The 57,671-nt window shown below is 41.1% G+C and carries 58 protein-coding genes, 1 tRNA gene and 2 pseudogenes (1 of these 61 running past the window's edge); 18 read left to right on the top strand and 43 right to left on the bottom strand.

Annotation, left to right across the window (positions count from 1 at the left end; translation table 11 throughout):
- From lptC to BW928_RS08045, 9 genes are all read right to left on the bottom strand, one after another.
- Positions 1-206, bottom strand: the beginning of a protein-coding gene (lptC, locus tag BW928_RS08085; protein WP_076555722.1) for an LPS export ABC transporter periplasmic protein LptC. The gene continues 370 nt to the left of window position 1, outside the view; only the first 206 of its 576 coding nucleotides appear in the window; the start codon lies at positions 204-206; its stop codon lies beyond the left edge, outside the window.
- Positions 207-232: 26 nt separating this feature from the next.
- Entirely contained in the window at positions 233-757 is a 525-nt protein-coding gene (locus BW928_RS08080; RefSeq protein ID WP_076555721.1) for a KdsC family phosphatase, read from the bottom strand.
- A gap of 318 nt (positions 758-1,075) precedes the next feature.
- On the bottom strand, positions 1,076-2,050 hold the full coding sequence (locus BW928_RS08075; protein ID WP_076555720.1) for a KpsF/GutQ family sugar-phosphate isomerase: 975 nt from the start codon (positions 2,048-2,050) through the stop codon (positions 1,076-1,078).
- Positions 2,051-2,301: 251 nt separating this feature from the next.
- Positions 2,302-2,937 carry an RNA chaperone Hfq gene (gene hfq / locus BW928_RS08070; protein WP_076555719.1) on the bottom strand — a complete coding sequence of 212 codons (636 nt, stop codon included), beginning with the start codon at positions 2,935-2,937 and terminating at the stop codon, positions 2,302-2,304.
- 45 nt (positions 2,938-2,982) lie between these two features.
- Positions 2,983-4,101, bottom strand: a complete 1,119-nt coding sequence (gene miaA, locus BW928_RS08065) for a tRNA (adenosine(37)-N6)-dimethylallyltransferase MiaA (RefSeq protein ID WP_076555718.1) — start codon at positions 4,099-4,101, stop codon at positions 2,983-2,985.
- Positions 4,101-4,553: a tRNA (adenosine(37)-N6)-threonylcarbamoyltransferase complex ATPase subunit type 1 TsaE gene (tsaE, locus tag BW928_RS08060; protein WP_076555717.1), complete on the bottom strand. Its 453-nt coding sequence runs from the start codon at positions 4,551-4,553 to the stop codon at positions 4,101-4,103. The genes miaA and tsaE overlap by 1 nt, the downstream gene beginning before the upstream one ends.
- Positions 4,550-5,149, bottom strand: a complete 600-nt coding sequence (locus tag BW928_RS08055) for a 6-pyruvoyl trahydropterin synthase family protein (protein WP_076555716.1) — start codon at positions 5,147-5,149, stop codon at positions 4,550-4,552. The genes tsaE and BW928_RS08055 overlap by 4 nt, the downstream gene beginning before the upstream one ends.
- 127 nt (positions 5,150-5,276) lie before the next feature.
- A complete protein-coding gene (locus BW928_RS08050; RefSeq protein WP_076555715.1) occupies positions 5,277-6,527 on the bottom strand; it encodes a saccharopine dehydrogenase family protein in 1,251 nt (416 codons plus the stop codon).
- 184 nt (positions 6,528-6,711) lie between these two features.
- Positions 6,712-7,914 (bottom strand): carboxynorspermidine decarboxylase, encoded by a 1,203-nt coding sequence (locus BW928_RS08045; protein WP_076555714.1) that lies wholly within the window; start codon positions 7,912-7,914, stop codon positions 6,712-6,714.
- Positions 7,915-8,156: 242 nt separating this feature from the next.
- Here BW928_RS08045 and BW928_RS08040 point away from each other — a divergent pair, with 242 nt between their 5' ends.
- Positions 8,157-8,927 (top strand): hypothetical protein, encoded by a 771-nt coding sequence (locus BW928_RS08040; RefSeq protein WP_227516576.1) that lies wholly within the window; start codon positions 8,157-8,159, stop codon positions 8,925-8,927.
- Positions 8,928-8,981: 54 nt separating this feature from the next.
- On the opposite strand, the gene BW928_RS08035 is transcribed toward BW928_RS08040, so the two are convergent.
- The 3 genes from BW928_RS08035 to nrdB all read right to left on the bottom strand — a co-directional run bounded on the left by BW928_RS08035 (position 8,982) and on the right by nrdB (position 11,358).
- Positions 8,982-9,716: a hypothetical protein gene (locus BW928_RS08035; protein ID WP_076555712.1), complete on the bottom strand. Its 735-nt coding sequence runs from the start codon at positions 9,714-9,716 to the stop codon at positions 8,982-8,984.
- Between the two features lie 121 nt (positions 9,717-9,837).
- The gene (locus BW928_RS08030) at positions 9,838-10,155 is read right to left on the bottom strand and encodes a 2Fe-2S iron-sulfur cluster-binding protein (RefSeq protein WP_076555732.1); all 318 of its coding nucleotides are present in this window, start codon (positions 10,153-10,155) and stop codon (positions 9,838-9,840) included.
- A gap of 72 nt (positions 10,156-10,227) precedes the next feature.
- A complete protein-coding gene (gene nrdB / locus BW928_RS08025; RefSeq protein WP_076555711.1) occupies positions 10,228-11,358 on the bottom strand; it encodes a class Ia ribonucleoside-diphosphate reductase subunit beta in 1,131 nt (376 codons plus the stop codon).
- Between the two features lie 304 nt (positions 11,359-11,662).
- On the opposite strand from nrdB, the gene BW928_RS08020 reads away from it, so the two are divergent.
- On the top strand, positions 11,663-12,076 hold the full coding sequence (locus BW928_RS08020; protein WP_076555710.1) for an ACP-like domain-containing protein: 414 nt from the start codon (positions 11,663-11,665) through the stop codon (positions 12,074-12,076).
- 41 nt (positions 12,077-12,117) lie between these two features.
- Here BW928_RS08020 and BW928_RS08015 read toward each other — a convergent pair whose 3' ends face one another.
- Positions 12,118-13,362 carry an O-succinylhomoserine sulfhydrylase gene (locus BW928_RS08015; RefSeq protein WP_076555709.1) on the bottom strand — a complete coding sequence of 415 codons (1,245 nt, stop codon included), beginning with the start codon at positions 13,360-13,362 and terminating at the stop codon, positions 12,118-12,120.
- A 303-nt stretch (positions 13,363-13,665) separates the two neighbouring features.
- On the opposite strand from BW928_RS08015, the gene BW928_RS08010 reads away from it, so the two are divergent.
- Positions 13,666-14,754, top strand: a complete 1,089-nt coding sequence (locus tag BW928_RS08010) for a sulfate ABC transporter substrate-binding protein (RefSeq protein WP_078310423.1) — start codon at positions 13,666-13,668, stop codon at positions 14,752-14,754.
- Between the two features lie 262 nt (positions 14,755-15,016).
- Positions 15,017-15,092: transfer RNA gene (locus tag BW928_RS08005), tRNA-Gly, on the top strand.
- 277 nt (positions 15,093-15,369) lie between these two features.
- Here BW928_RS08005 and BW928_RS08000 read toward each other — a convergent pair.
- On the bottom strand, positions 15,370-15,591 hold the full coding sequence (locus BW928_RS08000; RefSeq protein WP_049237014.1) for a helix-turn-helix domain-containing protein: 222 nt from the start codon (positions 15,589-15,591) through the stop codon (positions 15,370-15,372).
- Positions 15,592-15,773: 182 nt separating this feature from the next.
- Between BW928_RS08000 and BW928_RS07995 the strand changes: the two genes are divergently transcribed.
- The 10 genes and pseudogenes from BW928_RS07995 to BW928_RS07950 form a co-directional block, all read left to right on the top strand.
- Positions 15,774-15,989, top strand: a complete 216-nt coding sequence (locus BW928_RS07995; RefSeq protein WP_076555708.1) for a hypothetical protein — start codon at positions 15,774-15,776, stop codon at positions 15,987-15,989.
- 14 nt (positions 15,990-16,003) lie between these two features.
- The gene (locus BW928_RS07990; protein WP_076555707.1) at positions 16,004-17,185 is read left to right on the top strand and encodes an Arm DNA-binding domain-containing protein; all 1,182 of its coding nucleotides are present in this window, start codon (positions 16,004-16,006) and stop codon (positions 17,183-17,185) included.
- 29 nt (positions 17,186-17,214) lie between these two features.
- The gene (locus BW928_RS07985; protein WP_076555706.1) at positions 17,215-17,514 is read left to right on the top strand and encodes a hypothetical protein; all 300 of its coding nucleotides are present in this window, start codon (positions 17,215-17,217) and stop codon (positions 17,512-17,514) included.
- A gap of 225 nt (positions 17,515-17,739) precedes the next feature.
- Entirely contained in the window at positions 17,740-18,294 is a 555-nt protein-coding gene (locus tag BW928_RS07980; RefSeq protein WP_076555705.1) for a hypothetical protein, read from the top strand.
- A complete protein-coding gene (locus tag BW928_RS07975; protein WP_143821542.1) occupies positions 18,284-20,581 on the top strand; it encodes a hypothetical protein in 2,298 nt (765 codons plus the stop codon). The genes BW928_RS07980 and BW928_RS07975 overlap by 11 nt, the downstream gene beginning before the upstream one ends.
- Positions 20,571-22,757, top strand: a complete 2,187-nt coding sequence (locus BW928_RS07970; RefSeq protein WP_076555703.1) for a tyrosine-type recombinase/integrase — start codon at positions 20,571-20,573, stop codon at positions 22,755-22,757. The genes BW928_RS07975 and BW928_RS07970 overlap by 11 nt, the downstream gene beginning before the upstream one ends.
- Before the next feature lie 191 nt (positions 22,758-22,948).
- Complete coding sequence (locus BW928_RS07965; protein ID WP_143821543.1) at positions 22,949-23,617, top strand: hypothetical protein; 669 nt, start codon at positions 22,949-22,951, stop codon at positions 23,615-23,617.
- Between the two features lie 154 nt (positions 23,618-23,771).
- Complete coding sequence (locus BW928_RS07960) at positions 23,772-24,422, top strand: LexA family protein (RefSeq protein WP_076555730.1); 651 nt, start codon at positions 23,772-23,774, stop codon at positions 24,420-24,422.
- A gap of 110 nt (positions 24,423-24,532) precedes the next feature.
- Positions 24,533-25,813, top strand: coding sequence for a Y-family DNA polymerase (locus tag BW928_RS07955; RefSeq protein WP_076555701.1), 1,281 nt, complete (start codon positions 24,533-24,535; stop codon positions 25,811-25,813).
- Positions 25,807-26,058 (top strand): annotated as a pseudogene (locus tag BW928_RS07950) (integrase core domain-containing protein); the annotation flags it as partial. The gene BW928_RS07955 and the pseudogene BW928_RS07950, both read left to right, overlap by 7 nt.
- A gap of 28 nt (positions 26,059-26,086) precedes the next feature.
- On the opposite strand, the gene BW928_RS07945 reads toward BW928_RS07950, so the two are convergent.
- The 5 genes from BW928_RS07945 to BW928_RS07925 are packed head-to-tail and all read right to left on the bottom strand — an operon-like array spanning position 26,087 to position 28,764.
- Complete coding sequence (locus BW928_RS07945; RefSeq protein ID WP_076555700.1) at positions 26,087-26,866, bottom strand: hypothetical protein; 780 nt, start codon at positions 26,864-26,866, stop codon at positions 26,087-26,089.
- 19 nt (positions 26,867-26,885) lie between these two features.
- A complete protein-coding gene (locus BW928_RS07940) occupies positions 26,886-27,281 on the bottom strand; it encodes a hypothetical protein (protein ID WP_076555699.1) in 396 nt (131 codons plus the stop codon).
- Entirely contained in the window at positions 27,262-28,089 is an 828-nt protein-coding gene (locus BW928_RS07935) for a DUF3289 family protein (RefSeq protein ID WP_143821544.1), read from the bottom strand. Before BW928_RS07935 ends, BW928_RS07940 begins: the two co-directional genes overlap by 20 nt.
- A 15-nt stretch (positions 28,090-28,104) precedes the next feature.
- Positions 28,105-28,506, bottom strand: a complete 402-nt coding sequence (locus BW928_RS07930; protein WP_076555697.1) for a hypothetical protein — start codon at positions 28,504-28,506, stop codon at positions 28,105-28,107.
- Positions 28,507-28,521: 15 nt separating this feature from the next.
- On the bottom strand, positions 28,522-28,764 hold the full coding sequence (locus BW928_RS07925; protein ID WP_076555696.1) for a hypothetical protein: 243 nt from the start codon (positions 28,762-28,764) through the stop codon (positions 28,522-28,524).
- Positions 28,765-29,514: 750 nt separating this feature from the next.
- On the opposite strand from BW928_RS07925, the pseudogene BW928_RS07920 reads away from it, so the two are divergent.
- Positions 29,515-29,875 (top strand): annotated as a pseudogene (locus BW928_RS07920) (hypothetical protein).
- A 542-nt stretch (positions 29,876-30,417) separates the two neighbouring features.
- On the opposite strand, the gene pcaD reads toward BW928_RS07920, so the two are convergent.
- The 15 genes from pcaD to BW928_RS07845 all read right to left on the bottom strand — a co-directional run bounded on the left by pcaD (position 30,418) and on the right by BW928_RS07845 (position 45,552).
- Positions 30,418-31,197: a 3-oxoadipate enol-lactonase gene (gene pcaD / locus BW928_RS07915; RefSeq protein WP_076555695.1), complete on the bottom strand. Its 780-nt coding sequence runs from the start codon at positions 31,195-31,197 to the stop codon at positions 30,418-30,420.
- A gap of 21 nt (positions 31,198-31,218) precedes the next feature.
- On the bottom strand, positions 31,219-32,421 hold the full coding sequence (pcaF, locus tag BW928_RS07910) for a 3-oxoadipyl-CoA thiolase (protein WP_076555694.1): 1,203 nt from the start codon (positions 32,419-32,421) through the stop codon (positions 31,219-31,221).
- A gap of 18 nt (positions 32,422-32,439) precedes the next feature.
- Positions 32,440-33,087 (bottom strand): 3-oxoacid CoA-transferase subunit B, encoded by a 648-nt coding sequence (locus tag BW928_RS07905; RefSeq protein ID WP_076555693.1) that lies wholly within the window; start codon positions 33,085-33,087, stop codon positions 32,440-32,442.
- Position 33,088: 1 nt separating this feature from the next.
- The gene (locus tag BW928_RS07900; RefSeq protein ID WP_076555692.1) at positions 33,089-33,775 is read right to left on the bottom strand and encodes a 3-oxoacid CoA-transferase subunit A; all 687 of its coding nucleotides are present in this window, start codon (positions 33,773-33,775) and stop codon (positions 33,089-33,091) included.
- Entirely contained in the window at positions 33,772-34,965 is a 1,194-nt protein-coding gene (locus BW928_RS07895) for a benzoate/H(+) symporter BenE family transporter (protein WP_076555691.1), read from the bottom strand. The genes BW928_RS07900 and BW928_RS07895 overlap by 4 nt, the downstream gene beginning before the upstream one ends.
- A gap of 24 nt (positions 34,966-34,989) precedes the next feature.
- A complete protein-coding gene (locus BW928_RS07890; RefSeq protein ID WP_076555690.1) occupies positions 34,990-35,775 on the bottom strand; it encodes a 1,6-dihydroxycyclohexa-2,4-diene-1-carboxylate dehydrogenase in 786 nt (261 codons plus the stop codon).
- 28 nt (positions 35,776-35,803) lie between these two features.
- On the bottom strand, positions 35,804-37,213 hold the full coding sequence (locus BW928_RS07885) for an MFS transporter (RefSeq protein ID WP_076555689.1): 1,410 nt from the start codon (positions 37,211-37,213) through the stop codon (positions 35,804-35,806).
- A 16-nt stretch (positions 37,214-37,229) separates the two neighbouring features.
- Entirely contained in the window at positions 37,230-38,429 is a 1,200-nt protein-coding gene (locus BW928_RS07880; protein ID WP_078310434.1) for a M20 aminoacylase family protein, read from the bottom strand.
- Between the two features lie 110 nt (positions 38,430-38,539).
- Positions 38,540-39,553, bottom strand: a complete 1,014-nt coding sequence (gene benC / locus BW928_RS07875; RefSeq protein WP_076555688.1) for a benzoate 1,2-dioxygenase electron transfer component BenC — start codon at positions 39,551-39,553, stop codon at positions 38,540-38,542.
- Positions 39,554-39,658: 105 nt separating this feature from the next.
- A complete protein-coding gene (benB, locus tag BW928_RS07870) occupies positions 39,659-40,159 on the bottom strand; it encodes a benzoate 1,2-dioxygenase small subunit (protein ID WP_076555687.1) in 501 nt (166 codons plus the stop codon).
- Complete coding sequence (gene benA, locus BW928_RS07865) at positions 40,156-41,538, bottom strand: benzoate 1,2-dioxygenase large subunit (protein WP_076555686.1); 1,383 nt, start codon at positions 41,536-41,538, stop codon at positions 40,156-40,158. Before benA ends, benB begins: the two co-directional genes overlap by 4 nt.
- An 81-nt stretch (positions 41,539-41,619) precedes the next feature.
- Positions 41,620-42,543, bottom strand: a complete 924-nt coding sequence (gene catA, locus BW928_RS07860; protein ID WP_076555685.1) for a catechol 1,2-dioxygenase — start codon at positions 42,541-42,543, stop codon at positions 41,620-41,622.
- A gap of 108 nt (positions 42,544-42,651) precedes the next feature.
- Complete coding sequence (gene catC, locus BW928_RS07855; protein ID WP_076555684.1) at positions 42,652-42,942, bottom strand: muconolactone Delta-isomerase; 291 nt, start codon at positions 42,940-42,942, stop codon at positions 42,652-42,654.
- Positions 42,943-42,963: 21 nt separating this feature from the next.
- Positions 42,964-44,073 carry a muconate/chloromuconate family cycloisomerase gene (locus tag BW928_RS07850; protein WP_076555683.1) on the bottom strand — a complete coding sequence of 370 codons (1,110 nt, stop codon included), beginning with the start codon at positions 44,071-44,073 and terminating at the stop codon, positions 42,964-42,966.
- 165 nt (positions 44,074-44,238) lie between these two features.
- Positions 44,239-45,552, bottom strand: coding sequence for an MFS transporter (locus BW928_RS07845; RefSeq protein WP_076555682.1), 1,314 nt, complete (start codon positions 45,550-45,552; stop codon positions 44,239-44,241).
- A 206-nt stretch (positions 45,553-45,758) separates the two neighbouring features.
- On the opposite strand from BW928_RS07845, the gene BW928_RS07840 reads away from it, so the two are divergent.
- Positions 45,759-46,763, top strand: coding sequence for a LysR family transcriptional regulator (locus tag BW928_RS07840; RefSeq protein WP_078310463.1), 1,005 nt, complete (start codon positions 45,759-45,761; stop codon positions 46,761-46,763).
- A 79-nt stretch (positions 46,764-46,842) separates the two neighbouring features.
- On the opposite strand, the gene BW928_RS11840 is transcribed toward BW928_RS07840, so the two are convergent.
- The 5 genes from BW928_RS11840 to BW928_RS07820 all read right to left on the bottom strand — a co-directional run bounded on the left by BW928_RS11840 (position 46,843) and on the right by BW928_RS07820 (position 51,752).
- Positions 46,843-47,169: a hypothetical protein gene (locus BW928_RS11840; RefSeq protein WP_169835315.1), complete on the bottom strand. Its 327-nt coding sequence runs from the start codon at positions 47,167-47,169 to the stop codon at positions 46,843-46,845.
- A gap of 43 nt (positions 47,170-47,212) precedes the next feature.
- Positions 47,213-48,034, bottom strand: a complete 822-nt coding sequence (locus BW928_RS07835) for a DUF3100 domain-containing protein (RefSeq protein WP_259741477.1) — start codon at positions 48,032-48,034, stop codon at positions 47,213-47,215.
- 130 nt (positions 48,035-48,164) lie between these two features.
- Positions 48,165-49,343 (bottom strand): M20 aminoacylase family protein, encoded by a 1,179-nt coding sequence (locus BW928_RS07830; protein WP_076555680.1) that lies wholly within the window; start codon positions 49,341-49,343, stop codon positions 48,165-48,167.
- 10 nt (positions 49,344-49,353) lie between these two features.
- Complete coding sequence (locus BW928_RS07825) at positions 49,354-50,868, bottom strand: aldehyde dehydrogenase family protein (protein ID WP_076555679.1); 1,515 nt, start codon at positions 50,866-50,868, stop codon at positions 49,354-49,356.
- Positions 50,869-50,885: 17 nt separating this feature from the next.
- Positions 50,886-51,752 (bottom strand): NAD(P)-dependent oxidoreductase, encoded by an 867-nt coding sequence (locus tag BW928_RS07820; RefSeq protein ID WP_076555678.1) that lies wholly within the window; start codon positions 51,750-51,752, stop codon positions 50,886-50,888.
- A gap of 132 nt (positions 51,753-51,884) precedes the next feature.
- Between BW928_RS07820 and BW928_RS07815 the strand changes: the two genes are divergently transcribed.
- Both BW928_RS07815 and BW928_RS07810 read left to right on the top strand, forming a co-directional pair.
- Positions 51,885-52,778, top strand: coding sequence for a LysR family transcriptional regulator (locus tag BW928_RS07815; protein ID WP_076555677.1), 894 nt, complete (start codon positions 51,885-51,887; stop codon positions 52,776-52,778).
- 75 nt (positions 52,779-52,853) lie between these two features.
- On the top strand, positions 52,854-53,375 hold the full coding sequence (locus tag BW928_RS07810) for a hypothetical protein (protein WP_076555676.1): 522 nt from the start codon (positions 52,854-52,856) through the stop codon (positions 53,373-53,375).
- Positions 53,376-53,627: 252 nt separating this feature from the next.
- Here BW928_RS07810 and BW928_RS07805 read toward each other — a convergent pair whose 3' ends face one another.
- The 4 genes from BW928_RS07805 to BW928_RS07790 all read right to left on the bottom strand — a co-directional run bounded on the left by BW928_RS07805 (position 53,628) and on the right by BW928_RS07790 (position 57,514).
- The gene (locus BW928_RS07805; RefSeq protein ID WP_076555675.1) at positions 53,628-54,878 is read right to left on the bottom strand and encodes a Fic family protein; all 1,251 of its coding nucleotides are present in this window, start codon (positions 54,876-54,878) and stop codon (positions 53,628-53,630) included.
- A gap of 335 nt (positions 54,879-55,213) precedes the next feature.
- Positions 55,214-55,492, bottom strand: a complete 279-nt coding sequence (locus tag BW928_RS07800; RefSeq protein WP_076555674.1) for a helix-turn-helix domain-containing protein — start codon at positions 55,490-55,492, stop codon at positions 55,214-55,216.
- A gap of 109 nt (positions 55,493-55,601) precedes the next feature.
- On the bottom strand, positions 55,602-56,729 hold the full coding sequence (locus BW928_RS07795; RefSeq protein WP_076555673.1) for a Fic family protein: 1,128 nt from the start codon (positions 56,727-56,729) through the stop codon (positions 55,602-55,604).
- Between the two features lie 551 nt (positions 56,730-57,280).
- Positions 57,281-57,514: a hypothetical protein gene (locus BW928_RS07790; RefSeq protein WP_143821545.1), complete on the bottom strand. Its 234-nt coding sequence runs from the start codon at positions 57,512-57,514 to the stop codon at positions 57,281-57,283.
- Between the last annotated feature and the right edge of the window lie 157 nt (positions 57,515-57,671).

The raw sequence follows: 57,671 nt of genomic DNA, 5'->3' as shown, positions 1-57,671 counted from the left end.
TTTTGTACCAGCGAATCAGCAGTGAGCGTGTATTCGGTTTCGCCAGTTTCTGGGTTAGTTTGTACAGCACTAATCTGAACAACTTCAGAGCTGGCAACAGGTGCTTGTGGCAAAGCAGGTTTTATCTCCACTTCCTCTTGATAAAAAAACCATGCTGCGACAGCCAACGCCATCACACCAAGCACGCTGAGAATTCGGATATTCATTACATCAAGCCATTCATTTGGTTATATTATTGAAATTTTTTAACAAAATCATCAAATTTATCTTGTGCCTGCAAAATCAGCTCACACACCTCTCGCACTGCACCCTGTCCGCCTGTTTTTTGGGTAACATAGTCTGCCACCGCTTGCGTTTGCAGACAACCATTGGCAACGCTGATGCCAAAACCTGCCTCACGCACCGCCTTTAAATCTGGCAAATCATCGCCCATATAGGCACACTCTGACAAATCCAAACCCAGTTGTGCCGCCAAATCCATCAAAGCGACAAACTTATCATCTCTGCCCTGTATCACATGGGCAATGCCCAATTCTTTGGCACGCCGCTCAACCATCGCAGAACTCCGCCCTGTGATGATGGCAAGCACCACGCCTGCCTGCCTTACCGCCTGCAAACCCAGCCCATCTTGCACAAAAAACGCTTTGGTTTCCACGCCTTGTGCATCATAGATGATTTGCCCATCTGACAGCACGCCATCAACATCCATTGCAAACAGCTTGATATTTTTTGCCTTTTGTAAAATTTGCTCATTCATGTCATAACATCTTATCGCATTGATGAATTAACTTTAATTGATATTAAAGCTATTTATCATTATAAATTCATAAAACAGCCCATCATTTTCTTGGGCTTATCACGCCAACAACCAACATTATCCCATCATCATAGAATGCACAATTGGGCAAAATTAATCGGTTTTTATTTATTGTTAATAAATAAATTCTTAAAATAGAGCTTGAATTTTGATAAAAAATCGCAAATTTTGAGTTGATTCATGTCAATAAACCAACTGCTTTTTGCAAATTTATGACAAAATTCCCAATCCGCCAACCATACCACAAGATATGATGAATCAGCTCACACCTGCTTTTAACAAATCATGGATACTAATCACACCGACCAACTTATCCGCCTCCACCACCAATAATTGACTGATGGCGTGCTGATTCATCAGCGTCAAAGCATCTGATGCACGCATTTGCCCATCAATGGTTTTTGGCATGATGGTCATCAAATCAGCAATGGCAACGGTCAAATCTTGATTCTCGGCAAGTTTGCGTCGCAAATCACCATCGGTAAAAATGCCCAGCACCCTATCAGATTCATCAACCACCACCGCCAAGCCCAATCGCCCATGCGTCATCACCAATAAAGTTTCATGCAGGCTTGTTTGCTTATGCACCACAGGCAAATTGTCGGTATGCATGACATCTTGTACTCGCGTCAATAGCTTACGCCCCAATGCACCAGCAGGGTGCGATAAGGCGAAATCATCGCTGGTAAAGCCTCGTGCGTGCAACAAAACCACCGCCAAAGCATCGCCCAGTGCCAGTGTTGCTGTTGTGCTAGAAGTAGGTGCCAGACCCAATGGGCAAGCCTCTTCGGACAGACCAAGCGTCAAAGCAATATCGGCAGCCCTTGGCAACACGCCCCGTGTATCACGACTGATACTAATCATCGGAATGCCCAATTGCTTCACCACAGGCAGCAGCATACGAATCTCATCAGACTCGCCAGAGTTTGAGATGGCTATCAGTACATCGCCTGCCACCAACATACCCAAATCTCCATGCCCAGCCTCACCGGGGTGCATAAAAAACGCAGGCGTGCCTGTAGAGGCAAAAGTTGCGGCAATTTTGCGACCGATATGCCCCGATTTGCCCATGCCTGTTACCACCACACGCCCTTGGCACGCCAAAATCGTCTGGCAAGCTGCCACAAAACGCTCATCAAGCTGCTCAATCAACAAATCAAGTGCTCGCTGCTCTGTGTTAATGGCAGTAATGGCAGTCTGAATAAAATCAATTGTCTGTTTGGCAGTTGTCATACACGACCCAAATTGACCCAGCTATTTTGCAAAGATAACATTAAATACCGCTATAATAGCATATTTTGCAATAAAATTTGCTGATTATTTGTGTCTTTTGTTATTTATCAAGGCTTTACTAACCATGCAAAGGCAGCTCGCCAAAAGCCCAGACAACGACACAACAATGCCCACAAAGTCCAAAGACACTTGCGGGCATTTGTATCGTGCAAACCCTGGCAAAATCATCAAGGCAAAGGCATCAATCAGGCTTATTGTTCAAATTCATCGTCTTCGGTGAATTTACCATCAGGCTTGCTATCAAAGCCTGTGCGATTAAAGCTACGGTTATCAGAAGCGTCAAATGATTTGCCATCAAAGCCACGCTCCTCAAAGCCTGTGCGATCAAAACCCTGTCTGTCATAGCCCATACCGCCTCGCTCAAAGCCAGACTGGTTCATACCGCCAATGGTTGATGATTGATAAGCTGACGATCTATCAAAGCCCTGTCTATCATAACCTGATTGTGGCGTGCGGGTAAATCCCCCTTGTGGACGCGTACCTGTAGCCTGATACGCCCCAGCTGCCGAACGCTCAAAACCAGCTTGTCTCTCAAAACCACCTTGATAACTGCCACTTGTCATCACACCCAAACCGCTTGCTTGATAGCTGCCCGTTTGAGGTGTTTGACCGCCTTCGGTGCGTGGATTGCGTGTTGGCACAACCGTTGAAATGGCGTGCTTATACACCATTTGGCTAACTGTATTTTTTAACAAAATTACATATTGGTCAAATGACTCAATTTGTCCTTGTAGTTTAATGCCATTCACCAAAAAAATTGACACAGGAATACGATCTTTACGCAAGGCATTTAAGAAAGGATCTTGCAAGGTTTGTCCTTTTGACATAACGCTCTCCAGTTAAATAGCTCAGGCAATGCAAATGGTTCTACCCTAGTATTGCATGAATTGCTGTTGTACTTGTTGTATGCTATCAAATGACGCTATTGTTAAATTAGTTGTCGTCGCTTTGTCTATCAAGGCAAGCTGTCTTAGCCAAGTGTACTGGCGTTTTGCCAACTGCCTTGTTGCATATAATGCCTTATTTTTCATATCTTGACAAGCCACAGCCTCTGTGTTTGTTGTAGTTTTTTGCATTTTTTTGTCAAAATGGTGATTATTTGATATGTTTTGAGGCGAGATGGCAGATTGTTTGAGCAGATAATACGGCTGCAAGCCATGATGATTGACCACACATTCATGATGGATTGCCACCAAATAGTCCAAAACTTGGCGATAGCCCACCGCTCGCATTGCGGGCATTTCGGCGGTCAGATCTGGATAACTGATTAATAACTGCACCACTTCATCAACAAATCCCGCCGCCCACATCAACTGCAAACGCCGCTCGATTCGCTCATGCAGCCACGCTCGGTCTGGATTAACAATGATGCCATACCACCGCCATTGCGGATTATCGCTTAGGGCAATTTTTGGTAAAGTCTGCCAATAGCTCATCGGTTGTGCTGTTTGTAAATGCACCTCAACCGCTCGTGTGATTCGCTGAGTGTCAGTTATTTTTAGTTTTTGGCAAATTATCGGGTCATGCTGCAAAAGGTATTCATACAAAGCAGCATTGCCCTGCTCATGCAGCCACTGTTGCACCTTTTGGCGAACCGACTGCACGGTTTGTGGTACGCTTGAAATACCATCAAGCAGTGCCATGTAGTACATCATCGTACCACCGACAAGCAGCGGTATTTTGCCTTTGGCATGAATTTGCCCAATCAACCGTTCAACATCGTGAACAAAATTTGCCACGCTATAGCTGTCAGTTGGTCGGATAATGTCCACCAGATGATGCGGAAATTCTCTCAACTCGTCAGCGGTTGGCTTGGCAGTGCCAATATTCATGCCCTGATAAATCAATGCACTATCCACCGAAATTAACTCAAATCTGCCCGTCTGATACAGCTGGCACGCCAAATCAGTTTTGCCGCTGGCGGTTGGCGACATCAAGCACACCACGGCATTATCAGGCAGATTGTGATAAGTTGGTAATTGGCACAGCATCAAGCAAGCTCCAAGCCAACCAGCTCCACATAACGACTGTCATCATCACGGCGTGTCAGCTTGATTTGATAGTCAGGTGGTGGCAATACCGCATCAGCACGGCTTGCCCACTCAATGATAAGCAAGGCATTCTCTTCAGAAAAATATTCAAAAAACCCAATAAAATCAAGCTCTTCTGGGTCATTTAATCGGTACAAATCAGCATGATAAATTGGCTTAATCACACCATTTTTGGTAAGCTGATAAGGCTCAACCAGTGTATAAGTCGGGCTTTTGACCGCACCATTATGCCCCATCGCTTGTAGCCAATAGCGAGTCAAAGTGGTCTTGCCCGCCCCCAAATCGCCAGACAACCACACACCGCCTGTTAGATTTAATGCTGCCAATTTTTTTGCCAAAATTTGCGTATCTGCCTCAGTTGTCAAAATCATCTGACTGGTTATTAGACTCATGATACATCAACCTGCAAAGCCACTTTGGGATTGATGAATTTTTCACCACTGATGAGTTTGTCATACATCAATGGATCATGCCACTCGGCACGCACTTCATCACTAAATTCAAAATCCGCCAAGTTTAATTTGCCCATTTGCTCATTTTGCACATCTTCAATAAAACACTGGGCATAACCCGTTGCCGTCTCATGCACAATCACCGAATACACCATCACATCACTTTCACCATTTTGCATTTGGGTTTGTTGCAAAATCGCATCAGCCCAGAAAAATATCACCCTGCTAAATTGCTCTGCTGAGGGTGATACTGGCATTGCCACCCATCTGGCACTAAAGTTTTTGCACGCTGCGATATACTCTGGATCGTCTTTTTGCCAAAAGGTAATGGCATGATCAAAACTATCAATAATGTCCTTGATTGCACTTTTTAATAAGCCAAAATCATACACCATCTGCCCATGGTCGAGTCGATTTGCCTGCAAAATTAGCTCAACTTGGTAGCTATGTCCATGAATTGAATATTTGCAGCGATTTGATGAACAATTACGCACAATGTGTGCATTTTCAAACTTGAATAATTTGCGGATTCGCATAAGTTGCCTTTTAATAATCAGTCAATTTTATTATTATATCACAGTGCATCTTGGCGTGTACAAAGCATCTAAGGCTCAATCAAAAACGCACCGAAAGTCTCGATGCGTTTTCTTAATCGTAAAAATCTTAGGCAAACTGCAACAATCTATCGCCGTCAGCATCACGGATACGAGTTGGCAAGCCCATTTGGTTTAGCAGATTGATAAATGGCTTTGCGTCCAATTCCTCAACATTAACCATCGTGCCGACATTCCACTGCTCTGTCGCAATCAACAAAGCAGCAGCAACAGGTGGCACGCCTGCTGTGTAAGAAATGCCCTGACTGCCAACCTCTGCATAAGCCTCTTGATGATCGGCGATATTATAAATAAAAATCTCTTGCTCCTTGCCGCCCTTTGTGCCTTTTACTTTGTTGCCAATGCAGGTCTTGCCTGTATAATTGGCGGCCAAACTTGAAGGGTCTGGCAATACCGCTTTCACAACTTTTAATGGCACAACTTCCAAGCCCTCTGCTGTTGTAACAGGCTGCTCGGATAACAGGCCTAGATTTTTTAGTACGCCAAAAACATTCATATAATGCTCACCAAAACCCATCCAAAAACGGATATTTGGCACATTGAGGTTTTTGTGCAATGAATGCAACTCATCATGACCGCTCAAGTAGCTGTTTTGTACACCAACGACAGGCAGGTCATCTGTGCGTTTGACCTCAAACATTTGGTTGGTTTGCCACGCATTATTTTGCCAAGAATATACCACGCCAGTGAATTCACGAAAATTAATCTCAGGGTCAAAATTGGTGGCAAAATATTTGCCATGACTGCCTGCATTAATGTCAATAATATCAATATCAGTTACACTGTCTGTATCAAAATACTCAACACCAAGCCGTGCATACGCATTGACCACACCAGGGTCAAAGCCCACGCCCAAAATTGCCGTTACGCCTGCGTCCTTAAAGGCATCTCTTTTTTGCCATTCGTAATTTTCATACCATGGTGGTGTTTCGCAAATTTTGCGTGGATCTTCATAAATTGCCGTATCCAAATAATGCGTCTTGGTTGCAATACACGCATCCATGACACTCATATTAACAAAAGGCGAACCAACATTGATGACAATATCTGCATCAATCTTGGTAATCAACGCCGCCACTGCCTGAGTATCTAGTGCATCTACAGCGTGCGTATGCAATACCGCCGCACGCTTAAAACTGCCCTTGTCAGCAACGCTTTGGGCAATCGCCTCGCACTTTGATAGCGTGCGTGAGGCAATGTGAATCTCACCAAAAATATCGTTCGCCATCGCACATTTGTGTGCAACAACTTGAGCAACGCCGCCTGCACCGATAATGAGTACATTTTTTGGCTGTGTCATAAATCCTCCTTCGTGTCCCAACCAGACCAATCAACTGCGTGCATGAATTAAAAAGGAAGACTTCAGGAAAATTCATGCACCCAAATTTATGCCCTTTGGCAAACCAATCATGATAGCGATTTTTTGCTAATTTTTCAAGCATTTATCACGCCATGTAGCTGTATTTCATCTTGCCAGCATTCACTTAGGATAAACTTGCTTTATAATCTTGATAATCAAACTGCCTTTGGATAACGATTTCGCCATTTTCACGGACAATGACTATCGCAGGCATATCCACGCCATTGAACCAGTTTTTTTTCACCATGGTATAGGCAGCTGCATTGGCAAAAACCACTTTATCGCCAACTTCTAGCGGTGCATCAAGTACATAATCGCCAAAAATATCCCCCGCCAAACAAGATTTGCCATAAATACGCACCGAGCCGTCATCGCTACCATCACCATCAAAATCACCCCCTTTGATGTGATAGGCGGTTTGATTAACGCACGCCAATGGTGCCGATTGGCGATAGATTAATAAATCCAACATATGTGCCTCAATAGAGGCATCAACCACTGCCAACGGCTTGCCATTGTGCAGCGTATCCAGCACGGTTGTTACCAGTTCAGCCGCTTGATGCACCGCAGCCTCACCCGGCTCAAGGTAGATTTGTACACCATAGCGTTCGCTAAAATCCTGCAACCGTTTGGCAAATGCCGAAATGGGGTAATTATCAGCGATATAATGAATTCCACCGCCAAAACTCACCCAGTCTAGCTGATGAAATAATGCAGAAAAACGATTCTCAATCTCGGTTAGGCTTTGGTTAAATGCATCAAAATCGTCATTTTCGCAATTATTATGAATCATTACGCCGCTGATGCGATCTGCCACAGCCAAGATTTTATCAACATCATGCTCGCCTAACCGACTAAAAGGTCTGGCAGGATCGGCGATTAAAAAAGAAGAATTGCTTGTTTTTGGGTTAATGCGTAAGCCCATAGCGACGCCTGCATCGCGTGCCTTTTGCTCAAATCTTGTCAGCTGGTTAAATGAATTAAAAATAATCTTATCAGCATAACTTAATACTTCATCAATCTCATGGTCAGCATACGCCACACTATAAGCATGCGTCTCACCTCCAAAGCACTCACGACCCAATCTCACCTCATTTAGTGATGATGAAGTCGTTCCAAATAAATACGGCTTCATCGCCTCAAACACGCCCCAAGTGGCAAAGCATTTTAAAGCAAGCAATGGCTTGGCACCCGACTGTGCCGATATTTGTTGGGCGATTTTTAAATTATTCACAATCGCTCGCTCGTCAAGCAAATAGTATGGCGTTTTGATGCCACTAAGTGTCTGTTGCTGCTCTTTGGATAATTGAGCAAATAGTGAGGCCATGATTTTCCTTAAGTTATCTGGATAGATTATTTAAAATATTTAATTAATTTGTCAAAATATGCCCAAGCAATGATTGTCAGGCTTGCCAAAATTGTAACAAAAAATGGGTAGATTGGGCAAGCCCTGATGACTTGATACCAACCCACCGCCACTCATCAAAGCTACAAAAAGCTACGCAGAAAAACACATTTTATTGATAAAATTTGCTACAATAAGTGATATTTATCAATAATTGACATATTATGAGCATGGAAAATACCAACACAACCGACTTTTCTACCGATGCAACAAGCCTGACAGACACCAGCGTGCTGGCTGGCAAATTTGGCGATGGCTTTTTATTGGGTTGGCAACAAATTTTTGGCAATATCAAGCACAGCTACAGCAAGGTTGCTGATAATTTGGTTGATGAAATTTTGGTCAGCTTAAGCCAAAAACAAGTCAATGACGCACTGTATCAGTTTGTTACCAAAAATGTTGGGCTGCTACACAACCTAAAACTTGACATTCATGATGGCTGGCTTAGGCTAACTTGCACGGTTGATACTATGGGAATTTTTGCAACCGTTGCCAGCAATTTTGAGTTGGTGCATCTACAGCTTGATCGCCACACTCAAAGGCTGGTTCTACGACAAATCAGCAATACCGAGGTCATTGAACTGCACAGCAAACAATGGTACAAAGCTCCTGCCGCTCGTTTTGCCGTTGCCAGTTATCGTTTAATAACAGGTAAAGATCCCCTACCTTTTATCTTAAACAGCATTAAAATAAAAGGCATTGCATTTACCGAGCATAAAGGCGATGTTATTTATCTGGAGATTGGTCGCTGGCTTAAGGGCAACGAAACCATCATGAACACGCTCAAAAAAGCCCAAGTCAATACTGGCACACTAAAGACCCAACAGCTTTTGCTAAAAATCCAGCCAAATTTTGGTGATATTTTGAGTTTGGGCGACCCCAATGCCGATATCATTAGCGAAAAAGACAACCCTGATAATCAAGGCAAAAAATAACCAAACGCCCACTTAATTATTAATAATATTAAATAATTTATGTTATCTGTATTATTAATTTTGCTTGGTTTGTTTGCTTAAGACAATCAATTTTTCGAGCAGTTCGATAACCACTTGTTTCTCAACGGCTTTGGTATTGATTTGATAAAATTTATCAGCAATGATGATGGCCACGCTGTAATAAACCAAGCCTTTTTTGTCGGAAAATTGCTCAAACAAAACTGGCGTGTCGGCTATTTGGTCATTTTGCAGTTCAATCACTCGCTCAAATGGTGCATCAGCACTCAGCTGTGTCTCAAAAATCTCAATGCGTGCCTTAGTTTCTGGATATTCAAATAAACGATAAAGCGACCCATATGCCCCTGCAGCATTTGGCTTACCTTCGTATTGCCGACCTGTTAGCACAAATTGCTTTGGCAAAATCGCACCAAACGCCACTGGGGCAAAGGTCGTTGGTTTTTTTTGCCCAAAACGGTAATTCATCTTGGCATGAGTGGCTTGCTTAAATTGCACGCCAAGCCCTTGTGTGGTATTGCCATAACGCTGTAGCGATTTTAGCTGCTGGGCTGCTTGTATCTTATTGCTACTTTGTTCAATACTGACATCACGCACATAAATCGCTGCGTCAGGCGTTGTGGCACTTGCCTTTTGTATCGGTGCGATATCGCTGGCAACAACCTTCTCAACAATCTCTTTGTTTGCACTACGCCAATATGTCAATGCCAGCAAGGCTGCCCCTGTTAGCACTACGCCTACTGCCAGCTTGTGTTTCTTGCTGATTTTTTGCATTATTTCCCACCTTAGGATAATATCTGCCTGTTTGCAAAGCATTATTGTGCCATGATGGGTATGGCTTGATTGTTATTTTTTGTAGTTGTTGCCAAATCTGAAAGGTTGGCTTGGCAAAATGCTAGGTGGTGGATTTGGGCGGATTGGGGCTATCAAACAAAGGCAGCTGCTGCTCATCGGCAGCATGATAGCTGACTTGAGTTGTGCCAGTAAATGTGCAGCAACACGCCAAGACCTCATTATCAGCAAGCGTGGCGATTGGTTTCTTAATATATTTAACCTCACCTGTATGAGCAACCACGGTCATGCGACAAGAACCACAATAACCCTCTTGGCATTCATAACGCACCTGTTTATGCTGTGTGCGAATCATGCCATTTAGCAGCGTTTCGTGTTCATGCAGATAAAATCGCATTTCATCGGTAAATACCCAGCCCATATTATCACTGCGATTTATCAATAAAGCATAAAAGCCACAAACTGCTGCCGTTATCAATCCAGCCTATTGTTATCACAGCTCAAAGCCGTCCAAATCCACATCGTCCAAATCCGAATCAATCTGACCGACCAGATAGGTGGTGATTTCGGTTTCTTGTGGAGCGACTTGCACATTATCTGATGCAAGCCAAGCATTAATCCAAGGAATTGGATTGCTTTTGGTCTCAAAAATCGCTGGCAAACCAATCGCTGCCATGCGTGTGTTGGTAATAAATTCAATGTATTGGCACAAAATATCTCGATTCAGACCAATCATTGAGCCGTCTTTAAACAGATAATCCGCCCACGCTTTTTCTTGCTCGGCAGCACTTTTGAAAATCTCAATCGCCTCATCTCGGCAGGCTTCGGTAATCGCCACCATCTCTGGATCATCACGACCCTGTCGCATCAAATTGATGATGTGCTGCGTGCCATTAAGGTGCAATGCTTCATCACGAGCAATCATCTTGATAATCTTAGCATTGCCCTCCATCAGTTTACGCTCAGCAAAGGCAAAAGAGCAGGCAAAAGATACATAAAATCTAATTGCCTCCAACACATTCACAGCGACAATGCACAGATACAGTTGTTTTTTTAATTTGGGTAAATTCACCTCAACTGACTCGCCATCAATATCATAAACCCCCTCGCCGTGCAAATCGTATAATTTGGCACACAGGTGCAAGTCATCATAATATTTGGCAATGTCAGCTGCTCGCTCCAAGATATATTCATTATCAACAATATCTTCAAAGATTTTGCTAGGATCATTGACAACATTGCGAATAATATGCGTATAACTGCGAGAATGAATCGTCTCGCTGAATGACCATGTCTCAATCCAAGTCTCAAGCTCTGGAATCGACACCAAAGGCAACAGTACCACATTTGGACTGCGACCTTGGATACTATCAAGCAAGGTTTGGTATTTTAAATTGCTCAAAAAAATGTGCTGTTCATGCACTGACAACTCAGCAAAATCAATGCGATCTTTGGATACATCGATCTCCTCTGGTCGCCAAAAAAATGACAATTGCTTTTCGATTAATTGCTCAAAAATTGGGTGTTTTTGCTGATCGTAACGAGACACATTGACAGGCTGACCAAAAAACATTGGTTCAAGCAAGGCGTTATTTTTGGTTTGGCAAAAAATAGAATAATGCATAAGTTGTCCCAATTTCTCATTAAAACTTATAATTAGATTTCGTTTTGATTGATATAAATGAATCAAGCCAAAAGACACGGCACGCAAGTATCAATTGTAACACAAAATGCCAAGTTAGCAACCGATTGCACAAGTTTTTTAGCAAAAATATGCCACCATTGGCTTGGCTGTAACTTACCGAAAATTTTGCAATAATTTCTTACAATTACACAACGGAAAATGCGTTTTGTTCTGACTTATAATGCAATTGCTTGCTAGACACAAGCCAAATTAAAAATTTTAGTTCTTTTTATAGGAGCGTAACATGAAAAAAATCATTCCTGCTGTTATGGTCGCCTTGATTAGCACCACTGCATTTGCCAACTCTGCCCCGCAGTCAGACGCACGCCAAGCAGACGCAGCAACCAGCAAGACTCGTGTAATTAATTATACTTGCCAAAATGACCAAAAAGTCAGCGTCCGTTACGGCTTTGATAAAAACAACAAACCAACTTATGCTCAAGCAAACCTAAATGGCAAAGACCGTTTTATGCCAATCAACCCAAGCCGCACTGACGAGACAGGCACGGTGTTTGGTGATGAAAACAACTTTAGCCTAATGGCAAATACCATCACGCCAAAAAATGTCAAAAAATCTCGCATGAGCATTCAAGACCCAGCCAGTCAGATTATTTACAAAGACTGTAAAACCACCAAAAAAGGCAAAAAACGCCGCTAATTATTCCACATAAAAACAGCTCTAATTGAGCTGTTTTTTGTTTAATTACCCAAACTGTCCAAGCCTCGTGATAAATCTGCGATGATATCTTGGACATCTTCAAGCCCTACCGATAGGCGAATCAAACCATCGCTAACGCCTGCCTGCATACGAGCCTCTGGCGTCATGCGAAAATGTGTCGTGGTTGCAGGGTGAGTGATGGTGGATTTGGCATCGCCCAAATTATTGGTAATGCTAATCATCTGTGTGCTGTCAATCACCTGCCATGCTGACGCTTGGTCTGCAACCTCAAAACCAATAATCGCACCAAATGCACCGCCCTGCACGCCTGTCAATGCGTTATGCTGGCGTTTTGCAATTTCGTGGCTTGGGTGCGTTGGCAATCCAGAAAAATGTACGGCTTTTACCTGCGGATGATTGGTTAAGAATTGGGCAACTTGGTTGGCATTTTCGCAGTGTGTCTTCATGCGTAATGACAGCGTCTCAAGCCCTTTTAGCAGCACCCAAGCATTAAATGGCGATAAGCTAATTCCCCCTGTACGCACCACGCCGAATGCCTTTTCCATCAGCTCGTCCGAACCAATCAACGCACCGCCCAGCACACGACCTTGACCATCGATATATTTGCTTGCCGAATGAATCACCACATCAGCCCCCAAATCAAGCGGTTTTTGTAATACAGGGGTGGCAAAGCAATTATCAACGATCAATAACGCACCGTGCCCATGTGCAAGCTCGCTTAAAAATTGCAAATCAGCAATTTGTGCCAGAGGATTGGACGGACTTTCACAATACAAAACCTTGGTATTTGGGCGAATCGCCGCTGCCCATGCGGCATTATCAAAGCAATCAACATAGCTAACCTCAACCCCAAACGCCTGAAAATAAGTATCAAACAACGCCACCGAAGAGCCGAATAATTGCTTGGCACACAACAAATGATCGCCCGCTTGCAAATACGCCAAGCACATGGTCAAAATCGCCCCCATGCCACTGGCGGTGGCAACACAGCGTTCGCCATTTTCAAGCAATGCCAATCGGCGTTCAAAGGCTCGCACGGTTGGATTGGTGTGCCGTGAATAGACATTGCCTTTTTTATTACCATTGAAATGATCGGCAGCATCTTGGGCATTTTTATACACATAGCTGCTGGTGGCAAAAATCGCCTCGCTGTGCTCACCCTCGTCCGTACGATGATACCCACCACGCACCGCCAAAGTTTGCTCAAAAAAACCAAGGCTTGGATCAAGTGCGTCTGATTGCCAATTTGGGTCAAGTTGAGTCATGATAAATCCTTACAATGATTAATGATATGCCAAGCAGTTGCAATGCTTGTTTTGATAACGATAAGCATAGCACAGTTTTTTAAAATTTTCAGCAAGACAACCAGCTCATTGTTATTTTACTCTACGATACCATTAATTTATTAAATTTTAATAATTATATTTTTAATAAAAAATAATTTTCTATTTATTTACAAGGGATTAATTCCAAAATAGAAAATCAAAAGTCAGTTTTTTTGCTGGATTTTTGCTGGATTTGGCGTAAAATAGCGACCCAATATCATTATCCATAACAAAGAGTCGATTATGTCAAAATTACATTCGCTAAAAAAATACGCACTCATCGGTGCGACCATCAGCGCAGCACTAAGCTTGACCGCCTGCTCAAAAAACGAGCCAGCAGCAAGCAATGAATCCGCCAGTACCGCAAGCACTACCAGTGATTCAGGTGCGATTGAGCTGCTGAATGTTTCATACGATGTGTCAAGAGATTTTTATAAAGAATATAATGAAATCTTTAAAAAATACTATGTGGGCAAATATCCAGATGCCAAAATCGACATCAAGCAATCACATGGTGGCTCAAGCAAACAAGCCCTTTCTGTTAAGAATGGCTTACAGGCTGATGTAGCAACTATGAATCAGGGTTCGGATATTGAACTGCTTGCTGATGCCAAGCTGGTTGATAGCAATTGGCGTCAATCCTTCCCAAATAACGCCATTCCGTTTACCAGCACCATCGTATTTTTGGTGCGTGAAGGCAACCCAAAAGGCGTAAAAGACTGGAATGACCTTGCCAAACAAGGTACCGAAATTGTCATCGCCAACCCCAAAACCACAGGCAATGGCCGCTATGCGTTCTTGGGTGCTTATGGCTATGGCTTGCAGACATTTAAACAAGATGAAACACAAACCAAAGCCTTCGCCAAGCAGCTACTTGGCAATGTCAAAGTCTTTGAAAACGGTGGTCGTGCAGCAACCACCACCTTTGCACAACGAGGCATTGGCGATGTTTTGATCACCTTTGAAAACGAAGCCAATGTCATCAAAGGCAAATTTGGCAATGTTGAGATTGTTTATCCAAGCTACACAATCAATGCAGAAAATCCTGTTGCAGTAGTCAAAGCAACCACCGACAGCAAAGGCACAACCGAAGCTGCCACCGAGTATCTTAACTATCTGTACAGCGATGAAGCACAGCAATTGGCAACCAAGTTTTTCTTACGCCCAAGCAATGCTGACATCTTGGCACAAAACCAAGACAAATTCCCTGCCATGACCACCTTCTTTCCAAATGATGTTTTTGGCGACTGGGCAAGCATCATGAGCACCTATTTTAGCGATGGTGGCATCTACGATCAGCTCGCCGTTGAGGCACAAAAGCAAAATAAATAAAGCAATCACAAACCCAGCCAAGCTGCCAACAGGTTGCTTGGCTATTTTTTGGCGATTTGCATACTTTTATTGTTTTTAAATTATTTACTTAAAAATTATTAAATAATATAATCTGAAAATGCCAAAAATTGAGAAATATTTTAAATAAAATTTATTTATCATGTCAGATATACCGATATTTCAGCAAAAATCAAAAAATTTTCAAAAAAATGCTTGACGGCAATTTTATTTACTGTATAATACGCACCCATAAAGCAAATATGCGGGAATAGCTCAGTTGGTAGAGCACAACCTTGCCAAGGTTGGGGTCGCGAGTTCGAATCTCGTTTCCCGCTCCAAATTTTAAAAAGTCCAAATCGAACGGTTTGGGCTTTTTTGTTGTTTAAAATCAAGGGTTTGGGTGGTTGTTTATTTGTATTGTTATGTGACCACTTTTGATAAGTTGGGCACATGCAAATTTTTATGTGCCCAAATTGTGCCTAAAATGTGCCCATTGGCTCTTTTTCAATAAGTCAAAATATTGGAAAAATTACCCCAACTCAATTTTAAGCAGTAAGCTACATTATTAAGCCAAAATATACATCGATTGATTATAAGCCAGGCTTTGACCTAAACCTATTTTGATTGCGACAAATCATCAGGCTTATACTCAAGCAAATCCCCAACCTGCACTTCCAAGAATCGACATAGTTTATCAAGCGTCTCAAAATCGATACGTGATGAGTCGTCGTTATATAACTTATGCAACGTCGTCTTACTCATCCCTGTCGCCCTGACAACATCAGCCACTCGAAGTCTTTTTTCTGCCAAAATTACTGGAAAACGATTAATAATCATAAAATTACCTTTTTTATGGTAAAAAAGCTTTACTTTGTGATAATTATCATGTATATTACGCACATAAGGTAAAAATTACCACCTAAATGGTAAAAAATACAACCTTATACAGAGATGCTATTTTGTTATAGTACAAATAGCTAATGATAGTTGAACTAAATCACATGATAAAGGTAATCATTATGACACAAACCTACCTCACCACTCAAGAGCTTTCGCAGATGATTAAATATGATGAGCGTACCATTCGCAATCAGCTAAAGGATTCTGTATTGATTGAAGGCATTCATTACTTTAGACCATTTGGCGGTCGCAAGATCTTGTATATCTGGGAACAGATTGAAAAAGATATGCGTACTGGCATTATGGGTAGTATTAATGGTATGGCACTACAGTAAAAAGGAGGCTGAATATGGCATCAATCAGAACCAGAAAAGGCAGTAGTTTGCTTTTTGTCGATTTTCAATATATGGGCAAACGCTGCCGAGAAACAACCAATCTGACTGACACACCGGCAAATCGTAAAAAGCTTGCTAAGGTGCTTGAGAAGATGGAAGCGGAGATTTTATTGGGTAGCTTTCGTTATGAGCAGTATTTCCCAAAGAGTGGTAAGGCTGCCTATTTTGATGCACTCAATAACCGACGATTAAGCCTACAAAGCGATACGCCGTTATTTAAAGAGTTTGCAGAGCTGTGGTTTGAAGAAAAGCAGATTGAATGGCGTAAAACTTATCAGGAGAAAATTATGATTATTCTAAACAAGTATTTATTGCCTAAGTTTGCAAATCGGGCTTTATTTATGATTGAAAAGTCGGATGTCTTGGCATTTCGTAGTTCCCTCGCCAAAGTGACCTACAATAATACCAAGAACACCCTGTCTGCAGCCAGAATCAATGCAATTATGACCACGTTGACTATGATACTAAAAGAAGCGTCAAAACGCTACAACTTTAACAATCCTTGTGAAGATATTAAGAAGTTAAAGACGTCAAAATCACAGATTGAGCCGTTTAGTATTAATGAAGTGTGGCGATTCATCCACGGTGTGCGCGCTGATTATAAAAACTACTATATCGTCCGATTCTTTACCGGTATGCGCACCAGTGAAATTGATGGATTGACATGGGAGCATGTGGATTTTGAAAGAAAAGAAATCCGTATCAGACAAGCATTGGTCAATGGCGTGATGAGTGAGCCTAAAACAGTAGAATCCAATCGTGAGATTATGATGTCGCCATTTGTTTTTGAAGCACTCAAAGCACAGTATCAGGTGAGCTATGGTAAATCCAAATTTGTCTTTTGTTCGCACACAGGAGAGCCGCTTGACTATCACAATGTCAATCGCCGTATTTGGCATCCAACCCTAAAAAACCTTGGGTTAAAGCCAAGAAGTGCTTATCAGACCAGACATACAGCTGCGACATTGTGGCTATCAGCAGGAGAAGCACCTGAATGGATTGCACGGCAAATGGGTCATGTCAATACCATGATGCTATTTAAGGTGTATAGCCGTTATGTACCGAACGCCACTCGCCGTGATGGCAGTGCTTTTGAGGCATTACTACTAAACAGCCAACTTGACCAAGCCAGCTAACTCAATGACTAATTTTAAGGAATGTATTTATGAACAATCTATTTGCAAGCACTCAACCAATGAACAATCAATCACTTAACTCAATGACAGCCATGCAACTAACCAGTAAGCTGACCAAGCAGCTGATTATCTCACTCAACATCCAAGAGGGGCATGGCCTGTGTTATTTTCTTGGTGTCAGCCCGTGCTATCAAAACTACTTGGCAATCTGGCGATGGGTGATGGGTCAAGTAGAAGCATTAAGCGCACAAACGCTTGATGACTACACCTTTGATCAGCTGTATTATGATCTGGAATCTTACTTTGTACATCAACTCCCAGCAGGATGAGTGATATACAAATGGGTTAGAATTAATATAGGTTTTAGAAAATTTACATACCGTCTGGAAATATTCAGGCGGTTTTGTTGTTTTATGACACGAATAGAAATAGTTAGCAAGATATCTTTGCAATATTACTAAAAAAATTTTTGAGTTGTCTATAAATGCTGTCGTACAATCAAAGTGATTTTATTGGTTGTTCAATCAAAATAATAAACACTATAAGGAATCACTATGAAAGTTGAAAATAAAAAATCTGTGCAAATACAAAGACATTGCATCCGCATCCATCCCAGCTGCATCCCTATCGCTGAACTGATAGGTCGGTACGGCACGACTATGCCTATGCCTATGCTAGATATTGACCCAGACCAACACCCGCCTGTTGTTGTCAAGCTTTCAGCTACCGAATATCGATTGGTTAAAAATTATCTGGCTTTTATTCGTCAAATAGATCAGCCAAGCATCAAGGTTCAGATTGATAAAACCAATGAGGCAATATCGGATGAGATGCTGATACGCACCATAGGTTTAGAATTATGCGACTTGTTTGTTAGGCAGCGCAAAATAGAGCCTGAAATTGAGCAAATGATTTTTGAGCAAAGCGAGCTGATTTTTGGTGAAAAGAAAATACATGAAGATATCTGCGCCTTAGGTGGTTGGAGCTACGATGATTTGAAGAATGCTCGAAGGCTGCGACGAGTAAAAACTGATCTACCAGCGTTTAGCTTGGCTGATTATCTATACAGTAGCGGCCTGCCTACCAAGGGGGTTTACAATGAGTTTTGATCGCTACTTTGCACTCAATGATAAAAATACTGATCTAAACTCACCAACTCAAGATGATCTGAGATACCTGCGAAATTGTCTATGCACCCTTGCATCTTGTGTACCACGCATCGCAAATCATATTCACATCCCTACACCTGAGCCATGTATTGTTAGTAAAGATAAGCTTCATCAGATATTTCATAAATATAAAGGAAGAATGACTCGGGATAAATACCATGAGCTACAGTCTGCTTTAGCCAGTTTATACCATGTCAGTAGTGAGTTTGATGCCAATCACCCTGATGAACAGTGGCAATTAATTGGTAAGCTGTGCCAATGTCTGTGTTATTTTATCGCTCAAAATGATCGCATCCGCATCAAAAACACCAGTCAGTTTCTGCGGGTTCGCAGCAATCCAAGATCGAAGTATTATAGCGTGTGGACGGCAAGTATTGATCTATTAAAAGCTGATTCGCTAAAGCTTATGTTAGATCGTATGCAGAATTTTGAGCAAAACGAAGTACATCGCTATGACCCATCAGAGCAAGTGATGTACCATGACTTGCTTCTCATTCTTCAGTCTTGCTACGAACAAAAGTTCACTACGGGGCGCAATCGGAACACCAAAGAGCGTGGGAGAGATAAACGCCCTCGCAGGAGCATTCAAAACGAAGTACTCCCCTGTGATTATGACGCTGATATCGATACAGTTAGGATCACCGAGATACTAAGGTGGCAACGTGGCAGTAATCGTGAAAGATTTGAGAAAGTAGCATCGGATGAGCGGCCAATCAATAGGGCCATCTACGTTGATCAAACCCAGCTGAGTACGTTAGAAAAAAACAGCTCATCACTGGCGGTCAAACGCATTAAAGCGGCTTGGCATCATGCCAATCTAAACGAGCTGATGACTGATACCAATCTGCGAGTGCTGCCGATTGAATTTGCTGATAAGGTGTGCAATCAGTTGCTCAGGGTTTTTCAGACAGGTGGGTACTATCAAGATGCGGCCGCATGGCTGCTGCTTGTTATTTGTACAGGTCGCTTATTTGCAGAGCTGATCGCAGATTTAACCACTCATAAGAAAACACACGGGTTCATTGATCGAAAATCACCAAGATTTAATGCTATAGTCACAGTCAGTCCACAGAAATCCAATGCACTCACTCAAAAATTCGATATGCTTCAAAACAGCGGTAATACACTCTCATTACCCTTGCCAGAGGACATTTATCAGCATATCATCAGCCAATACAAACACATCAATAAAGATGATATGCAAGCACAAATTAGTGAGTTGATTGATGTGCTGAAGATAGAATGCGATTTACCAATAATAACCGAAAATCGCCTCAAAAACTTGTTGAACAAAGCTTTGATTAATCAAACCACTGGTTTATTACAGGCATCTGTCATCACAGGACGCAATAATAAAAAGATGGCAAGCTCTTTTTATTGTAGCCTGCCTAAACAGCAGATATTAGACAACTATTTAAGTGCCATCAAGCAAATTTCACCAGCATTACATCAATTGCTATCCATACAGACGCTTGATGCTGATGAGATACATCAAAGTATCGGTAGCTATCATGCAATCACACCACAAGCTGCAAGCAAGATCATGCAGGCACTTCGGGAAAATGCCATGCAGCTCAAACAGCATTATGACAACGATCATAGCATAACCAACTTCATCGCATATTTTAATGCCTATACAGCTTGGCTATGGCAATTATCCTTGCTACTGACCAGTGTACGCCCCGTCATTGGCTCACCAGGTGCTTTATCGCAATTTAATTTTGATGTCGGTTTATTGCGTGTTAGTGACAAAGAGCAGCGTAGTCTTGGTAATGCCAGAATGGTGCCGCTGTGTCCATTTTTAATCACGCAAATCAAGCAATATGTCGCGTTTTTACGCCATGTCAAACAAAGTATTGGACTTCGCTCATCCGAGCTTAACGATGCCATAGAGCAAATTTTAACAGGCGATCAAGCATTGTTCAATATCATTGATGATCATTTAGAGCTAAAAGAAATCAGCCCATCAGCCATGCAGTCTATTGGCATCAAAGATTGGACGATGCCGGATAACTGGGCAAGGCACTTTGTGCGATCTTATCTATCAAGTCAGCTACAGGTACCAGAAACACTTATGCTTGCCATCTACGGTCATGAACTTGATGGGCCGGAGCTACTGCGCCCGTCAAGCTCACTGGGATTGGGTCTGATGTCACAAGCCGCAAAGGCGTTTGAGACAATGGCAAAACAACTTCAACTACAAGGGATGGTGGCGTATGGCAACTAAAACTCGCATCACAAATTTGCGATCGATTGTGCATGAAGCTTGCAGGATTCATCATGAGCGGCTTATCAGCCAATCTGACGGACACCCAACTGAGGATGCGTATAACACACTCTATCAATTCATTCAGCAGAATATCAAAACACATCATCCAAATAGCGACTCTATTTTGGTGGATCGGCACATAGCTCAGTATTTCAATCTCCTTAAAAAGTTGTCTAACTCACCCATACCTATAACGCAATCACAAGTTGGGCTTGGGCGAGGCAAAAATACAATTGAATCAAAGGATACTATGACATGGCTTAATGAGGTCTACCAAGTAACAGCTCGACTGCTATCCACTTATCAAGAGAGCTTGAGTCAGATGAATTTGGCACAAGTATTTGCTGCATTATATGCAAATCTTTGGATTTATACTGGTGTACAAGATAAGCGGATTAGGCAGCAAATCTATCAGTATATCATTGAGAAAAAGTCGCTACTTAGGCTGGGCAATGCACTGATACTGACTGTAGATATCCCTAGTAAAAGCTATGGATATCATCCCATGTCCAGCTCGTCTATGCTGATCGATGTGGCAGATGATGCCGACGCTTTGTTATTTGTCACTCACCATATCATCATTGACGATGTCAGCTTGCTGTGGATCGCTTATATCAACCGCCATCCACAAAGCAAAATGCCGACATTTGAGCAAACCCAGCAGGCGTTCGATCAACTGATGCAGACCTGCCTGCAAGTCAAGAAACCACAGCCCCATCACTTTAGTGCAATACAAAAGGGTTTGTATCTTGCCAGACAAACCTTTAAAAATTCACAGCTGAATATGCAAATGTCTGCCATTGTCGGCAATCAGCAAAAGCACACGAGCATCAGTAGCGATCAGTGGAAAAACTATCACTCACCAAGCTTTAAACCGTTGTCAGTGACGCTATCCGATGAGCTGTTTACCGCCACTATGACCATCAAAAAAGGTAGTGCAGAGCCAACCGATAAACCAGCTGTATATAAATTCGACCTAGTGCGTGAAATCAGAAATATCCTAAAGCAAAGCAAAACCACAGCCATCGAATCGCTTAAGGTGCTTGCCAGTCAGACACAAATAACTGCCCAGTTGGGTCTGATTTACTGGATAAGTGATCTATTTGGCGACACAAAATCTGCAAATACCAAACACTATAAACCTGCAAGTATCAAACGCTATTTAAGCGAGGTGGGCGATTGGTTTTTACATTTTGTGCAAGATCAAGACATAACCACTTGGGATGGCGATGATTTTATCAATTTATATGAAAACATTATTTATCAATCCAATAAGAAGAAGATAGGTTATACAGCAACTGTGCTTAGATCCTTACATCAATCTTTGCAAAGGCATTTTATGGGCATTCCCAGTGTTGCAATTGCAAGTAAAAGCGATGGCATGGTGGTTGAGCCTGTCCTTGTCGCACCTATTATGTATCAGCATATCCGCAATCTGATACACTCATCAACACTCAGTGAGCATAATCAACAGATATTGCACATTATCTTTATTCTTTTGTATCGCACAGGCATGCGGATCAATGAGCTTTTGGGGCTTAAACTTAAGGATTTTGAGTATGATTACAAGCAAGAGCAAGCAGTCATCCTAAATATTTTGGTTCGTCCCAATGGTTATCGTGGTATCAAATCTGACGATGGTCGTCGCAGGTTTTGCCTGCAAGTATTACTCAAACCATCCGAGCTACAACTGGTGCATGAGTGGTATTTGTTACGCAAACAAAGAACTGAGACTTACTTTTTGACGCTAGAGCACAAATCTGGTGCGCTTGAATATCATGAAATCCAAAAGCCAATCTCGGTGATATTGGATACTTTGCCTTATAAGGTGACCCCGCATGGCTTTCGCCATAATGCCATCAGTGTGATGGCGATGATTTTGGGTGGTGCGGATGTACTCCTACCATATTTTAGTGATTATAGCAGTGATGAGATATTGGCGATTAAGCGCAAGTTTTTGGGTGAATATCATCAAATATCGACAACGGCATGGAGTGTCTTGGCAGAATTTGCCGGCCATTCATCGCCCGAAACGACATTTTCTAGCTACATTCATGTGGTTGATTTGATTGCGTATAGTCAAATGGCTCATGCAACAATAGAAATGCCTGCACCTTTAGTGGAGAGGCATTGACAGGACTTCGTCGCCAAAGTTTTAGCGACAATGGACGTCGTGCCTATGATAAAGTTAGCGGCATGGTGAATCTAAATGATATTCGCACATTGATAATCAGGCAATTGGGTGCCAATTTTTATCACATCCCTGCTCGTGTTAAACCGCCCGCCATCAAAATCGCATCACACAATACACCCAGCAAAAAACAGATGCCTGATATCTTAAAGATTGATGTCTATGCAGCTGTGATGAAGTTTTTGGAGAGACTGCAAGACAATTGCTCATTTGAGGATGCCAAATCTGAAGGATTAGATTCGATCAAAGCAGAGAAGATTAAGAACTATATTGACACGCAGCGCGGGCAATTAACACCCTATTTTGGGGATAAAGGCAAAAAGAATCCAAATCAATATCTGCCGATCATACCCAAAACTAAACAGGAAATCACTTTTCTGCACAATTTACTTAAAAAATTGGGTGAATTATATCAGACAGATCGCAAAGCATTTGATGATTTTGTGGTGATTTTACGCGGTGCAAGCTTTGTAAGCGGTCAGATGCGAATGCCTTTTAAGGATCGCTCGCAAGTTTATCGATTTGCACAAATCGCTGTCAAGCTACTCGACAAAAAGTATTGGCAGATTGAAGTTGCTGCCAGGTCTGATGTTAAAAAGTCTATCAATCTCAACCAAGAATTGGCTCAATTAAAGCAAGAAACCACAATCATTGCCAAAAAATCAACTCGTGCAAATAGCTCTTATACAGGATTTTTGATATCAAATACCTATATCGTCGATAAGAAGAAGCATAATGGCGTTGCCATATTGCAACATATATGCTTTTTATTGGTGGTGGGGATTGATGCTTTCACAGTTTAGATTGTTAGCCAAGCATAGCCAATGATGTGTCTGCGTGCAGATACAGCATGACATCAAATAATCAGATCTTGTTTTGGTATTAATCACAATGCCACACCTTGACCCCATCCACCTTTTCATATATGATAACCGAAACCTTTTTCAAGACATCACCATGACCCAATCAGATGACACCCAACCCGAATCTCGTCCCAAATCCACCCATGGCGGTCGCCGTGCAGGCAGTGGTCGTAAGCCATCGCCATTTGGTAGTCCTGTGGCAAAGAAGATTCCCAGAAACTTATTGCCGATGGTGGAGTCTTTAATTCAAAAGAATAAAGCAGGTAAATTGGGTGCGGTATTGACTACAGGGTCTGTACCATTGGATGCACTAGTCGTACATCCTAATCCAACTAAGCTTGACTTACCCATCGCCACGGAGAAAATCCCCGCAGGCTTTGCATCGCCTGCTGAGGGTTATATCGAAGATTATTTGGATTTTAATGAGTATTTGGTACGCAATCCTTCGTCCACCATCATTGCTCGCTGTGGTGGCTATTCGATGCTGGATGCTGGGATTGATAAAGATGATTTATTGGTCATTGATCGTGCCATCACCCCAAGCCATCGAGATATTGTCATGGCGGATTTGGGTTCTCAATACACCATCAAGCGATTGCATATCTTAGATGATGGATGTGTCGAACTACATTCTGAAAACAGCCGTGGCGATGAGCGTTATCCTAATTACACCTTTAGTGATGGCGATGAACTTGCCATTGTCGGTGTAGTGATGCATGTGATTAAGGATGTGCGTAAGCGATAAGCTATCAATATCACTTAACTTGTTCATATTGAAAAGAGTTACCAATTTCAAATTGCTATTTGTCAAACTTTACAGTATCATATCGGTAACTTTTTTCAAGATGATACTTCATGTACGCACTGATTGATGGCAATAGCTTTTATTGCTCTTGTGAGCGGATTTTTAACCCTAAGCTTAAAAACAAAGCTGTGGTTGTTCTATCAAACAATGATGGCTGTGTGGTGGCTCGCACGGCTGAAGCCAAAGCACTTGGCATTAAAATGGGTGTGCCGTATTTTCAGATCAAAGACTTGGTTAATCGTGGAGCGGTCATCGCCTTTTCAAGTAATTATGAGCTATACGGTGATATCTCTGCTCGGATGATGAACACCATTACAAGCCTTGTCCCTGCTATTGAGATTTATTCGATTGATGAATGCTTTGCGGATTTAACAGGGATTAATCAGCATCAACTATCTGATTTAGGCAAATCCATCAAAGACAGAGTCTGGCAATGGGTTGGTATCCCTACTTGTGTCGGCATTGCACCAACTAAGACACTCGCTAAATTCTGCAATCACCTTGCCAAAAGCTATCCACAGCACTTTGGCGGTGTGGTGGTTTGGGATGATTGGTCAAAAGACATTCAAGACAGAGCCTTGGCAAGTCAAGCGGTGGATGAAATATGGGGTATTGGCAGTCAAACAGCACTACAGCTTAAGCAGCTGGGCATCACCACCGCCAAAGACTTCGTCGATGCTGACGGACATCTTATTAAGCATCATTTTAGCGTCACCGCCCAAAGAACTTGGCAAGAGATGAATGGCAAACCCTGTGCAGAACTTGAGATTGAAGAGCCAAAGAAACACATCATTAGAAGCAGAAGCTTTGCTAAGGCAATTAGTGAGATTGAGCCATTGCAATCAGCCATCGCTTATCATATCGCTAGCGGTGTCCAAAAGCTCAGAGAACAAAACACCCTAGCTCATACACTGACAGTCATTATCCGAACCAATCCATTTGGCAATCATCAGCAGTACTATGGTAAAAAGACCATTACCCTTACCAAAGGCAGTAATGACACCCGAGTGTTAAACCAACATGCCCAAAAACTGCTTAAAATCCTATACAAACAAGGCTGTCATTACAAAAAGTGTGGCATTGAACTTGGCGGGATTGAATCCATCCATCGTGTGCAGTATGATTTATTTGCAAAACAAGATGAATTTGAGCATTTAGAAAATCAACATCTGATGCAAACACTGGATGCCATCAATAAGCAATTTGGCAAAGGCAAGCTGATTTTAGGTTCGCAAAAACTGTCTGATGACTGGCAGATGAATCGGGGCTTTATGAGTCAAAGGTTTACCACGCGTTGGGATGAGTTGCTGCTGTTGCTAGATGCAAGATGACACACAGTATGAGTAGAAAAGGCAACTGCTGGGATAATGCACCAACAGAGCATTTCTTTCGAAGTTTTAAAACCGAATGGATGCCAAAACATGGCTATGAGAATATCCAAGAAGCAAAAGTAGATGTGGTAAATTATATCCTTGGCTATGACAGTCAAATCAGACCTCATAGCTTTAATAACCACCTAAGCCCTGTTGAAAAAGAACGACAGTTTTTTAACAAAACCCTCTTAGGGGTTGTTTGAAAATAGTTGACCGGTACAACTCCAATAATCACTCAACTTGATAAAATATTTTTTTAGCATGCTCTTTGATAAGCATTTCCTTTTGCTCTTCTGTTAAGTGAGGGAGTCGCCTAATATCTGATTCTAAAAGCTTGCCTTCTTGTAACAATTCTTCAAATGTATACAATCTGGCAATGTCATTAATATCACTTTCTTTTAACCCATTAAATAAATACAAGTCAGGCTTAGTAGAATATAATGGCAAAGATTTAACATGATTTTTTTGCAAATATTGGATATTATTTACTCCTTTATCATATCCAGTACGCCATTTAATATCAATTTTATCTCTAGAAAATATATATTTATAATTTACATTAATATCTGTGGATGCATAGGTATTATCTCCAGAAAAATTATAGTACAAATTACAGGTTGGCATCAATGCTTCTATATTATAATAAACAATACCCTCTTCTTGAATTTTTGGAACAAGCACCTTTCCATTGTCCACAACAGTGATCTGCTTGTAGTAATCATACCAGCGAGATGGGCTGTAACTTGTTAGCAAGTTTACATTTACTCTCAGGTCTTTGAGACACTCGTCCTCATCAATTTCAAATTCTAAGGTAAAAATGTTAGTGTGTTCGCCAAACATATTAGAACACCCGGTAAGAAAAATAAACAAAATTATATAAAAGTATTTCATTATGAGGAATATGCCTTGGTCGTTGATGAGTAGTTCTGACCCTGCAGCTTTGACTCTAAACTCTTTGGGGCTTGTGAGTTGGATGGTATGTTCATTAGGGGCAAAGTCTAATTTTATCATGAAAAATATCTATTAGACCTTAAATTTCATCATGACATATAAAACAAACATACTCTGTAGTGGACATTTCACATATCCGATAGCCGCCAATAATGGCATCATATTCTTTGTTTAGGTATTTATTTTTGGTGGTGATATTTTCAGAATATTTTAAAAAGGTATAATTTTCATCATCATTACCCGAATCTATTTTGATATGAGTTTTTGCCCAGTTTTCTAGATATGAACAACTTGGTTTGTTAAAGTAATTAGACTTTATAATAAAGGTTTTGTGAGATTTTGAGCCAGGGAATATCTCTTCAAGGTATTGAGCTCTATAAATCTCAACTTCTTGATTGTGACTATACCAAACATATAAGCCAACAATTAAGATAATCAAAATAAGAACAAAAAATTTAAAGATTGATTTGTACATTTGGAATCCTTAATTTAAGAAGCAAGGGAATGCAGTCATGGTAATATTGCATTGCCCACCAACAATTAAATTCCCAACCAAATGAAGTAGATAGCACTTGTGCTCTTTTATCTCTTTTTGAAAAGTGTTGCCATGCCTCAGAAGAAGACGCCTCAAGCCCACCATATTTTTCCATATCTTGCATATCCAACCCATAAGTATCATACAAGATAAATGTTGTGTTGAGGCTTTTGGGATTGCCATTTTCATATACAATACCATCCACCCATACCTCAACATAAGATACCTGGTGAATAGTTATGCTCAAGCCTGTACTCCAGTAATTTGCATTCCAATCCCCGCCATCAAAATATAATCTATCAATTGGTTCATCAACCAGTATTTTGCCATTGCTGCCATTGACTTTGTTATTGTTTTTTCTAACACTGCCTTGTATAATTTTAGATACGTCAATCACATAATTTTTAAATTCCATTGAGTTTTTAATATTATTGATCAAAGTTTGGTTTGAATAAGTATGATCAAAAGAGTAATTCTTGTTTTTTGAAAAATCCTCAGCAAGTTTTTTAGCTGCATTTTGGCTATCACCCACAGAGCCCCATGCCATTAAGTTTTTTAATGAATCTAATAAATCTTCCTTGCTATTAGTATAGAGCTTACCCGACCTAGTTGAATATTTTGCTGGTAGTTTTGCACCTTTAGAATGCTTACTATCTTTGTCAAATAAGTAATTTTTAGATTTAGCAATCAAAAAAGGAAATTGCTTAATCTCTTGTGTCTTCTTCGTTCCTACATCTGTGCCATTCATCCCCTGAGTTACACCCTAATAAATAACAGTGGGACTTTCCCCCTCATAAAACCAATTATCACCAACAACTTTTACTTTCTTAAAATTACCCTTGGTATCCTTTTGGTATATCTGAAATTTAACAATACCACCCCTGTCGTTTGGGCTGTATTGGACTTTGGTTATATCAGTCTTAGATTCAAAAAGCACAACAGGATCTATTTCGATTGCCAAATAACCTTTTTTATCATGTTTCGAGTTTCTTTTAAACTGAACACCTCTTACAATGATTGGTTGGCTATTTTTTCTTATTGCACCAACAAAGTAAGCAAATTTCGTGGCAATGACAGTGCAACGAAAATTATCTGCTTTAAGAGGTGGTTTAATCATAATACGCAACTGTGCATAAATATTTTTCTTAGGGTTTGGGCTTAGCATATATCTACTCCTATTCTAATTTTCGCCATCTAGCACATGAATATAGTACTCTTTCTCCAAATTATCATGTAGAACTGAAGTTTTACCTTCTTCATCAAGTACGCCTGTTTTTACTATTTCGCCTTTGTCATTATATAAAATATAATTTTTACCCGAAAGAAGGTTATTATATTCATCTTTCATCACAAAGTGTAAATAATACTCACCAAACCTAGGCAACCTCGGTACCTCATACCTCACCCTCTCCCCTCCTTCCATCACCTTCTCATTACTCTTAACTTGAAAGGTGTTTGGGGTGGTGAGGAAGATGCCTTGGTCGTTGATTTTTAGCCTTAGTTTTGAATATCGGTTAATTCAACTTGATAATTGATTAAATTATTCTCGTCATACTTTTGAGGGTTTTTAAAAAAATTTACCTTAATCTGTTTATTTTTTACCCAAAATTTATTGGGCACTTCCTGTGTCAAATTATAAATAGTTGATGTACTTTTATCAAAAATGGCAAAATTTAAAACATCCCAACCCCTTCTTTATATACATAATATTCTGGAATAATCAAAACAATGCGTTCATTAAAATCGCCAAAATAAATTTCTTGAGCTTCCAAAGATGAGTAGATTGACAACTTAACAGTTTTATCAAATTGTAGGTTATTCAGAATAATTGGCACTTCAATAGTCGTTTCATCAGTTAATGATTTTTAAAAATCATTGTATTGTTCCTCAACTATTAAGGATATTTCATTAAATGAGATGGGGGTTTCCTGCTGTTTTGTAAACAAATGCATACTCATATTTTGGAACCTATAAAAAATTAAAGAAATAAAAATAATTGATACAATAACAGCGAAATAATAGAATTTTTTCATCGTTTTCTAAATACCATCATGTTGTCAGGAAGACCTCTTGGTGTATCTGCAGCGGTAGACAATACTCTACCCCCTCCCCGCCTCCAAAGAGCATATCCTTTTGGGCTGTACTAGAATAACTCTCATGTTATACTGGTCTTATGAAGATAACCCATTGTAAACTAAGTAAAAAAGTACAAAAAAGACTGCTTGAATTTTTTGTACTTGAAGTTACTGCTCGTTCGGCAGCTGATTTACTACAAATACACCCAAATTCAGCAGCTTTATTCTATCATAATAGAATACCACCTTAATCTTGAGGCTAAAGAATTGTTTGATGGCAAAATAGAGCTTGATGAAAGCTATTTTGGCGGTGTTCGCAAAGGCAAGCGTGTTTTAAGAAAGTACAATGGCATTGACAAGAAACACTTTCATCTTTTTATCAAAGAATGTGAGTTTCGTTTTAACTATGGAACACCATCTAACCAGCTTAAGATGCTGAGAAAATGGCGTGGGATTTAGGCTAATTTAGTACAGCCCCAAAAAAATATATTTTTACCTTGGATTGTCAAACCAACTGCAACAGATCCTTTGTTGCTTATAAGCATGGTATTGGTGATCCATTAGATCCTTTTGCTTGGAATATAATTGAACAGCAGCTAAAAGATAGGTTGGCAAAAAAGAACATTTCCCAACCAAGAATATGCTAGTCTGGCGTGAACTACACCCCAAAAGCTGACACTTCAAGACTATACACCCAAACACTACATCGAAATATCAGAATTAGAAGGGAACTTTGATTACTGGATGGAAGTTGTCGAAAAAGATGTGATTGCTATCATAAGAGATGGAGAACCTAAATTTTGTATGGTGCCTGAATTTATTTATGCTCAGATGACAGCGTACACATCTTTAGATAATTGAGATAGCCATCAAATTTATGACAATCCAAAAACCCAAGAAAACCCAGCATTATTACCACAATACAACATATGTAACTTTCAATATTTAAGATAAGGGACGACACCCAAACACCGACTCTTATCTTTGAAAATCAAAAAAGTTTAGCCACTCACAAAACCTTCAATTATTTTATTAAAATCATCGGGGCGCTCTATATTTGCGATATGCGACGCTTGAATGGTTGCAAGAATAGCTCCCGATACATTATCGACAATATATTGGGCATCACTAACAGTGGTAACTGGATCCAATTCTCCACCGATTGATAAAATAGGCAGCTTAATTTCTTTAAGTTCATCTCTCACATCAGCTATAGCTAAAGCTTGACAACAAGCCGAATAACCTTCGGCACTTTGATTGGACAAATTTTTAATCAATCGATCAACAGTATCTCCATTCCGAGCAACAAAACTCTCGCTAAACCAACGAGAAGGAGCTGAACTGGCAACACTTTCAAGCCCATGCTCAAGCACAAGCTTCGCCCTATCCTGCCAAGCGCTTTCTTGCCCAATTTTGGCAGCGGTATTACTAACAATAATTTTATCAAAGTGCCCAGGTTGATGAATGGCAAGCCACAACCCTGTCAATCCACCCATAGAAATGCCACAAAAGTTAGCTTTTTGGATGGATAATTCATTTAATAAAGCGATGACATCCCCACCCAAATCATTAATAGTATAACTTCCTTTTGGCACATCTGATTTTCCATGTCCACGAGTATCATAGGCAACAATAAAAAATTTATCTTGCAATGCATCAACTTGTGGCTGCCACATGGTATGGTCAGTGCCTAAAGAATTGGAAAAAATCAAGGCAGGGTTACTTTTATTCCCAAAGGTTTGATAAAAAATTTGCCCATCTTTGGTTTGACAATACGGCATAATAATCTCCTAATCAAATTATTAAACACGCTCAATAATCATTGCGATACCTTGCCCCACACCAATACACATACTACACAGTGCATATTTTCCATTGATGGCCTCAAGCTGATTTAAGGCTGTAGTAACAAGTCTTGCACCAGATGCCCCAAGAGGATGCCCCAAAGCAATCGCTCCGCCATTGGGATTGAGACGCGGGTCGTCATCATTAATCCCCAAGGCACGAGTACATGCGAGCGCTTGGGCGGCAAAGGCTTCATTTAATTCGATCACATCCATGTCATTGAGTGTTAAGCCAGTTTTTGCCAATAATTTTTTGATTGCTGGCACAGGGGCAAAACCCATGATGCTTGGCTCAATACCAGCTGTGGCACTGGCAATAATCTTGGCTCTAGGTGTCAGACCAAATTTTTGTACCGCAAAATCAGAGGCGATTAAAGCCGACCCCGCACCATCATTAATACCCGAGGCATTACCTGCTGTAACCGTACCATCTGCTTTGACAACAGGTTTTAGTTTTGCCAACGCATCAAGACTTGTTGCTCGTGGATGCTCATCTTTGTCCACGATAACAGGCTCACCTTTACGCTGTGGAAAGGTCACGGCAATGATTTCTTTATCAAAGAACCCCCGATCCTGGGCAAGCTTGGTCAAAGTTTGGCTGCGCAGTGCGAATTTATCTTGGTCGATGCGACTGATTTTAAATAATTCGGCAACATTTTCAGCCGTTTGTGGCATAGTGTCTACACCGTACATTTCTTCAAGTTTTGGGTTTATAAAACGCCAACCCATGGTGGTGTCTTCAATCTTCTGAGCGCGACCAAAGGCGGTCTCAGCTTTGCCCATCACAAATGGAGCACGACTCATACTCTCCACACCACCTGCGATAATAATATGTGCTTCGCCTGATTTGATGGCGCGATTAGCATAAGCAAGGGCATCCAAGGATGAACCGCACAAGCGGTTGATGGTGGTGGCTGGCACTTCTACAGGCAGACCTGCCAACAGACTTGCCATGCGCGCGACATTGCGATTGTCCTCACCTGCTTGGTTGGCACAGCCGAAAATCACATCATCAATTTGGGAAAAATCCACTTGGGGATTACGCTGCATCATTGCCTTTAAAACGATTGCCCCCAAATCATCAGCTCGCACACTGGCAAGCGACCCACCATACCGACCAAACGGTGTACGAATGGCATCAATAATATAAGCAGTTTCCATGACTATCTTCCTTAAAAGTTAAACAGTTGAATCAATTAAGACTGCCCCTGTTAGGCTTTGTAATTCATCAAAGCTTAAGCCGTCCACCATCTCAATGACCTTTAAGCCGTCAGCAGTTACATCAATGACACATAAATCGGTATAAATTCTGTCCACGCAGGCTTTACCAGTTACAGGATAGCTAAGCTCTTTGACAATTTTGGGAGTGCCTGTTTTGGTGGTATGCTCGGTGGTGACAAATACTTTTTTTGCACCAACTGCCAAATCCATCGCCCCACCAACCGCAGGTACGGCATCTTTGGCACCTGTGTGCCAGTTGGCAAGGTCGCCATTTTGCGCCACTTGAAATGCCCCAAGTACACAAATATCCAAATGTCCGCCTCGCATCATAGCAAAGCTATCCCCATGATGGAAAAACGCCCCCCCTGTGAGCATGGTCACATATTCTTTGCCTGCATTAATCAGCTCATCATCTTCCTCGCCTTTAGCGGGTGCTTCACCAAAGGCAAGTAAGCCATTTTCAGAATGCAAAAAGATTTCTTTGTCTTTGGGTAGAAAATTGGCGATTTTGGTGGGTAGTCCAATTCCCAAATTGACATAAGCGCCTTCTGGAATGTCTTTGGCGACGCGCTTGGCAATGTCATCTCTGCTTAGTTTTTGGTACATATTATGCTCCTGTCTTGGTGGGTGATGAAGGAGTAGCCTCTACAACATATTGCACAAAAATACCAGGGGTGATGATGTACTCAGGATCAAGTTTGCCAAGCTCTACCACCTCTGACACTTGGGCAATGGTTGTGGCGGCTGCCATTGCCATGATAGGACCAAAATTGCGTGCTGATTTACGATACACCAGATTGCCCCAGCGGTCACCTTGGTGTGCCTTAATCAGGGCAAAGTCAGCCTTGATGGGCATCTCTAGTACATAGTCTTTGCCATCAAGATGGCGAGTTTCTTTACCTTCTGCCAGAAGCGTGCCATAGCCTGTGGGCGTAAAAATCGCGCCAAGACCCATACCAGCCGCCTGAATGCGACATGCCAAATTGCCTTGTGGCACCAGTTCAAGCTCAATTTTTCCTGATAAATACAGCTCATCAAAGACCCAAGAATCAGCTTGACGCGGGAAAGAGCAAATCACCTTATCCACCGCCCCTGTTTTTAGTAGCTTGGCAAGTCCATAGTTGCCATTGCCTGCATTATTGCTGATAATCGTTAGACCTTTGACGCCAAGCTCAATCAAGCCATCAATCAATTCAGCTGGCTGTCCCGCGGTGCCAAAGCCACCAATCATAATAGTTGAGCCATCTTTGATGTGGCTAATGGCATCACCAAGTCTTGTGTGTTTGTTTATCATGCGATATCCTTTTTAAAAATTCGCCCATTTAAAATAAAGTAGCTAATCATTCCAATAACCACGCCCCAGAATACCGAACTCAAGCCAAGCAAGCTAATATCCGAAGCGGTTGTCAAAAAGGTAATCAAAGCTGCTTCTTTCTGTGCAGAAACTTGCATGGCTATTGATAGATTATTCAGCAATGCACCAAGTAAGGCCAAACCAGCCAAAGCTCCAATCAATGCCGATGGAAGGATTTCAAATAACCCAACTAAACTGCCTGCAAATAACGCTCCTAACAGATAAAATAAACCGTTAGCAACTCCGCCAATATATCGTTGACTTGATTGCTCATGGCATTCTTTACCCATGCATAAAGTTGCTGTCACCGCTGCCTGCACGATACTAATTCCACCAAATGGAGCAATTACCAAGGATGTCAAACTTGCGGTATTAATGACAGGCTTGCTTGACATTTGATAATCATTCAACCGCAATAAAGCCATGCCTGGCAAAAATTGCCCTGTAAAATTCAGAATAACCAGTGGCACCGCCAGGTTTAATATCGCCTGCCACGAGATATCCGGGGCAATAACCTGAGGCTTGGCTATTGAAAAACCAATCTCAGTATCACCAAACCCCTCTAGACAATACGCAGCCACAAGACCAGAGAGTAAGACCCAGAAAATGACATACCTAGGACTAACACTTCTACCAATTAAATACACAATCAACATAGTAAAAACTAACGTAGGTGAGCTAGAAGCAGAGTTAAAAATCTGTAAGCCAAAATTTAGTAATATCCCCACCATCATACCAGCTGCCACCCCCTGAGGAATCCATGATAATAGCTTGTCAAAATATCCACTTGCGCCTATCACTAAGCTAATTACCGATGTTAAAATGTAGGCGCCCACCATTTCCGATAGGGTCATTTGCGGCAATAGATCAAGAAGTAATACCGTTCCAGGAATCGACCAAGCTAATAAAACTGGTATTCTGTAATAAAGAGACAGCGCAATACTGGCCAAAGCTGAACCTATGGATATCGCCCATATCCAAGAAATCATCATGTCATTATCAAGACCGGCTTGCTGACCCGCTTGAAATACAATCACAAGCGGCCCAGCATAGGATATCGCTACCGCCAAAAATCCGGCAATAGTTGCAGATAACGACCAGTCTTTAAGCAGCCCTTCTATCCAACTCATAAGACACTCCCTGTCAGTCTCTGGTTAACCCTGATCACCCCCACCGACTGGTACCACAGTACCAGTTATATATGATGATTCATCAGATGCCAAGAATAAAATGGCATTTACCTGCTCATCAATTGTGCCATATCTACCCAAAAAAGTGCGATCAATTGTCTGCTCAATCACTTGTTGCATCCATTCTTTATCTTGAGGGGATTGCTCTTGTGTATTTCTGGGTACTTTTCTCGGCGGTGCTTCGGTACCGCCAGTTGCTACTGCATTTACGCGAATGCCATTTTTGGCATGTTCAAAAGCCAAGGAGGCGGTTAGAGCGTTGATGCCACCTTTGGCGGCTGAATAGGGCAAACGATTAATACCCCGCGTTGCAATAGATGAAATATTGACAATAATGCCAGATTGCTGATTAATCATTGATGGCAATACTGCACGACAACACCACAGCGTGGGAAATAACGATCGATTGATTTCCTGAATAATTTCATGTTCTGTAAACTCTTCAAAAGGTTTCATCCAAATTGCACCACCAACATTATTAATAAGAATGTCGATTTTTTTATATTTTTTTAAAGTTTGCTCAACCATCTGACAGGCATCGCTAAAAGCCTCAAGATCTGCCCGAATGGCAATTGCCTTGCCGCCAAGATTCTTAATTTCCTGGGCCACTTCATTTACATAATCAGAACGGTCTACCAGCACAACACGCCCAGACTCTTTGGCAATTTGCAGAGCAACGCCCCTGCCAATTCCTTGTGCAGCCCCTGTAACAATAATCACCTTACCTTTAAATCGTTTATTTCGTAACATAAAGCTACTCCTTGCATGAATAAATTGTTTATGTTTGTTCTGGCTTTATCGAAGCCTTGGGGATGATGACTGTTACCACAAGAGTTGCTAATATGCCAAAAAACACCATGGTTAATAAAGCATATTGGGCAGCCACATGGATATTGCCATTTTTGAAAACGCTAAAGATTGTTGCACCAGTCGCAATGCCAAACGAAGCACCCAAAGCACTTGCCATTTTGAACACGCCAGCTGCAACACCAGCCTTGTCCATTGGGACATTCACCATGGCACAATCCGCTGCTGGCGTTGAGTAGCAGCCTAGACCAAGTCCAAAGATAGCAAAAGAGATGATTACCCACCACATATAAATTTCATGTGAAACAAAAGTCATGGACAATCCCAGAGTGCCTATGGTAGTAATCACTGTACCAAGCCACATAGGTATTTTGTAGCCAAATTTATGTAGTAGCTTCTCACTAACGCGGATCATAATCATTACCATTGCCACATAGCCTAATGATTTTACACCTGCCTCAAAAGCTGTTAGCCCATGCCCTTGTTGCAAATAGGTATTGATAATAATAATTGTGCCTGCCATGCAGTTTAGTAGAAAATTGGACAGACAAGCCCCACTATATCCGCGACTTCTAAATAGTGAGAAGTCAAGAAATGCATTGGATTGTTGGCGTATTTCGGTACGAAAGAACACAATACTCATCATGACCGCACCTGTAAGCATTATTAAAGTAAATTGATGCGTCAAGCCCAATCGAAAACCTTTGGTAATTAGTAAATTTAATGACAATAAACCTAAAATGCAGCTAAATAATCCGATATAATCGTAACGACCGACACTTATTTTGTTTGACTTACTTTCTGGTGTGTCTTTGATGAGTAATGCACCAATGATAGAGATGGCAATAGATAGCAAGAAAATACTTTTCCACCCCATAAGGGTTGCAATCGCCCCACCAACAAAAGATGATAATCCCGATCCGCCAAACGAACCGATAGACCAAAAGCTAAATGCTCGCTGTCTTGCAGCACCATGATAATAATTTTTGATAATGGATAAAGTTGCTGGCATAATACAGGCTGATGACAACCCTTGTAATATGCGACCAATGCCAAAGGTAAATGCTGAATTGCTAAAATACAGAACCAAACAGGCAAGGATATTTAAGGCAAAGCCGATATAAGTTAGACGTACTCGACCAAAACGATCCGCAAGGCCACCCATTAAAATAATAAAACACCCAGAAAACAGCGACCCCAAACTGATAACAGCGTTTAGCGATGAATCATTCATGTTCAGATCTTGTTGAATGGATGGAACTACATTAAAAATAGATTGGTAAAATAACCAAAATGTTAGTACGCCAAGCACCATGCCGATCAACAGTTTGTCATTTCCGTGGAATTGCTTCAATTCTTGAGTTTGAGAAGATATACCCATGTGAAAAGCCCTTTTCTTAATCCTTTAAATAGTTTTCAACCAATCCGCAGAAGTAGGCTGCTGCCGGTGCAATAATTTCATCATTGAAGTCATAAGCGGAGTTGTGTACCATGCACGCTTCCTCTTCGCCACCATTTCCTACAAAGCAGTAATTTCCATTAGGATTGGCTTCTAACATAAAGGCAAAATCTTCACTACTCATCAGTGGAGAGATGTCAGTATGTACTTTATCTATCCCAACTAGATTTTGAGCAACTTTAATGGCAAAAGCAGTGGCTTCATTTCCATTGATAGTAGGCGGGCAGCCATTCACATGCTCAATTTCTGCAATTGCTCCAAAGCTCTGAGACTGAAAATCAACCACTTCCTTAATGCGTTTTAGTACATTTTGACGCACTTTGGGATTTAATGTTCGAACGCTTAATTTTAATAAAGCACTATCATTTACGACATTTGGCAAATTTCCTGATATTAGCTGCCCTACTGTGATGACTGCTTGATCTAGTGGACTGACATTACGAGAGACGATACTTTGCAGTGCGATCGCGATATGACAAGCCACTAGCGTTGCATCAATGCCATATTCTGGCATGGCACCATGACTACCCACCCCCTTAACATGGACATGAATAGTATCAGATGATGCCATTATTGCCCCAGTTTTAAAATAAAACTCGCCAGCATTTAGTCGTGGCATATTATGCATTGCAAAAATTACATCGCAAGGAAATTGGTCAAATAAACCATCCTCTAGCATGACGCGTCCACCATACAATAATTCTTCAGCAGGTTGAAAAATCAAATGCACAATGCCATTAAAATTTTTAGTTTTGGCAAGCTGTTTGGCACATGCAAGCAAGATTGTGCTATGGCCATCATGTCCACAGCCATGAAACTTGCCTGTAATTCGGCTCTGATAAGGTTTGCCAGTGTTTTCGATAATTGGCAGGGCGTCCATATCGGCACGCAAACCGATTGTTTTATTACCATTGCCATTTTTCAAAGTTGCCACAACGCCTGTTTTGGCCAACCCTTGATGTACGGTGTAACCCCATTTGGTGAGCATCTCGACAATTAAATTGCTGGTTTTAACCTCCTCAAACCCCAACTCGGGATATTGATGTATGGTATGGCGAATGTTGCAAAAATACGACTGTTCATCCATAACATCTCTTAAATGCTGAGAATTGATGGTGATTGGATTAGCAAGAGACATATTCACTCCTGTTGATAATAGATGTCAAAAAATCCAACATGGCTATGCTATCAAATATAATCGTAATGCATTACGGGGACAATCCATTTATTATAAATAAGCATTTGCAGTCAATTGGCAGAAAACTTCTCAAACAAGAAATTCTGAACTGAGATATTCTGATTGTCCAGCCAGTCTTTTACTGAATTAACCATTGCCACGGGACCACACAAATAAATATCCACATTCCCTGCATTTAACCAATAATCATCAATATGAGCAATCACATAACCCTTTCTTTCATGAGATGATTTTTCATTCGCGACGACCGTGCGATAATCAAACCAACTGTGCTTTTGTTTGAACAACTCCAAAACATCAAGCCCAACCAGATCATCATCATTTGTAACACCAAATACCATGCGCACTGGTTGCTCAGAGCCTTTTTCATCCAATACTTTCAGCATGGATAGAAATGGGGCTATACCAGTTCCACCTGCTAAAAATAAGGTCGGTCGAACAATTTGTCGCAAATAAAAACTACCAAAAGGACCGGTAAATTTCATTTTATCGCCAATTTGTGCAGAATTGGTCAAAAATGAGCTCATCTTACCATTAGGAACATTTCTCACGACAAAACTGGTTTTTCGGTCACCAGGTTTTGAGCTAAATGAATAAGATCGCGCTTCACCAAGTCCTGGTATCTCCACATTGACATACTGCCCCGCCAAGAAATTAATTTCTGGCTCGCTCTCATCAAGCTCAATTTCAAAAGAGATCGTACTATCAGACACTTTTTGCAGGTTGTTTAGACTGCCTGAAAATGTTTGAATTTCAGTTTTGCATACAGTGGAGCTTGCCAAGATTTGAACAACTGAATCAGAGGTTGGATAGCACTGACAAGCCAACACAAATCCATTTTGGGCATCTTCTTCACTTAAGGCATCCTCGATATACATATCCGCATCCATCTCATAAGTTCCTGACTCATAAAATGCACGGCAAGTACCACATGCCCCATCTCGACAATCTAGCGGAATGTTCATCTTTTGTCGATAAGCAGCGTCGGACAAAACTTCGCCATCATTAACTTGGATAAAGTGAGTAACACCATCTTCAAATTGTAAAGCAACATTGTGGCTCATAACTAAATATCCCTATCTTGCTGATTTTAATATTTGTAAAAGCGCTCGCCCATCCTAAAAGTAGGACAAGCGCATTAAATTAATCAAAAGTCAGGCTTGATTTAATCAAATATGATAAATATCAATTACCTGATGGATGTAATCATTTTTCAGTACGACATACTTACTCAGAATCTTGAATTCATCGATAGAGATATCAATCACGTATCGAGAGATGCCAAAATATTGATACATGGTTTTATAGCGAAAACTTGATGTCTGCCAGTTGAATCGTACAATAGCCTTACCGCCATCAATACTCTCAACCTCAATGTTATGAATGTTGTGATTTGTGCGCGTATCTGGAATTGTCGCTGACGAACGCTCGGTTTTAATACGGAAAACGCGGTCTTCAAGACCCTGCCGATCTGGATAATAAATCAAGGAAATTTCAGACATTGGATCAGTGACTAGTGTATCATCATCATCCCACGCAGGCATCCAAAAGGAAGCTTTAGGAGCGTAACACTCTAGCCAATCATCCCATTGTTCATCATCCAAAAATCTAGCCTCTTTGTACAAAAATTGGCTAATCTTATGATGTAATTCTACAGACACTAAACTCATGCAACACCTCCCGATTCCAACTCTCGCTCATTTTTAATAGCCTGCTTCATGACTTCCATCCAGTGCTCATGCTGGGCCAGATATAGACCTTCATCTTCAGTTTTAACACCGCTAAGCTTTGGTTTGAGGCCAATTTCTTTTGCAAACTCATCAGCGCCATACACCCAGTGATTAGCACCTCGACACATATCATTCCACTCAACCTCAATGCCTGCATAGCCAACTTGGCAAGAACGGAATTCTTCCAGGTCATCTGGGGTTGCCATGCCAGATGCATTAAAGAAATCTTCATACTGACGAATACGACGTTTGCGATTTTCTACATCCTCCCCCTTTGGAGCAATGCAGTAAATTGTAACTTCGGTTTTATTGACAGATAATGGGCGTAAAACACGGATTTGCGAACCAAACTGATCCATTAGATAGACATTTGGATACAGGCAAAGGTTGCGCGATCTCTCAATCATCCATTTTGCCATCGCTTCGCCATACAGCTCTTTATAAGAATCAAACTGGGCATAATTTGGACGATTCTCTGGATTTGCCCACTGAGTCCAAAGCAGCATATGACCATGCTCAAAGCCATAAGAACCGCCGCCCTGCTTACCCCAGCCACCTGCACTCATGGCACGGATTTTATCTTCACCTGCTTGTTTTTCTTTGCGCTGTTGAGTGGTTGCTGCATAGTTCCAATGCACTGCTGTAACATGATATCCATCAGCACCATTTTCTGCGGTAAGCTTCCAATTGCCTTCGTAGGTATATGTTGACGAACCACGAAGCACCTCCAGGCCATCTTTTGCTTGATCAACAATCATATCAATGATTTTGGTTGCCTCACCTAAATACTCCTGTAATGGCAATACATCAGGGTTTAAGCTACCAAACAAGAATCCTTTATAGCTTTCAAAACGAGCGACTTTTTTTAGATCATGGGAGCCATCTTTATTGAAGCTTTCTGGATAGCCGGCATCTTTCGGATCTTTCACCTTTAGCAATTTGCCTGAATTATTAAATGTCCAACCATGGAATGGGCAAGTATATGATGACTTATTGCCTTTTTTGTATCGACAAAGCTGGGCCCCTCGATGCGAACAAGCATTAATCATTGCATTTAATTCACCGTCTTTATTGCGTGCAATAATGATTGGCTGGCGTCCGATATGTGTCGTATAATAATCATTAATTTCGGGAATTTGGCTTTCATGCGCCAAATACACCCAATTCCCCTCAAAAATGTATTTCATTTCAAGATCAAATAAGGTTTGATCGGTAAATACAGAGCGATGAACCTTATATTCACCCGTTTCTTGATTTTCAACCAAAAGCTCGTTGATTCGGTCAAGATGGCTTGTATTAATGACAGGAATGCGCGGCATAATTATTTCTCCTTGTTAAGCTGGCTGAACTTAGATATCATCAACCAGGCTATCCGTCAGCCCAGCTGATGATAAAAGGCATCAGCCTTGAGCGCGTCTGCGATCAACTTCGGTGCTTGGGGCAGTTTGGGTGTCTCGTGTGAGTTTAAAATCAAAGCGAATGTGCTTAAAAGGTTTGTTCAGATTATTGGCTTTGATTTGCGCTTCATCAGTGACATCCACAGCGGTTACAACCAAGCCTTCACGAGTACCAAAGGCAAAGTCCTCCCAAAGATATTTATCACCTTCAATATTAAATTGTGTAGTGAGTTTGCGATAGCCATCAGCCGTGATAAAGTAATGTACGTGTGATGGACGTTGTCCATGACGACCCAAAAGCGTCAATAAAGCTTGGGTTGGACCATTGGGTGGGCAGCCATAGCCAACAGGCATGGTGGTTTGGGCTTTGTAGCTGCCGTTTTCATCGGTATAAATGGTACGACGAAGGTTGAAATCAGACTGTGATTTATCAAAGAATGAGTAGTTACCTTTGCCGTTGGCGTGCCACATTTCAACCTTGGCATTGGGGATGATATTACCGTCCACATCAGTGACCACGCCTTCAATGATAAGTGTGTCCACACTGTCAGATTCAGCGCCATCGTCCATGCGCGCAAAGCCAACAGATTCAGGAGCGCCTGCCACATACAAAGGACCTTCAATGGTGCGAGGTGTGCCACCTTTTTCAACACCAGCTTGCTCATCTTTGGCATCTTCTAATAAATCCATAAAATGTTCAAGCCCCAAACCTGGCACAAGCAAACCCACTTCGTTAGCTTGCCCCAAATCAGCAATATACTCCATGCCTTTCCAAAGCTCGGTTTGGGTGATATTCAAATCCACAATGGCTTCAAATAAGTCGCCCAGAAGACGTACCACAATCTCTTGTACACGCGCATCCACCTCACCTGTGGCGGTATCCACATTCATTTTTTTGACCAATGCATCAATTTGTTGACGGTTCATAACATACTCCATATTACTGTTGAGTGATTGTTAATAGCTGGCAGAAGCTGGCTATCATTTCCTTATTACCTTGCTATGGTTTTGACTGTGTCATAGCCCACAGTGTTTTTAGCTGTCGTCTTCTTTGATAGAAGAGGGGTGACGATTAAGCGGTGTAATTTCAAGGCTCATATAAGGATATAGGGGCAAGCCTTGTAAAATGGTGTGTAGCTCTTCATGGTTGTCCACATCAAAAATACTGATATTGGCATACTGCCCTGAAATACGCCACAAATGACGCCATTTGCCTTGGCGTTGCAATTCTTGGGAGTAGGCTTTTTCGGTTGCTTTGATAGCATCTGCAGTTTCTTTTGGCATATCCAACGGGATTTTTACATCCATTTTTACATGATAAAGCATCACTTTCTCCTATTTGTAAAGCTATTTTCTTGTCAATTCCTTTACCTTAGTCTCATCAATCTCAATTCCAAGCCCTGCATCTTTTGGTACTTGTAACTCAAAATCGCTATACACCAAAGGCGTTGTCAAAATCTCTTTCGTTAGAAGTAATGGTGCAAACAACTCTGTTGCATAAGGTAATGATTCAAAGGTGCTAAACACATGTGCAGATGCAATCGTACCAACGGCCCCCTCTAACATAGTGCCACCATAAACATCAATCCCCGCCAAGCGTGCAATATTAGCAACTTCACAAGCCTCTAAAAGCCCACCGGACTGTTCAATTTTAACAGCAAACACATCTGCAGCATGACACTTGGCAAGCTTGTACGCACTATCGGGACCTGTTAACACTTCATCAGCCATAATTGCAACATCGAATCGTTTGGTTAATCTAGTTAGAGTATCAATTTGATTAATTGCACAAGGCTGCTCAATTAAATCAATGCCACCATCTTGGAGCTTAGCGATGCCATCAATGCACTCAAGCTCACTCCATGCACGATTGACATCTACGCGAATGCTAGCACTATCGCCTAGGGCTTTTTTGATGGCGATGACGTGGGCGACATCTTCTTTGACAGACTTAGCTCCGATTTTGAGTTTAAAAATGTTGTGCCGTTTTTTTTCAATCATTGCCTTAGCTTCGGCAATATCCTTATCGGTATCACCTGATGCCAAGACCCACAAGACAGGTACGCTGTCACGCAAGCGACCGCCTAACACTTCACTTAAAGGTAGATTTAGCTGTTTTGCCCAAATGTCTAGCAGGGCTGTTTGTACAGCACATTTGGCAAAGCGATTGCCATTGATAGACTGATTGATAAGTTTACGCAGTTGCGCGATGTTTTTAGCCTTACTGGTTAGCACCAAAGGGGCAAAATAAGTATCAATATTGGTTTTGATGCTTTCTGGACTTTCTTCCCCATAGCCAAGTCCGCCAATGGTTGTCGCCTCACCCCAACCCACCGTGCCGTCAGCAGCTGTGATTTTGACAAGCACCAATGTTTGTACTTGCATGGTTGTCATAGGCAGCTTGTGCGGCCTGATGGTTGGAATATCTAGGATAAACGTTTCTACAGATTGATACATATTTTATAAATCCTTGAGCGATAAACTGCTTGATATATACTTTAAATCACTACAAACTACTTGTCCAAGACTCTTTTTGTATTTTTATATACCTAAAAGGTATATTGTTCAAATAATTAGAAAAGCCGGATTTATTTCCAAATCCGGCTTTTTGTCATCCAACTCTCAGTTTTGTTGAGCACTGGAGAGATTCACCATAAAGACAGCAATGGCTGCAATGATGCCTGGTATGGCGATTGCCATAAAGTTCATTTGATGTGGTAATTGATACGCCAATAAAGCTCCCGTCAAAACAGGTCCCACAATAGCACCAACTCGACCAATACCTGATGCCCAACCCATGCCTGTTGAACGGACAGCAGAAGGATAGTATTGCGCAACAAAGGTGTATAATAAAATCTGAGATCCGATTGTTGCTGCGCCTGCGATAGCAATCAGCGTATACAATACAATCGGCGGGCTATTAAATCCAAGTAAAACAAGTGATCCAGCACCCATAACAAACATCGCAACCAAAACTGGTTTCAGATGAAATTTATCAGCCAACATACCTCCACCAATAGCACCGATCATTCCGCCAATATTTAGCGCAAACAAGAACAGCATACTTGCACCCAATGAATAACCCGCCTGAATCATTAATTTTGGTAGCCAATTGCCTAAAGCATATACCATTAATAGACACATAAAGAATGCCATCCAAAACATGATCGTGCTGGTGGCTCGATTTTTCTGGAATAACGCTTTTAATGGCGCAGCATCTCCTCCGACTTCCTCAAGTGGTGCTACCACAAACTCTTTACCTACCAATGAGGGTTCGAGCTTTTTAAGCATTATAGTAACTTCTTCATCTTTGTTCTTTTGTTTTAAATACAATAATGACTCTGGAAGCATTACCCACAAAATCGGCAATAACAAAATCGGAATACCAGCAATCATAAACATAATTTCCCAGCCAAACTGAGGTACTAATACTTTTCCCAATAATGCCGAAGCCATACCACCAATAGCATATCCACTAAACATAACAGCCACCAAAGTGCTTTTGATGCGCTTCGGTGCATACTCTGTCGTTAGTGATACAACATTGGGCATAACCCCACCAATACCCAAACCTGCAATAAATCTCAAAATCGCAAATTGGGTCGGAGATTCTGCAAACGCACCCAAAAAGGTAAAGCCACTAAACAGGAATACACACAGCATGATTGTTAATTTGCGTCCAAGCTTGTCGGAGAGCGTTCCAAAAGCAATTGCCCCAAACATCATGCCAAATAAAGCGGAACTAGCCAACCATCCAGCTTGCACAGAGGTTAACTGCCATTGCTCCATTAATAATGGCAGTGCAACACCATAAATCACTAAGTCATAACCATCAAAGATGATAATTGCTAAACACCAAAGCAAAACCTTCCAATGAAACCCTGAAAATTTCGCTTGATCAATTACGGATTGAATATCCACTTTCTCCATCTGCATATAACAGCTCCTTGCTTGTTTAAAAAAAACACCATGGTGATAAAATAACCTTTAAAGAGATTTAATTCAAAGACTTAATTTGTATAAAATTATACTTTTTAAGTATCCTATTTTTATTGCTCTTCATTCAGTATTTAAATTGCAAAACTTACTTCGTTGTGGTATTTTCAAGCAACCATTACATGTTTAGAAAAGGTTTTGACTATATGGATATAAGACATTTACGCTATTTTGTTGCAGTGGTTGAGGAACAGAGTTTCACCAAAGCCTCCGAACGCTTGTTCATTGCCCAACCCCCTCTAAGTAGACAAATCAACAACTTGGAAGATGAGCTTGGCACTCCTTTGCTCAATCGAAATAGTAGACCCATTGAGCCTACAGATGCCGGTAAATTTTTTTATCAATACGCCAAACGCATCCTGAACAATATTGACCAAATGGTTGCAATGACGCGTCGCACGGGTACTTCGGATCGCAAACTTAGGTTGGGCTTTACTGGTTCTCTCTTGCTAGGCCTACTACCTCAAATTATTTATCAATTTCGTCAGCTTGCCCCACATTTACAAATTGAATTTATTGAAATTAATACTTTTGAACAAGTAGAGGCTCTGAAAAAAGGCGATATTGATGTTGGTTTTGGTCGATTAAGTTTTAGCGATCCAATTGTTAAGCGCATTCTTCTTAGAAATGAACCTTTGGTATTGGCGGTTCATAAGTCACATCCACTTGCGCAAAATGAAAGTGGAGTATATTTGGCAGATATAGTTGATGAGTTAGTTTTGCTATTTCCTGACACGCCCGGATATACATTCGCCACCCACATTAAATCAATCTTTTATGAACACGGTTTAACCATTGATCATACAGATTCGGTTTCAGGTATCCGCCTGGCTCTGGGCATTGCCGCATCAGGCTCAGGCGTCTGTGTTGTACCACAAAACAGTCGCGCAATTCATATGACAGACTTAAAATACATACCTATTTTAGACCCTGGAGCAGTGAGCCCTATCCATATCTCATTTCGAAGCATGGAGGATAATGAATATATACATCTTATGTTGACTACTATTGATTTAATTTACAAAAAGCTTGCATTTCAAGAAGAATTAAGCATAACACCTTTATTTAATGAGATGTGGGATTATGATGATGAGTCAAAAAAATGGAAACCCAAGCCAAGATCACTCAATCTCAAACTTGATAAGACTTAGGTATGTACCGGTACATATTTGAAAAACAATAAACCCACTAGATAACCCTTATCTAGTGGGTTTATTACTTTACATCCCATCACAACAAAGCATCTGCAATAATGACTGAACCTAAGTAAGTTCCTGTAAAAGTCAGTAAAGCAATAATCATGATTTTGACACCTGATTGCTTAAACAAACTTACCTCAGACTTCGAAATTGCAATACCTGCATAGGCTAGAGCCGGTGTAATTAAAGGTAGTAATCCAAGTTTATCAGTTGCTGCAATTACATAGTCGGCCATCGGCATGAATGGCAGGGCTGCAAAGATTGCTGCAATCGAAATCCATGCAATATTTGGCACACCGACAGGGATGATCTTTTTAACAAAAATACCAATCAAGCAGCAAACAAATAGGATGGTCATACCTGGCAAAGCTTCAATTGGAGAGGTTTTTGTACCAACCCAGTTAACAATCAACAACAATAAACAACAATAAACAAATAAACACAAGACCAGAAATCAGCTGCACCAATGAGACAGACACCTCTTCGTTGTCTTCAGTGCCTACTTCTGTGGTCACAATTGGGGTTGCAGATTGTGTCTTTCTTAGCTTTGACAGGACTTTAAATAGCCACTCTGCAAATGGCAGCGCCACAAAAATTGAAACAAACAATCCGGTCGCATAAGTAAGCAAATTACTCGAAGCTGCAAATGCAACTATATCCTCTTTATGTTCAGGCAAAATCTCGGACAATGCTGCTGAACACGCACCCATCATACTTCCAGAGCCTACACCACACGCCATAGCCAAAGCACGAACATCAAACACACCCCAAGAAGCAACCACACCCGCCATGATTGAGAAATAAATTGCCCCAAATAGCGTTCCCATCACATAAACACCCATAACACCAATACCTTCTGGGGTTTTTAGGCCAAATCTATCAGCAATCAAAGCAATATTAGGCTCTCGAGCAATTGAGTGCGTAGCACCAATTGATTCACGCCCCATGCCAAACACCAATACAGCGATTGGCAAAGCAAATAAAACCGTTGCCACATTGCCGATTTCTTGAAAAATCAGTGCAGGGCCCGCTGCAACAATCTCATTAATCTTAGGGCCGATACCTACTGCAAATTTAGCAATAAATGGCATAAGGCAAATTAAAATCCATTGTCCTGCAACCATGTTGCCATTTTTACCAACTACTTGGCCTAAGCTTGAATTAATATTTGGGTTAAAAAATATTGAAAAAACAAAAGCATATAGTAGTGGCAATAAAATCATCGTACCAATGCCGATGTCAAATTTGGCAATACCAATCCATTCAGCAATACAAGCTAGCACCAAAACCAATACGTGCAAGCGCCAATTAAAAAATATCGAGTTGGAGATTTTCATATTTACATCCTTTTAATTAATTTTTTACTGCCAAACTACCCTCAACTAAGGCAGCCCATAACTTAATTCCGATCGGTAGAGCATTATCATTAAAATCATAATACGGATTATGTAACGCTACCGAGGGCTTATCAACCTCATCAACACCAAGCCATATATAGGCACCTTTCTTTTGATTTAGCATAAATGAAAAATCTTCAGAAGCCATTGTTGGCAAAACGTCCGAAAATACTTTACCGTCGCCAAATGCCGATGCAGCAATATTTCTGGCTTTTTTGGCACAATCTGAATCATTGATGGTTGCTGGGTAGCATTCTTGGTAATCCAATATACCTTTTACACCAGTCGTATGTTCAAGCGATGCCACAGCCGCTGTAAGCTGATGTTTGAGTAGTAGTCGCACATTATCATCAAAGGCCCTGATTGTCCCTTTTAATCTTGCCACCCCTGGGATGATGTTATAAGTATCCCCACCCTCAAACTGCGTGATACTTAATACCGCTGAATCAAGTGGAGAAATCTGTCTAGAAACAATAGCCTGCAACTGAGTTATCAATGCTGCACCTGCCACAATAGGATCTTTTCCTAGATGTGGCATCGCCGCATGTGCCCCAACGCCTTGTAGCCGAATATCAAAAATATCAAACGATGCCATCATTGCGCCATCATTAATACAGATCTCGCCAAGCGCCCTACCTGGCCAATTATGCAATCCATAAATCTCATCAATATCGAATCGTTCAAACAACCCTGCCTCAACCATCGCCTTGCCACCACCTTTATTTTCTTCAGCTGGCTGAAAAACGAAGTAAACAGTACCGTCAAACCGGCCAAATTCCGATAGATATTTTGCAGCACCAAGCAAGATTGCTGTATGACCATCGTGACCGCAGGCATGCATCTTACCCTTTTGGATTGAACAATGTTCAAAGCTATTTAATTCCTGCATTGGAAGTGCGTCCATATCCGCCCTGATGGCAATACTTTTGTTTGAATTGCCTTTTTTTAATACACCAACAACACCTGTGCCGGCAATATTTTCATGTACTTCAATATTAAGACTTCTTAATATATCTGCAACCATCTTGGCTGTATTAAATTCTTCAAATCCAAGTTCGGGATTGGCATGCAAATGCTGTCGCCATTCACGCACTTGCCTTAAAAAATCTTCAGACATCATTTCATACGTTTTCATGATTGCTCCTTTACGCTTCTTGCGCACCATACCCAAAATTTACCAAGGGCGTAACAGCTGTTTCAACCCAAACACTCTTAATTTGACTATATTCATGCAAGGCTGCCAGACCTGACGATCTGCCATAGCCACTGTCTTTATAGCCACCAAAAGGCGAACTAACATGAATAGTTTTATAGCCATTAATCCATATAGTACCTGCCTTAATGCTTTTTGCAATTCTATGTGCTTTTGCGACATCTGTTGTCCAAACCGCTCCAGCTAGTCCAAATTGACTATCATTGGCAATCCTAATCGCCTCATCCTCATCCTGAAAAGGTATAGCAACTACAACTGGACCAAATATCTCCTGCTGTGCACAATCCAGCCCATTATCGCCAATAAGAACCGTTGGGTTAATATAATAACCCTCAGTTTGAGGTATCGGATGAATGTTTCCCGCAGCAATAGATGCCCCTTGTTTTTGTGCATTCTGCAAAACCGCGCATATTTGCTCAAATTGTTTTTTATTATTAATTGGGGAAATCTGAGTGATTTCTTCAGTTGGGTTACCCACTACAAACTTATGTGTACTTTTTGCCAAGTCAGCAACAAACCGATCAAAGATGTCAGATTGAATGAGCAAACGAGAGCCTGCCACACAGCTTTGACCAGCGTTTGCAAAAATGGCATTTTGCGCACCACGAAGCGCTTTATCATAATCAGCATCTTCAAAAACAATATTTGCAGATTTACCGCCCAGTTCAAGCACACACGGAATTATTCTTTTGGCAGCACGAGTAGCAATTTGCTTACCTGTTGATACAGAACCCACAAAGATAACTTTTTGGACATTAGCTTTATCAATCAACTTCTGACCAATAGTATGTCCATAGCCTGCAACCACATTGATCAGCCCCTTTGGCATACCAACTTGCTCTGCAAGATATGCCACCAACAATGAAGTAATGGGCGTGAGCTCAGATGGCTTTAAAATTACTGCATTGCCCGCCGTAATCGCTGGAGCAATCTGCCAACCGCAAGTAAATATCGGTGCATTCCATGGCGTGATTTGCAATACCACACCCAAAGGCTCATAAACAGTATAGTTAAGATGACTGGTTGGTACGGCAATCGTTTCACCATGTAATTTATCTGCCCATCCTGCATAGTAACAAAACATCTCTGCCACTTTTGCGACTTCACCGCGAGCATCACGGATTGGTTTATTGGCAGTCCGTGACTCAATCTGTGCTAAAATCTCCTGATGTTCTGCGATTTTTTCTCCCAACCGATAAATCAGTTGCCCCCGTTTTGATGCGGTCAAATCCGACCATTGTTGTTGCGCCATTGCTGTGCAATTGTGTAATTGCTCAACAATACTTTCATCCGCATCCAAATAATCAAGCATATCAGAGCCATCATGAGCAAATTTGACACTGATTTTCTCACCACTGCCAACCACCCATTGACCATTAATATAACTTGACACACCCGAGAACTGTGGGCATATTTGCCGTATCAGACGTTCAACTTGTTCATTCATTTTACACCATCCTTGATTTAATATTTTTTAAACAGTTCTTCATCTACTGTTTGTACAATTGCATTAAAATCCAATTCATCTTTTAAAGTCAGACTGTCACGCCAGAGTCTTGTAACTTGCTGCGACAGCACAAGATTGTCATGTAATAAATTTTGGGCAAGGGCAACATCTTTTCTCATCAATCCCATGCTAAATCCAGAATCATAGGCCTGACTCAAGATCCATTTTTCAAAATTAATCTCACTGACTGCGCTACGACCGGAACCTTGATTGACACCTCTTAAGAAAGCCTGCGAATCAACACCCGAGCGAGCCGCCATCGACACCATCTCAGCAACCAATAACAAATTTGCCGCCACAAGCAAATTATTGCCTAGCTTGGTAATATTGCCCGCACCAACCTCACCCACTCTTAGGTGTTTTGCGCTCATTTTATCTAGGATCGGGGTAATTTCTTTATATGCTTGCTCACTTGACCCAACAACCATGCTCATCGTGCCTGATATCGCACCCGCAGGGCCTCCAGATACTGGCGCATCCACAAAAGTCATACCCTTATCACAAAAGATTTGTGCAATCTGACGGCTAGCCTCTGGGGTTGAGGTGCTGGTATCAACCACTAACAATCCATTTTTTGGGTGAGCAATGATACCTTGTGTACTCAAGCAGGTTTCTAACACATGCTCTGCTTTTGGGAGCGATAAAATCAGCACTCGTGATTGTTTAATCAGTTCTGCCAACGTATCGCAAAGCACAATATTTTCCTGCTTTGCTTTTTCTTGGCTATATGAAGATATGTCATAGCCCAATACAGATTCACCTTTTTGCTGAAGATTAATCGCCATGGATAAACCCATATTTCCCAGCCCTATAACGCCAATCATTGCAACCCTCCTTATTGCTACAGTATTACTGACTATTGATAGATAGTATAAAAACGGTTAATATAAACCTCAAGTTCACAAAATGAAAAAATCGTTGCTTTTTTGGCAACATATTTAAGACGGGTATATCATATGAAAACTTTAATAGATAAACGAGTTCACTATTTTAATCAGGCTGTACAATTAGGCGGTGTTCGCGTCGCAGCAGACGCCTTAAATATTGCACCTTCAGCCATTAGCAGACAAATCGCACATCTGGAAAAAGAACTTGGCATGATACTTTTGGAACGAGGTATACGAGGTGCAAAACCAACTGAGGCTGGGTATTATGTCTTGGATTACTACCGGCATACACTGGAGCAGACTGAAGTTTTAGAAAGTCGAATTAGTGCGTTACAAGGTATGAATGCTGGCACAATAACGATCAGTACAGGTGCAGGTTATGTTAAGGCGTTATCCTTATTAATCACAGAGTTCTCCGCCAAATATCCTCAAATCAATATCCGCATCAGCATCAATAGCAGTAATGAAATTATTCGCAAAGTAATGGAAGGGGAATCCAACTTCGGTATATTGTACAATGCTATTCGACACCCCAAACTAAAATCACATCATCGAACACAACATCCTCTACATGTGTTCATGGCAAAAAATCATACACTTTCACAATACGACAGCGTAAGCATTGCACAACTCACTCACGAAAGATTGGCACTGACCGACACCACCCATGGCATTCGTCAATTAATTGAGCGTGCTGAGCATGAATACGGTTTATCTTTGACACCCACCCTACTCTGCAATGATATGAATTTATTAAAAGATTATACATTATTCGGCGGCGTTACTCTTTTACCGAGATTTATGCTACAGTCATCAGAAACAGACTTTTTGATTACTAAGCCTCTATCAGAATCTATATTTTTAAATCCCGAATCTCAAATTATTTCACGAAGAGGTGCGATACTGTCGCCAGTTAGTCAAGCTTTACTCATAGAACTTGCAATTATGCTAAAAAATTTATAGCTAGGCATCTTGCAACCCACTATAATTGACTAACACCCTTTTGTCTAATTCATCATGATTGTTAGCCCAAAACCCATGAAAGATCTACCAACGCGTATCTTTGATGCCTTTTGTGAAGGGATATTGGACACTGCTGTGTTTTATAGTGGTGATGATGTGTATTTGTATCGATTGGATGAATATAGACAAGTCTTTGAAAGACTGGCTAAAGATGCTGACATTCATGTGATTTATTATGACTTTACTGATGTGCAAGCATCTATTTATCAGCATTTTATGTCGCATATGATTGCAGCTGTTTGCCCCAATCAAGCAGATAGCTGTTATTCTTTGAGAGTTGTATTTGAGCAAATTATCTCAGGCAATCAGCGATATTTGTTAATACTGGATAATATTGAGTGCTTATATCAACCATTCTATCTCCAATCATCTGACACCAAAGACTTCATCGGCTCATTGCGCACCTGCCTAGATGTCTATCGAATAAATATTCGCACGGCTATGCTTTGTCGAGATACAACAAATTTAAGAAAACTGTACCATGATTACCGTGAGCCGTTTTATCGTTTTGGGTATTTGCAGGATGTGGGGAGGTAAAAGGATTTCATTGCTCGGCACTAAACTGGAAATTATCCCAAGTGGTTATCAAAGCAGCGAGCACAGTTTTTATCATAGCCATAAAAATATTCAAATAATGAAGTTTTTTATGGTTATACCCATAAACAAATGATGAAATTGGCTTAACATTTGGCATATAACCAAAAAAAACTAGAGAGATTAATTAAGTACCAAAATCTCAAACTATGCAAAACATACTTTTAATTAAAGTACTTAAAGGCAACATTAATCCTACCTCACCAACAAATACCCCTTACCACGACCATTACGCACAGTGGTTGCCAATCCCATGCTCTCAAGTTCATTGAGTAGCTTACGAGCGGTACTGTCTGAGATGCCAAGCTCATTAGATACTTGTTTGGCGGTCAAAACTTGATCAGCTGGCGTATTTATGAGTAGCTGATACTGATAGATGCTAAGATTGCTATAATCAGTAGCCGGATTTGCAGGTATGGATTTTGGCATAGATTGTGGCGTTTGGTCAATCGATAGCAGTGCTTGCAAATCGTTAATGGCTCGATCAATGATAGTGAGCTGATATGCAATAAAATAAGTCATATCCAATTCATCAGTTTCTACATCAATATAGCTTTGCGCATACTGTTTGGGTGCTTTGTGCAATAAGCGACTGATGGAGATATAATCAAAATGCGTATAGCCTGATTTTTGCAGTGACCAATAAAACAAAGCACGGGTAGTTCTACCATTGCCATCACCAAAAGGATGAATAAATCCAAGCAAAAAATGCAGAATAATCGCTTTGACAATCGGATGGATAAAGTCATCCCCTTGGTGATCGGCATTAGCAAAATCACAATATGCCTGCATCAAGGTCGGTAGAGTCTGCCATGCAGGGGGTTGATGGACAATTTGCCCATCATAATCAGCAATGACAATCTCATCATCTTGGCGAAATTCACCCGAAATCGCATCATTGTCAATTGCCCCTTCTGTGGCGATGCGATGCAATTGCAGAACCATAGTGATATCAAGCGGTTGAGTTAATCGTTGTTTCACCACTTGCATCAAGTGATAATTATTGACAATCATCACCTCGCTTTTATTTATGGGTGCACGGCGACTGCCGAGTAGCTCTTTGGCGACCTTGCGTGTGGTAGATGCGCCTTCAAGCTGAGCGCTGGTAATCGGCTCTTCAAAGAGTAACTCTTCGGTATCAATAGACCATTGCCATTGCTGATAGTGATGTTCAATGTGATATAGCTTGGCTTGTAGGCTTTGTGGTAAGCAATACGAGAATTGATAACCGCCAATATGTATCGACTGCATAATGGCGTGACGGTTGAGTTTTTGAGCAAGCCAGCGCCGTTTGCTGTCAGTTGGGTGACGATAGCGAAACTGCTCCCATGACAAATAACGCCCCTTGGCATCTGTTGGCGGGTATTCTGACAAATATCCCAAAAGCACAGACGAAATATCACTTGCTTCTAGCTCTGATAAAGTAGGTGGCTTGGGTAATTTCATCGTTATTTTCCATAAAATGTTGCAACTTATCGTATTTTACCTTATTTTATCGTAATTTGTCGTAAATTATCGTATTTTATCTCAGTTTGTCGCTAATTGACTTTTGGGCAATTAGTTTATACTTGAAACTTTTGTATATATAGAAAAAGTTTCAAGTATAATTGAAACTTTTTCTATATTAAGACAAGTTTTCAATGATCATTAGGGAAAGTTTTAGCCTTGAGTTGTCAAACCAACAAACCCTTGTTTTGTTGGTATGTCTCATCTAAATGCTGAGCAATCATTGAAATGGTATATGCTAGTACAAAACACTCAAATACCGAGTTGGCTGATAGTTACTGATCATAAGCGAGCACCTCGGCGATGGTTTTGGGTTTGATTGCTTTAGGTTTGGTTAATTCCATAAACCGAGCAATATCATCCAAAATCATCCACAATAACAAAAAGTTCTTCAAAGAAATATGACCTGTATTCTCAAACCGGCGAATGGTTGGCTCTGGAATCAAGGATTTTTCAGCCAGCGCTCGACGTGATAGCTTGGCATCTTTGCGTTTTTGTTTTAGATGCACTGCCAAAGCCAAGCGTGCATCAATATCGTCATACAGATGAAGCATAACCACCTCAACTTGGTTTAATTTTGATATTATTTTATCAAAATTATGAGATTTTTGGTAGTTTTTGATAATATTTTATCAAATTTATGCATGAATAACTTTTTTGTAGCTACTCTACAAGACAGCTCAGCTCATAACTTTGACTGCGTCCAGAAGCTAGTGACTTCACCAAAATTCCTTTTTCAACCAAATCATTGATGTCTCTTAGGGCGGTATCTGTGGATACTTTTGTGATACTCGCCCATTTTTTGGTGGTAAGCTTGCCATAAAAATCACCCCAAAGCTTATTGATCATCACTGCCTGCCGTGGATTGAGTGATGTGTGGCGATATGTATGCCAAAATTGTGACTTGGCGACAACCTTTTGTGACTGAGCAAGTGCTTGTATCAAAGCTGCTTCTAGATTGGTTAAAAACCAAATTAGCCATTCGGTGGCTGATGCCAAACCCCTTTGGGTCTGTTCAAGTATGTGATAATACTCACGACGATTAGTAAGAATTTGTGCGGACATACTATAAAATCGCTGCGGACTGCCATCGCTTTTGGCAAGCATCCGTTCAGTGAGTGCACGAGTTAGGCGACCGTTACCATCATCAAATGGGTGTAGTGTGACAAACCACAGGTGCGCAAGCCCTGCCTTAATTGTCAAATCAAGTCCCGTCTCATTATCGTTATACCACTGAAAAAATCGCTCAAGCTCATCGGGCAATCTATCGGCCTTTGGTGCTTCAAAGTGTACTTTGGCTTTGCCATAAGCGCCTGAGACCACCTGCATCGGGCCATTGACATCATCTCGTAATACACCCACATTAATGTCATACATACCACTTAACCCTTGTGGAAATAGCGCATGATGCCAACGGCAGACCTCATCCAAGGTTAATGGTAAATCAAATCTTGAAGTCGCCTTAAGCATCATTTCAACAATCGCTTCCACTTCATAGCTTGGCGTAACAAGCTGATGCTGATACAGTGCTTCAATACCTAAGTGCCGAGCAACCGAAGAGCGTACCTGTTCAGTATTAAGATATTCACCCTCAATCTCCGATGTCTTAATCACCTCCAGTGTCAATGCCTCAAGACTAACTTCAAGTGGTAAATCAAACCCAAGGCTGCTCATCTGCCCCAGCAAGCGTCCCTGAAGCAGACGAATGCGAGCAACAAGGGGAAGTAGCTGCCCCTCATCAAGCTGCCAATCTGTCCAATTTGGATATTCATGAATAAACGTATCAACCATCACTATTCTCAATTTTGCCTCATCTGCGGTAATTATACCACATATTCTCCGCAAAATATGCGGTGAATAATACCATCAATCACCGCAAAATTGGCATACTAAATCCCAAACCCAACTGACGAATTATAAGATTTTAATAAAAAAAATTAATATTATTAAATAGAAAATATAAAATTAAAATAATTCAAATCCATCCATACCTGCAACTTTCATCAGCAAGCACAAGGGCAAAAAATTTAAAATTATGATAAAATACGAAAAATGATCGGGTAAATTTACCCTATTGTTTTTCGTGCCAAAAAATAAAAAGTCATCAAAGCGTGCAATCAGCATCCACTCCGATAATAATCATAAGATATTGATATATAAAGAGATTATTTAATGTAAAATAAGGTTATTCGTCGAAAAATAGTCGCCTAAGATTGCCAAGGTTGGGTCGCGAGTTCGAATCTCGTTTCCCGCTCCAAATTTTAAAAAGTCCAAATCGAATGGTTTGGGCTTTTTTTTGTTAAAAAATAAACCCCATTGCTGGGGTTTATATATCTTAAGCCTTAAAATAAAATACGACCGATTAACGCTATTCCAGCAATGCCTTTAAAGGCATCAAACAAATTAAACACACTGCCTGAGAATGGATTACCCAACCTAAATAAGATAAAGGGGTCTAAGATACCTATCATACCCAATTGCATAGACATCAGTTGTAGTAATAAGATGCTAGCAGGTTTTTTGCCTATGGCTCTGGTTAATACGCCTTGAAAACGTATAAAGAATTTCATAAACATAAACAACCCCATTCTGTCTAGGTACTGTAATGCCATGTGCTGTGGTACATCAAAGTTTAAAAGGCCCTGGTTCAAAAAGTATGCTACACCCACCCATAGTTGATATAATGAAACACCAAGTCAAATGCTTTAAGATGATTGGTTGGGTTTTTAGAGA

It is taken from the genome of Moraxella cuniculi DSM 21768 (assembly GCF_900156515.1).
Lineage (GTDB): Bacteria > Pseudomonadota > Gammaproteobacteria > Pseudomonadales > Moraxellaceae > Moraxella > Moraxella cuniculi.
This window is presented reverse-complemented; position numbering and strand designations above follow the sequence as displayed.

Coding starts and splice junctions, on each gene's coding strand:
- BW928_RS08080 (WP_076555721.1), bottom strand. CDS start 757: ATGAATGAGCAAATTTTACAAAAGGCAAAAAATATCAAGCTGTTTGCA.
- BW928_RS08075 (WP_076555720.1), bottom strand. CDS start 2,050: ATGACAACTGCCAAACAGACAATTGATTTTATTCAGACTGCCATTACT.
- hfq (WP_076555719.1), bottom strand. CDS start 2,937: ATGTCAAAAGGACAAACCTTGCAAGATCCTTTCTTAAATGCCTTGCGT.
- miaA (WP_076555718.1), bottom strand. CDS start 4,101: ATGCTGTGCCAATTACCAACTTATCACAATCTGCCTGATAATGCCGTG.
- tsaE (WP_076555717.1), bottom strand. CDS start 4,553: ATGAGTCTAATAACCAGTCAGATGATTTTGACAACTGAGGCAGATACG.
- BW928_RS08055 (WP_076555716.1), bottom strand. CDS start 5,149: ATGCGAATCCGCAAATTATTCAAGTTTGAAAATGCACACATTGTGCGT.
- BW928_RS08050 (WP_076555715.1), bottom strand. CDS start 6,527: ATGACACAGCCAAAAAATGTACTCATTATCGGTGCAGGCGGCGTTGCT.
- BW928_RS08045 (WP_076555714.1), bottom strand. CDS start 7,914: ATGGCCTCACTATTTGCTCAATTATCCAAAGAGCAGCAACAGACACTT.
- BW928_RS08040 (WP_227516576.1), top strand. CDS start 8,157: ATGAGCATGGAAAATACCAACACAACCGACTTTTCTACCGATGCAACA.
- BW928_RS08035 (WP_076555712.1), bottom strand. CDS start 9,716: ATGCAAAAAATCAGCAAGAAACACAAGCTGGCAGTAGGCGTAGTGCTA.
- BW928_RS08030 (WP_076555732.1), bottom strand. CDS start 10,155: ATGGGCTGGGTATTTACCGATGAAATGCGATTTTATCTGCATGAACAC.
- nrdB (WP_076555711.1), bottom strand. CDS start 11,358: ATGCATTATTCTATTTTTTGCCAAACCAAAAATAACGCCTTGCTTGAA.
- BW928_RS08020 (WP_076555710.1), top strand. CDS start 11,663: ATGAAAAAAATCATTCCTGCTGTTATGGTCGCCTTGATTAGCACCACT.
- BW928_RS08015 (WP_076555709.1), bottom strand. CDS start 13,362: ATGACTCAACTTGACCCAAATTGGCAATCAGACGCACTTGATCCAAGC.
- BW928_RS08010 (WP_078310423.1), top strand. CDS start 13,666: ATGTCAAAATTACATTCGCTAAAAAAATACGCACTCATCGGTGCGACC.
- BW928_RS08000 (WP_049237014.1), bottom strand. CDS start 15,591: ATGATTATTAATCGTTTTCCAGTAATTTTGGCAGAAAAAAGACTTCGA.
- BW928_RS07995 (WP_076555708.1), top strand. CDS start 15,774: ATGACACAAACCTACCTCACCACTCAAGAGCTTTCGCAGATGATTAAA.
- BW928_RS07990 (WP_076555707.1), top strand. CDS start 16,004: ATGGCATCAATCAGAACCAGAAAAGGCAGTAGTTTGCTTTTTGTCGAT.
- BW928_RS07985 (WP_076555706.1), top strand. CDS start 17,215: ATGAACAATCTATTTGCAAGCACTCAACCAATGAACAATCAATCACTT.
- BW928_RS07980 (WP_076555705.1), top strand. CDS start 17,740: ATGAAAGTTGAAAATAAAAAATCTGTGCAAATACAAAGACATTGCATC.
- BW928_RS07975 (WP_143821542.1), top strand. CDS start 18,284: ATGAGTTTTGATCGCTACTTTGCACTCAATGATAAAAATACTGATCTA.
- BW928_RS07970 (WP_076555703.1), top strand. CDS start 20,571: ATGGCAACTAAAACTCGCATCACAAATTTGCGATCGATTGTGCATGAA.
- BW928_RS07965 (WP_143821543.1), top strand. CDS start 22,949: ATGCCTGATATCTTAAAGATTGATGTCTATGCAGCTGTGATGAAGTTT.
- BW928_RS07960 (WP_076555730.1), top strand. CDS start 23,772: ATGACCCAATCAGATGACACCCAACCCGAATCTCGTCCCAAATCCACC.
- BW928_RS07955 (WP_076555701.1), top strand. CDS start 24,533: ATGTACGCACTGATTGATGGCAATAGCTTTTATTGCTCTTGTGAGCGG.
- BW928_RS07945 (WP_076555700.1), bottom strand. CDS start 26,866: ATGATAAAATTAGACTTTGCCCCTAATGAACATACCATCCAACTCACA.
- BW928_RS07940 (WP_076555699.1), bottom strand. CDS start 27,281: ATGTACAAATCAATCTTTAAATTTTTTGTTCTTATTTTGATTATCTTA.
- BW928_RS07935 (WP_143821544.1), bottom strand. CDS start 28,089: ATGAATGGCACAGATGTAGGAACGAAGAAGACACAAGAGATTAAGCAA.
- BW928_RS07930 (WP_076555697.1), bottom strand. CDS start 28,506: ATGCTAAGCCCAAACCCTAAGAAAAATATTTATGCACAGTTGCGTATT.
- BW928_RS07925 (WP_076555696.1), bottom strand. CDS start 28,764: ATGGAAGGAGGGGAGAGGGTGAGGTATGAGGTACCGAGGTTGCCTAGG.
- pcaD (WP_076555695.1), bottom strand. CDS start 31,197: ATGCCGTATTGTCAAACCAAAGATGGGCAAATTTTTTATCAAACCTTT.
- pcaF (WP_076555694.1), bottom strand. CDS start 32,421: ATGGAAACTGCTTATATTATTGATGCCATTCGTACACCGTTTGGTCGG.
- BW928_RS07905 (WP_076555693.1), bottom strand. CDS start 33,087: ATGTACCAAAAACTAAGCAGAGATGACATTGCCAAGCGCGTCGCCAAA.
- BW928_RS07900 (WP_076555692.1), bottom strand. CDS start 33,775: ATGATAAACAAACACACAAGACTTGGTGATGCCATTAGCCACATCAAA.
- BW928_RS07895 (WP_076555691.1), bottom strand. CDS start 34,965: ATGAGTTGGATAGAAGGGCTGCTTAAAGACTGGTCGTTATCTGCAACT.
- BW928_RS07890 (WP_076555690.1), bottom strand. CDS start 35,775: ATGTTACGAAATAAACGATTTAAAGGTAAGGTGATTATTGTTACAGGG.
- BW928_RS07885 (WP_076555689.1), bottom strand. CDS start 37,213: ATGGGTATATCTTCTCAAACTCAAGAATTGAAGCAATTCCACGGAAAT.
- BW928_RS07880 (WP_078310434.1), bottom strand. CDS start 38,429: ATGTCTCTTGCTAATCCAATCACCATCAATTCTCAGCATTTAAGAGAT.
- benC (WP_076555688.1), bottom strand. CDS start 39,553: ATGAGCCACAATGTTGCTTTACAATTTGAAGATGGTGTTACTCACTTT.
- benB (WP_076555687.1), bottom strand. CDS start 40,159: ATGAGTTTAGTGTCTGTAGAATTACATCATAAGATTAGCCAATTTTTG.
- benA (WP_076555686.1), bottom strand. CDS start 41,538: ATGCCGCGCATTCCTGTCATTAATACAAGCCATCTTGACCGAATCAAC.
- catA (WP_076555685.1), bottom strand. CDS start 42,543: ATGAACCGTCAACAAATTGATGCATTGGTCAAAAAAATGAATGTGGAT.
- catC (WP_076555684.1), bottom strand. CDS start 42,942: ATGCTTTATCATGTAAAAATGGATGTAAAAATCCCGTTGGATATGCCA.
- BW928_RS07850 (WP_076555683.1), bottom strand. CDS start 44,073: ATGTATCAATCTGTAGAAACGTTTATCCTAGATATTCCAACCATCAGG.
- BW928_RS07845 (WP_076555682.1), bottom strand. CDS start 45,552: ATGCAGATGGAGAAAGTGGATATTCAATCCGTAATTGATCAAGCGAAA.
- BW928_RS07840 (WP_078310463.1), top strand. CDS start 45,759: ATGGATATAAGACATTTACGCTATTTTGTTGCAGTGGTTGAGGAACAG.
- BW928_RS11840 (WP_169835315.1), bottom strand. CDS start 47,169: ATGACCATCCTATTTGTTTGCTGCTTGATTGGTATTTTTGTTAAAAAG.
- BW928_RS07835 (WP_259741477.1), bottom strand. CDS start 48,034: ATGATTTTATTGCCACTACTATATGCTTTTGTTTTTTCAATATTTTTT.
- BW928_RS07830 (WP_076555680.1), bottom strand. CDS start 49,343: ATGAAAACGTATGAAATGATGTCTGAAGATTTTTTAAGGCAAGTGCGT.
- BW928_RS07825 (WP_076555679.1), bottom strand. CDS start 50,868: ATGAATGAACAAGTTGAACGTCTGATACGGCAAATATGCCCACAGTTC.
- BW928_RS07820 (WP_076555678.1), bottom strand. CDS start 51,752: ATGATTGGCGTTATAGGGCTGGGAAATATGGGTTTATCCATGGCGATT.
- BW928_RS07815 (WP_076555677.1), top strand. CDS start 51,885: ATGAAAACTTTAATAGATAAACGAGTTCACTATTTTAATCAGGCTGTA.
- BW928_RS07810 (WP_076555676.1), top strand. CDS start 52,854: ATGAAAGATCTACCAACGCGTATCTTTGATGCCTTTTGTGAAGGGATA.
- BW928_RS07805 (WP_076555675.1), bottom strand. CDS start 54,878: ATGAAATTACCCAAGCCACCTACTTTATCAGAGCTAGAAGCAAGTGAT.
- BW928_RS07800 (WP_076555674.1), bottom strand. CDS start 55,492: ATGCTTCATCTGTATGACGATATTGATGCACGCTTGGCTTTGGCAGTG.
- BW928_RS07795 (WP_076555673.1), bottom strand. CDS start 56,729: ATGGTTGATACGTTTATTCATGAATATCCAAATTGGACAGATTGGCAG.
- BW928_RS07790 (WP_143821545.1), bottom strand. CDS start 57,514: ATGTTTATGAAATTCTTTATACGTTTTCAAGGCGTATTAACCAGAGCC.